The 41,318-nt window shown below is 41.9% G+C and carries 36 protein-coding genes and 2 pseudogenes; 22 read left to right on the plus strand and 16 right to left on the minus strand.

Annotated elements, in window-relative coordinates:
- The 3 genes and pseudogenes from HHA42_RS08595 to rimI all read left to right on the plus strand — a co-directional run.
- A pseudogene (locus HHA42_RS08595) lies at positions 1-120 on the plus strand (elongation factor Tu); the annotation flags it as partial.
- 287 nt (positions 121-407) lie between these two features.
- Entirely contained in the window at positions 408-1,289 is an 882-nt protein-coding gene (locus HHA42_RS08600) for a metal-dependent hydrolase (RefSeq protein WP_168526177.1), read from the plus strand.
- 106 nt (positions 1,290-1,395) lie between these two features.
- Positions 1,396-1,854: a ribosomal protein S18-alanine N-acetyltransferase gene (rimI, locus tag HHA42_RS08605; RefSeq protein WP_168526179.1), complete on the plus strand. Its 459-nt coding sequence runs from the start codon at positions 1,396-1,398 to the stop codon at positions 1,852-1,854.
- A 40-nt stretch (positions 1,855-1,894) separates the two neighbouring features.
- Here the strand turns inward: rimI and HHA42_RS08610 are convergent, their stop codons facing one another.
- The 3 genes from HHA42_RS08610 to trxB all read right to left on the minus strand — a co-directional run bounded on the left by HHA42_RS08610 (position 1,895) and on the right by trxB (position 4,532).
- Positions 1,895-2,710 (minus strand): arginyltransferase, encoded by an 816-nt coding sequence (locus tag HHA42_RS08610; RefSeq protein WP_168418252.1) that lies wholly within the window; start codon positions 2,708-2,710, stop codon positions 1,895-1,897.
- Between the two features lie 24 nt (positions 2,711-2,734).
- Positions 2,735-3,466, minus strand: coding sequence for a leucyl/phenylalanyl-tRNA--protein transferase (gene aat / locus HHA42_RS08615; protein ID WP_168418251.1), 732 nt, complete (start codon positions 3,464-3,466; stop codon positions 2,735-2,737).
- 112 nt (positions 3,467-3,578) lie between these two features.
- Complete coding sequence (trxB, locus tag HHA42_RS08620; protein WP_168418250.1) at positions 3,579-4,532, minus strand: thioredoxin-disulfide reductase; 954 nt, start codon at positions 4,530-4,532, stop codon at positions 3,579-3,581.
- A 318-nt stretch (positions 4,533-4,850) separates the two neighbouring features.
- Between trxB and HHA42_RS08625 the strand changes: the two genes are divergently transcribed.
- Positions 4,851-8,015, plus strand: coding sequence for a DNA translocase FtsK (locus HHA42_RS08625; RefSeq protein ID WP_168526181.1), 3,165 nt, complete (start codon positions 4,851-4,853; stop codon positions 8,013-8,015).
- 108 nt (positions 8,016-8,123) lie between these two features.
- Here HHA42_RS08625 and HHA42_RS08630 read toward each other — a convergent pair whose 3' ends face one another.
- From HHA42_RS08630 to HHA42_RS08655, 6 genes are all read right to left on the minus strand, one after another.
- The gene (locus tag HHA42_RS08630) at positions 8,124-8,411 is read right to left on the minus strand and encodes a PA4642 family protein (RefSeq protein ID WP_168418248.1); all 288 of its coding nucleotides are present in this window, start codon (positions 8,409-8,411) and stop codon (positions 8,124-8,126) included.
- 93 nt (positions 8,412-8,504) lie between these two features.
- On the minus strand, positions 8,505-8,777 hold the full coding sequence (gene minE, locus HHA42_RS08635; protein ID WP_004975292.1) for a cell division topological specificity factor MinE: 273 nt from the start codon (positions 8,775-8,777) through the stop codon (positions 8,505-8,507).
- A 2-nt stretch (positions 8,778-8,779) separates the two neighbouring features.
- Complete coding sequence (gene minD / locus HHA42_RS08640; RefSeq protein WP_004975294.1) at positions 8,780-9,592, minus strand: septum site-determining protein MinD; 813 nt, start codon at positions 9,590-9,592, stop codon at positions 8,780-8,782.
- A gap of 68 nt (positions 9,593-9,660) precedes the next feature.
- Complete coding sequence (gene minC, locus HHA42_RS08645) at positions 9,661-10,383, minus strand: septum site-determining protein MinC (RefSeq protein WP_168418247.1); 723 nt, start codon at positions 10,381-10,383, stop codon at positions 9,661-9,663.
- 139 nt (positions 10,384-10,522) lie between these two features.
- On the minus strand, positions 10,523-11,581 hold the full coding sequence (locus tag HHA42_RS08650) for a preprotein translocase subunit SecA (RefSeq protein ID WP_168526183.1): 1,059 nt from the start codon (positions 11,579-11,581) through the stop codon (positions 10,523-10,525).
- Positions 11,582-11,597: 16 nt separating this feature from the next.
- The gene (locus tag HHA42_RS08655; RefSeq protein ID WP_168418245.1) at positions 11,598-12,524 is read right to left on the minus strand and encodes an acyltransferase; all 927 of its coding nucleotides are present in this window, start codon (positions 12,522-12,524) and stop codon (positions 11,598-11,600) included.
- A gap of 257 nt (positions 12,525-12,781) precedes the next feature.
- Between HHA42_RS08655 and HHA42_RS08660 the strand changes: the two genes are divergently transcribed.
- The 10 genes from HHA42_RS08660 to HHA42_RS08705 all read left to right on the plus strand — a co-directional run bounded on the left by HHA42_RS08660 (position 12,782) and on the right by HHA42_RS08705 (position 23,031).
- Positions 12,782-13,435, plus strand: a complete 654-nt coding sequence (locus HHA42_RS08660) for an OmpA family protein (RefSeq protein ID WP_168418244.1) — start codon at positions 12,782-12,784, stop codon at positions 13,433-13,435.
- A gap of 178 nt (positions 13,436-13,613) precedes the next feature.
- Entirely contained in the window at positions 13,614-15,653 is a 2,040-nt protein-coding gene (locus tag HHA42_RS08665; RefSeq protein ID WP_168526185.1) for a UvrD-helicase domain-containing protein, read from the plus strand.
- Between the two features lie 83 nt (positions 15,654-15,736).
- On the plus strand, positions 15,737-16,189 hold the full coding sequence (dut, locus tag HHA42_RS08670; protein ID WP_168418242.1) for a dUTP diphosphatase: 453 nt from the start codon (positions 15,737-15,739) through the stop codon (positions 16,187-16,189).
- Between the two features lie 237 nt (positions 16,190-16,426).
- Positions 16,427-17,866, plus strand: a complete 1,440-nt coding sequence (locus tag HHA42_RS08675; RefSeq protein WP_168461474.1) for a phosphomannomutase/phosphoglucomutase — start codon at positions 16,427-16,429, stop codon at positions 17,864-17,866.
- Between the two features lie 10 nt (positions 17,867-17,876).
- Entirely contained in the window at positions 17,877-18,782 is a 906-nt protein-coding gene (gene argB / locus HHA42_RS08680) for an acetylglutamate kinase (RefSeq protein ID WP_168461476.1), read from the plus strand.
- A gap of 213 nt (positions 18,783-18,995) precedes the next feature.
- Positions 18,996-19,796 (plus strand): GNAT family N-acetyltransferase, encoded by an 801-nt coding sequence (locus HHA42_RS08685; RefSeq protein ID WP_168461497.1) that lies wholly within the window; start codon positions 18,996-18,998, stop codon positions 19,794-19,796.
- A gap of 90 nt (positions 19,797-19,886) precedes the next feature.
- A complete protein-coding gene (locus HHA42_RS08690) occupies positions 19,887-20,735 on the plus strand; it encodes a class II glutamine amidotransferase (RefSeq protein WP_168526187.1) in 849 nt (282 codons plus the stop codon).
- A gap of 262 nt (positions 20,736-20,997) precedes the next feature.
- Complete coding sequence (locus tag HHA42_RS08695; protein WP_168418238.1) at positions 20,998-21,453, plus strand: bacteriohemerythrin; 456 nt, start codon at positions 20,998-21,000, stop codon at positions 21,451-21,453.
- Positions 21,454-21,628: 175 nt separating this feature from the next.
- Positions 21,629-22,714 carry a hypothetical protein gene (locus HHA42_RS08700; protein ID WP_168526189.1) on the plus strand — a complete coding sequence of 362 codons (1,086 nt, stop codon included), beginning with the start codon at positions 21,629-21,631 and terminating at the stop codon, positions 22,712-22,714.
- Entirely contained in the window at positions 22,711-23,031 is a 321-nt protein-coding gene (locus tag HHA42_RS08705) for an RnfH family protein (RefSeq protein ID WP_168526191.1), read from the plus strand. The genes HHA42_RS08700 and HHA42_RS08705 overlap by 4 nt, the downstream gene beginning before the upstream one ends.
- A 45-nt stretch (positions 23,032-23,076) precedes the next feature.
- Here HHA42_RS08705 and bamE read toward each other — a convergent pair whose 3' ends face one another.
- Positions 23,077-23,475: an outer membrane protein assembly factor BamE gene (gene bamE, locus HHA42_RS08710; RefSeq protein ID WP_168418235.1), complete on the minus strand. Its 399-nt coding sequence runs from the start codon at positions 23,473-23,475 to the stop codon at positions 23,077-23,079.
- A gap of 112 nt (positions 23,476-23,587) precedes the next feature.
- On the opposite strand from bamE, the gene fur reads away from it, so the two are divergent.
- Positions 23,588-24,025: a ferric iron uptake transcriptional regulator gene (gene fur, locus HHA42_RS08715; protein WP_004975325.1), complete on the plus strand. Its 438-nt coding sequence runs from the start codon at positions 23,588-23,590 to the stop codon at positions 24,023-24,025.
- 57 nt (positions 24,026-24,082) lie between these two features.
- On the opposite strand, the gene HHA42_RS08720 is transcribed toward fur, so the two are convergent.
- Entirely contained in the window at positions 24,083-25,201 is a 1,119-nt protein-coding gene (locus HHA42_RS08720) for a PilT/PilU family type 4a pilus ATPase (RefSeq protein ID WP_168418234.1), read from the minus strand.
- Between the two features lie 21 nt (positions 25,202-25,222).
- Positions 25,223-26,260, minus strand: a complete 1,038-nt coding sequence (locus tag HHA42_RS08725) for a type IV pilus twitching motility protein PilT (protein ID WP_168418233.1) — start codon at positions 26,258-26,260, stop codon at positions 25,223-25,225.
- Positions 26,261-26,384: 124 nt separating this feature from the next.
- On the opposite strand from HHA42_RS08725, the gene HHA42_RS08730 reads away from it, so the two are divergent.
- Positions 26,385-27,074: a YggS family pyridoxal phosphate-dependent enzyme gene (locus tag HHA42_RS08730; RefSeq protein ID WP_168526193.1), complete on the plus strand. Its 690-nt coding sequence runs from the start codon at positions 26,385-26,387 to the stop codon at positions 27,072-27,074.
- 762 nt (positions 27,075-27,836) lie between these two features.
- On the opposite strand, the gene HHA42_RS08735 is transcribed toward HHA42_RS08730, so the two are convergent.
- Together HHA42_RS08735 and HHA42_RS08740 are read right to left on the minus strand one after the other, a co-directional pair.
- The gene (locus HHA42_RS08735; RefSeq protein ID WP_168418230.1) at positions 27,837-31,448 is read right to left on the minus strand and encodes an AAA family ATPase; all 3,612 of its coding nucleotides are present in this window, start codon (positions 31,446-31,448) and stop codon (positions 27,837-27,839) included.
- A 9-nt stretch (positions 31,449-31,457) separates the two neighbouring features.
- Positions 31,458-32,708, minus strand: a complete 1,251-nt coding sequence (locus HHA42_RS08740) for an exonuclease SbcCD subunit D C-terminal domain-containing protein (protein ID WP_168418229.1) — start codon at positions 32,706-32,708, stop codon at positions 31,458-31,460.
- A 249-nt stretch (positions 32,709-32,957) separates the two neighbouring features.
- Here HHA42_RS08740 and HHA42_RS08745 point away from each other — a divergent pair, with 249 nt between their 5' ends.
- The 3 genes from HHA42_RS08745 to HHA42_RS08755 all read left to right on the plus strand — a co-directional run bounded on the left by HHA42_RS08745 (position 32,958) and on the right by HHA42_RS08755 (position 35,743).
- Complete coding sequence (locus tag HHA42_RS08745) at positions 32,958-33,920, plus strand: sensor domain-containing diguanylate cyclase (RefSeq protein ID WP_168418228.1); 963 nt, start codon at positions 32,958-32,960, stop codon at positions 33,918-33,920.
- Positions 33,921-34,239: 319 nt separating this feature from the next.
- On the plus strand, positions 34,240-34,686 hold the full coding sequence (locus HHA42_RS08750) for an ABZJ_00895 family protein (RefSeq protein WP_168418227.1): 447 nt from the start codon (positions 34,240-34,242) through the stop codon (positions 34,684-34,686).
- Positions 34,687-34,822: 136 nt separating this feature from the next.
- Complete coding sequence (locus tag HHA42_RS08755; protein ID WP_168418226.1) at positions 34,823-35,743, plus strand: TIGR01777 family oxidoreductase; 921 nt, start codon at positions 34,823-34,825, stop codon at positions 35,741-35,743.
- 21 nt (positions 35,744-35,764) lie between these two features.
- Here the strand turns inward: HHA42_RS08755 and HHA42_RS08760 are convergent, their stop codons facing one another.
- Positions 35,765-36,883, minus strand: coding sequence for an FAD-dependent oxidoreductase (locus HHA42_RS08760; RefSeq protein ID WP_168418225.1), 1,119 nt, complete (start codon positions 36,881-36,883; stop codon positions 35,765-35,767).
- Positions 36,884-36,897: 14 nt separating this feature from the next.
- The gene (hemB, locus tag HHA42_RS08765; RefSeq protein WP_168418224.1) at positions 36,898-37,911 is read right to left on the minus strand and encodes a porphobilinogen synthase; all 1,014 of its coding nucleotides are present in this window, start codon (positions 37,909-37,911) and stop codon (positions 36,898-36,900) included.
- Between the two features lie 120 nt (positions 37,912-38,031).
- Here hemB and HHA42_RS08770 point away from each other — a divergent pair, with 120 nt between their 5' ends.
- The 3 genes and pseudogenes from HHA42_RS08770 to HHA42_RS08780 all read left to right on the plus strand — a co-directional run bounded on the left by HHA42_RS08770 (position 38,032) and on the right by HHA42_RS08780 (position 41,084).
- On the plus strand, positions 38,032-38,529 hold the full coding sequence (locus tag HHA42_RS08770) for a thioesterase family protein (RefSeq protein WP_154320424.1): 498 nt from the start codon (positions 38,032-38,034) through the stop codon (positions 38,527-38,529).
- Between the two features lie 185 nt (positions 38,530-38,714).
- Positions 38,715-39,491: pseudogene (locus tag HHA42_RS08775) on the plus strand (thermostable hemolysin).
- On the plus strand, positions 39,492-41,084 hold the full coding sequence (locus HHA42_RS08780) for an AMP-binding protein (protein ID WP_228278943.1): 1,593 nt from the start codon (positions 39,492-39,494) through the stop codon (positions 41,082-41,084).
- The last annotated feature ends 234 nt before the right edge of the window (positions 41,085-41,318 follow it).

Consider the following 41,318-nt stretch of genomic DNA (forward strand, 5'->3'; position numbering starts at 1 on the left):
AACGTAGAAATGTCAGTAGAATTAATCCACCCAATCGCAATGGACGCTGGTTTACGCTTCGCGATCCGTGAAGGTGGTCGTACTGTAGGTGCGGGTGTTGTTGCTAAAGTAACAGCATAATCACTGTATAGTGTGAAAAAGCGCTCCATTTGGAGCGCTTTTTTTATGGTTATTTTTTATCTATATCACAAAAAAATTTAAAGCCTCGCTATTTGTGCTTTTGCACCACAAAAACAATTTCACTCATCATTATTTTTGTCCCTCATGTCCTGAACTGACAATTTGCTGTCCTTAACTGCACTTAAACAAAAACGAGAAAACTTTAAGATGAAAGCAAGTCAAAAATAAGAAATACGTCGGTTACTGAATAGATGTATTGGTTTTACAGTAATCGAGGGAGATAAAATATGAATGCTAAAGTCAGTATTAGTCAGCGAGCAGGAGCAAGTTTCCCTGTACGTCGCATGAATTTTAACTTTGATGCAGTGCCAGAATATTGGATGAGTGGGAATGCTGGTCTTACCCATTTTATGACTGCATTATCTGCTTTATTCCCTGCAGGTGAAAAGTTCTTTATAGACAGTGTACGTGTTGTACGTTATCACCCAATGTTAAAAGACAATGCTGAATTGCAAAAAGAAATCAGTGCTTTTATTGGTCAAGAAGCCATGCATACACATGAGCATGTGGGCTTTAATGCTTCAGCGCAAAAGTTTGGACATGATGTTGATACTTTAGATCGTCACACTGATACAGTCATTCAGACTACACGCAAGCTGCTTGCCAAAATCGCAAAACCGGTTGGTATTACACAGGAAATGGTGGATTTAACTGCAACCACAGCCTTAGAGCATTTTACGGCTACGATTGCCTCACAGTTACTCAGCAATTCTCATATTCAAGAGTTGATGAGTGACGATACTATGAAAACCATGTGGTTATGGCATGCCATTGAAGAAAATGAACATAAAGCGGTTGCGTATGATGTATTTGAAGGTGTATTTGGTAAAGGCGTAAAAGCCTACGCATTACGAACATCATCATTAGTGATTTCAATGCTAACTTTATTTTTCGTGCAAAATTATTTTTTACTACGTTTACTCAAACAGGATCAGCAGTTGAATCTTGAAAACTTAAAAATGATTTATCGTTATGCTTATAGCCCATCGAAAGGCGTGATTACCGGTATGGCAAAAGAAATGTTGCTGTATTTTAAACCAAGTTTTCATCCTAATTATGTTGATACTACGAGTTTGTTGGATACATGGAAAGCCAAATTAGGCTTCTAAACTTTTCCCTTTGGTCAGGCAACGCACGTTGCTTTTTTTTTTGCTCGATTTTTTTGTTATGACTTCTATAATGCCTACATCTTAACACCTAACAAGATCATTTCTTATGATTCGATTAATGCAAGCTGGCGATGTGGCCGATGTTGTTGCAATTGAAAATTTGGTACAAAGCCATCCGTGGACGGCTAAGCAGTTTGCTGAAGCGGTAGAAAACTATCACACCACGGTCATTGAGCAGGCGGGGAAAGTGGTGGCTTTTTGTATTTTGCAGCCCGTGTTGGATGAAGCCAATTTGTTGTTGATGGCAGTGCATCCTAGTCAGCAAGGCAAGGGTTTGGGTTATCAATTGTTAGAACATTCAATTGCCGAGCTGAATAATCAACCTGTGCAAATTTTTTTGGAAGTGCGCGAAAGTAATGAGGCTGCAATTGCGCTGTATGAAAAATCAGGCTTTCATCAAATTGATTTACGTAAAAATTATTATCCTAAATCTGATGGCACACGTGAGCATGCCATTATTATGGTGAAATCTTGCAGCGACGATTTTGCCAGTTTGTTTAAGTAAACGTGAAATCTCAACACATTTAGTATGGGGTTACTGTATTTTATTTAATGATCGAGTTATTCCAACCCAAGGGCAGCGTCGTCATTAAGGAGTTTCCCAATTGCTGAACCTCATCTGCATTTAGACTGCGGTTAATGCGTCGCCATTGACCATCTAAAAGCAGTTCAAGTGGCACATATTGGGACTTGTAATTCATTTTGTTTGAATGTGGCACCCAATAGCCTAAGTAGACATATTGCAACCCCAAGTGTTGGGCTTGTTCAATCTGCTTTAACACTGCAAATGTTCCTAAGGAGCGACGGCTCTCGTCAGGATCAAAAAAAGTATAGACCGCAGAAATACCGTCATCTAAATAGTCGCAGGTCGACACACCAATTAAGCGATCTTCCTGCCACATTTCTAAAAAGAAACTGTGGGTGCAGCTGTGAATTAAAAACTTTTCAAACTGATCACGGCTAGGCGGGAACATATCGCCATCGGCATGACGTTCATTGATATAGCGTTCGTACAGCGCATAATGTACATCACTAGCATCTTGTGGTTGGGTAATTTGGATGTGTAAATCTTGATTGCGTTTCCATGCTTTCTTTTGGGTGCTGTTCATGCCAAATTCCGCAACAGGAACACGAGACGACAGGCACTGACGGCAAAGGTGACACTCAGGGCGATAGACAAAGTCACCACTGCGACGAAAACCTAGTCGAGATAATTCAGACAGGGTTACGACATCAATTTTATGTGCAGGGTCTAAAAATACCATGCGTGCAGATTTTTCAGATAAATAACTACAATCGTGCGGCGGGGTAATGTAATACTGCAAATCATTTAGCAGGGATTTTGGGTGATATGAATTCATTTTCAAGATCCCTCTCTGTTATTGTCATTCAAGTAGGCGCGCATACTGCGCTATTGTTTTACTTGAAAATACACTGTCCTGATATTTTTTCCAATTGATGGCGGGCTGTTTTACAACATCTTGTAACGATTTAAGGTAGTCTTGGCGAGAAAGTGTACATGCACCCAAGCTAAGCAAATGCTCATTGACCAATTGGCAGTCAATCCAGGCTAAGTTTTGTTCTTGGCCAATCAGCATCAAGCTATAAAATGCCATTTTGGATACATCGGTGCGATGACTAAACATCGACTCACCAAAACAGCCTTGACCAATGGTGACGCCATATAAGCCGCCCACTAAAGTATTTTGTTCCCAGACTTCAACACTATAGCCATAACCTGCTGCAAACAGCTGACAGTAACCTTGAATAATGTCATCAGATATCCACGTTTCGTTGGCATAACTACGCGGCAAGGCACAATGGCGAATGACCTGCTCAAAGGCGTGGTTAATGGTGATCCGATAATCTATTTTTTTCATGTTGCGGACTAAGGATTTGCTTGGGTGATAATCCTTCGGAAAAATCACACAACGCGGTTCTGGGCTCCACCAACAAATGGGCTCACCTTCTGAAAACCAAGGGAACAAACCATGCGTATAGGCTTCATATAAAGTGGCAGGGGAGAGGTCTGCACCGACACAAATCAAGCCTTCACCTTCAGGATCAACCTCAATTGGATCTGGAAAAATGAATGATGAAGCTGGGAGCGTTTGCATATCAAGAGCCGTATACAGTTTTATATGATCTGCTGCGCATCATACCTAAAAATGATGTGATAAAAAAACCGCTCCTGAGAGCGGTTTGTGTCTTTAAGGTAATGAGCTGAGTTTATTCGCCTAAGGCATCTAAATACTTTTCTGCATCTAGCGCAGCCATACAGCCTGAACCTGCAGAAGTAATTGCCTGACGGTAAACTGAATCGGCAACATCACCAGCGGCAAATACGCCTGCAACAGAGGTTTGTGTTGCGTTGCCTGCTGTGCCGCTTTGCACTTGAATATAACCATCACGTAAGTTTAACTGACCTTCAAACATGCTGGTATTTGGTTTGTGACCAATCGCAACAAACAAGCCTGAAACTTCAACATCTTGAGTTGAACCATCAGTGGTTGATTTTAAACGTACCGATGTTACACCAGTGTTGTCACCTAAGACTTCATCGACCTGATTATTCCAAAGAATGCTGATTTTGCCTTCTTTTTCTTTGGCAAATAAGTGATCTTGCAAGATTTTTTCAGAACGTAGCGAATCACGGCGGTGTACTAAGGTTACATGCGAAGCAATATTGGAAAGATACAATGCTTCTTCTACAGCCGTGTTGCCACCGCCCACAACCATTACTTTTTGATTTTTATAGAAGAAACCATCACAGGTTGCGCATGCGCTAACGCCTTGACCCATAAATGCTGCTTCAGATTCTAAACCTAAGTATTGTGCAGTTGCACCTGTGCAAATAATGAGTGCATCACAGGTGAATTCTTCCATATCGCCTTTAAGTACAAATGGACGAACATTTAAATTCACTTCATTAATATGGTCATACACGATTTCTGTGCCAAAGCGTTCGGCATGGGCTTGCATACGTTCCATTAACGCAGGGCCAGTTAAACCTTCAGGATCTCCCGGCCAGTTGTCTACTTCAGTGGTGGTGGTCAGCTGACCACCTAATTGCAAGCCTGCAATTAATGTCGGTTTTAAGTTAGCACGTGCTGCATAAACTGCTGCACTATAACCCGCAGGGCCAGAACCTAAAATAATTAATCGTGAGTGACGAGCGCTCATGCACAGCATCCTTTTTTTATTTAGAAATTTATGAAATTATACGTGAAACAGAATGACTTTGCTGTGTGAATAAATTTGATATTACTGATCAGGTAAATCGATTTGAGCTATATAGAAAAAGTTAACAACACAATTCAATAATCTTGCATCTTTTTCTAGGCAACACGTGCATAATATAAGGTCTGCGATACGTTTTATCTTGTCATCTTCTTCAAGGTTGCATAGATCAATTCAACGCAGAGGCTCATTCAAATAAGTGGCTTTTTAGACCAACGAGCAAACAAAAACATTGATGAAGAATTGGCAACAGGACAGTATATGACTGCGGTGTCGGGTGCTTATGCACAGCGCTTAATAGTGACTTTATTTTTGGTCTCTTTTGGAATTTATCTGTTTCTTGCAACAGTGACCTATACTCCATTTGACCCGGGCTGGATGCATATTTCCAGTGATACCCAACAGGTTTCGAATGCCAGTGGGGTTGCAGGGGCGTGGATTGCCGATTTACTATTTGGATTTTTAGGCTGGGCTAGTTTGCTTATTCCTGCTTATTTATTTATTGAAGCGTTACAAGTTTGGTGGCCACGTAGTTTTTTAAACCGCCCATTTCGTTATGCTGCCCAGTTTTTTATTTTGCTCGCCAGTGCAAGCCTATTGTATTTGTTTTGGCAAGTCCCTGCCGATACGCTAGATAACGCATCTGGGGGGATTATCGGTTTTGAGCTTGGGCAGAGCTTATCACAGCTTTTAACCATTTATGGGGCTACTGCATTTTTAGTGGCGTTCTGGGTTTTACTGTTTACTTTGGCCTTTGGTGTAAAGTGGAACAGAACTTGGGCGACTTTAAAAGCAACACCTGCCTATCTACAAGATTTATTTTACCGTAATGTGCCTGAGCCAGAATCTGATTTTGAACGTGCTGCACCGCAAGTGAAAAAAACGGTGGTTGCTGCTGCGCCTGCGGTACAGGCCGAAACTACAGCTGCACATGATGATCGTACATCTACAGAAATTGCAGTTGCACAACAAAATCAACAGATTGAAACGCCACATCCTGCAGCGGAGCGTATGTTTAATCACATGCAGCAACGTGAAGAAGATGAACAGGCACAACAGCTTTTAGTTCAAGATGAAATTGATGATGTAGAGCTAGAAAAAACCATTGAAAAAGCACATCAATTGGAACAAGACAGCCAGCGTATTGTGGCAACAGGTGAAGTGTGGCGTGCCTTGCAGGAAAATACTGACTCACAGCATAACCAAGACATTCATGCACTATTGCGTGCTTCAGAAGAACCTGAACACCCAATCCAAAGCAATTCATTAAATGATGGATTACCAACTACGTCTATGCCGCAGTCTGGCAATAAATCATCGTTAGATTGGGATGACGACCAAATTTTTGATGAGCTGTTAGCGGCTGTACCACAAGGAAAAACCGCCAGTGATTTACATAGCCCATTCCAAAGTGACAGCCATGTAGAAACACTCGAAACAGAGCGTGATCACGCTCAGTATGAGGCAAGAAATACTGAGGCTTCAGTAGATTTTCAGCGTAATGAATCGCACTTTACGCCACCATCAGATCATCCTGTTGTAACGCCTAAGCAGGTCAGCCAAGTCAATCGTACAGCGCATGAACTTGATGGTTTAGATGATTTACTGGTGGATGATCTTTTGGGTGATGAGCCATTTGAAGATCATGTTCAGAATCCAACAAAAGCAGTACGTACCAGCAGTAGTTATGCGCAAAGCTCTGCTTTTGTGCAGGCACCTATTCAGACGGCAGCAACTGCAGCAGCAGTTGCAGGTTCAGCAACGACAGCGCAGACGGCTACAACTGAAAAAGTTGCCTTATCTAAGGAAGCTTTTGTAGAAGCATGGCAGGAAACAGCAGGCAAGCCACAAGATGAAGATGATTTCGATTTTGATGCGCCTTTGACCGATGCCAGTGGCCGTCCAATGTCACGCGCGATGCAAGTCGCAGAAAAGCGTCGTGATCTTTCTCCGCTACCAGGTTTGGAATTGTTGGATAAGGTTGACCCGAATAAAAAGGTCAATTTTACGGCAGAACAATTGGCGCGCTTGTCTGAGTTGCTGGAAATTAAGTTACAGGAATTCAATGTCAAAGCCAAAGTGGTCGAAGCACAGCCTGGGCCTGTAGTGACACGTTTTGAACTGGATTTGGCACCTGGGGTGAAAGCGTCAAAAGTGACCAATATTTCTCGTGACTTGGCACGTTCTATGTCTATGGCATCGGTGCGTGTGGTGGAAGTCATTCCAGGCAAGCCGTACATTGGTATTGAAGTGCCAAACAGCACCCGAGAAATGGTGCGTTTGATTGAATTATTGCAAACCCCTGCTTTTGAAGATCCGAACGGTATTTTATCCATGGCGATGGGTAAAGATATTTCAGGCAATCCAGTGATTACAGAATTGGGCAAAGCACCACACATGCTAGTTGCAGGTACAACAGGTTCAGGTAAATCGGTTGCGGTGAACTCAATGATTTTATCGATGCTGCTGAAATATAAACCTGATCAATTGCGTTTAATTCTGATTGACCCGAAACAATTGGAATTGGCTAACTATAATGATATTCCACATTTATTGACACCTGTCGTGACTGATATGAAAGATGCAGTCAGTGCTTTGAATTGGTGTGTCAATGAAATGGAACGTCGTTATAAGTTAATGTCCTTCCTTAAAATTCGTAAGTTAAGCGACTATAACCGTAAGGTGGAAGAGGCGCTTGCTAGTGGTGAAGACCTGATTGATCCAACTTGGAAACCGAGTGATTCTGCTACACAGGAACGTGCTCCACGCTTAACTCCATTACCTTCTATTGTGATTGTGGCAGATGAGTTTGCCGACATGATTATGCAGGTCGGTAAAAAAGCAGAAGAAATGATTACCCGTTTGGCACAAAAATCACGTGCAGCAGGGATTCATTTATTGCTTGCGACTCAGCGTCCATCGGTAGATGTGATCACAGGTTTGATTAAAGCCAACATTCCAACCCGTGTGGCCTTGCGCGTAAACTCAAAAATTGACTCGCGCACTATTTTGGATGCAGGTGGTGCAGAAGACTTGCTTGGTCATGGTGATATGCTGTTCTTGGGGCCTGGTAAAATTGAACCAGAGCGTGTGCATGGTGCGTTTATTTCAGATGATGAAGTCAACCGTATTTGTGATGCATGGCGTGAACGTGGTGACCCAGACTATGTGGATGAAATCTTGACACCATTTGATGAAGAACCCTCTTCACGTGGTTTTGAAGATGGTGAAGGCAATCCAGACCGTGACGTGCTTTATGATCAGTGTGTGGCGTTTGTATTGGAAACACGCAAAGTTTCGACTTCGTCTTTACAGCGTAAATTTAGCTTAGGTTATAACCGTGCAGCACGTATTGTCGATCAAATGCAAGAACAGGGTATTGTCAGTGAGCAGGGGCCAAACGGAAAACGTGAAATTTTAGTTTAGTTTTTTCTCATTCTGTTTTATGTTAAAAAAATCCCGCAATGACGATTGCGGGATTTTTTATTTCATTATCTTTTGCTGAATTTAGCTAAAGAAAGACAGCTAAATCGTTTAGGCAAACTTAGCCAAAACTGCTAAAAACTCATCTTTTTGACGAGGGAATTCAGCAATCACGTCATGAATACGTTGACCTTCAGGATTGGTGGCATTCACGTCACGACCATCGGCAATAAACTGGGTCAATAAGCGCTCATAGTCGCTTGGACGCATGTGTTTAAAAGCATGATATAACACATGGAAATCTGCATTGACACCTGCAGGTGGCAACTGATTTAAGTAAGCAAACACACGTTCATCTGACCATGCTTCGTTAAAGGTTGCAGGTTGAGATAATGCCATAGCAATCTCCTTTATATTCTTTTGAAAAAATAGGGCAAAATAACTTGCGTTATTTTGCCCTGATTCAATTTGCTTGACTAATCAGTATTCAGATTATCGCTCTTCAGGCAAATTGATATTCATTTCTAGCATTTCAATATTGGCTTCTGAACGTACTGACATTTGAATGTGTTGTTCATCTACCCCACGCACGTAGCGGTTCACCACTTGCATGATTTCTTTCTTCATCTGATCAATTTTTTCTTGGCTTAAGCGTTTACCAAGACCTTGTTCAGAAGCAACAATCACTTTTAAGCGATCTTTTGCTGTTTGTGCGCTAGATGGCTTATCTTCACCGCTAAATAATTTGCTCCAAAATCCTGCCATGTCTACGCTCCAAATAATCGTGCTAACCAGCCCTTAGGTTTCGCTTCAATATGGCGAAACGGACGTTCTTCACCTAAGAATCGTGCAACCAAGTCATCATAAGCCTGACCTGCAGCAGCATCGCTATACAGAATGACAGGTTTACCTTCGTTTGATGCTTGAAGTACGCTCTTACATTCAGGAATTACGCCTAAAGTAGGTACACGTAAAATATCTTTAGAAATGTCATCAATCGTTAGCATTTCTTGTTTATCGGCACGTTCTGGGTTGTAACGTGTAATACACAGGTGCTTACGGATACGACCTTCGTTTTGTTCTACTTTTTTAGTTTTGCTGTCGAGCATACCAATAATACGGTCAGAGTCACGTACTGAAGAAATTTCAGGGTTGGTCACAATAATCGCTTCATCGGCATGATACATCGCTAAAATAGCACCGCGCTCAATCCCTGCAGGTGAGTCACAAATAATGTAATCAAACTCTTGTGCTAGCTCATCCATAATACGTGCCACGCCTTCATCGGTCAGGGCATCTTTATCACGGGTTTGTGAGGCTGGAAGAATATAAAGGTTTTCAATATCTTTATCGCGAATTAATGCTTGTTGTAAACGCGCTTCATTATTTAAAACATTCACAAAATCATAAACAACGCGACGTTCACAACCCATAATTAAGTCAAGGTTACGTAAACCCACGTCAAAATCGATAACAACAGTTTTGTGACCACGTAGGGCTAAACCTGTTGCAAAAGATGCACTTGTAGTGGTTTTACCTACGCCACCTTTGCCTGATGTTACGACAACAATTTTCGCCACCGAATCCACTCCTGTTATGGTTTAAATTCCCCTATATTTTTTGGGGATTTTTGGTGATTATTTATACATTAAAATTGTAGAGCTTCAAATACAAGCTCTTGGTTATCATTTAAGTAAATATGCACAGGTTTTTTGGTCACATGCTGTGGAATGTCGTCCGCAACGCAATATGTGCCTGCAATAGATACCAATTCTGCTTCAAGGGAATGGCAGAAAATTCGTGCTGTAATATTCCCGCCCGCGCCGGCAATGACTCTACCACGTACACTACCATAAATATGTATATTTCCTGAAGCAATCACTTCTGAACCGCTATTAATGCCTGCGGTTAAAATGATGTCGCCTTGATGCTGTACCAAACATTGACCTGTGCGCAAAATTTCATCGTGATACGACGTAATATGTGCCACTGCAGGTGCAGTTTCAGCGACTTGATTTTCAGCCTGTTGTTCTGCGGCGGGCTCAGGTTTAACTTCCACCACTTGTTCTTTGGTCGCTTTCACTTCCTGAAGTGGGCGGTCTTGTGGAATCACAGGAAATTGAATGGCACGTGCCTGATCGCCCAATAGTCCTTCGGTCACCGCAATTGGCTGTGCCTCTAAACTAATGAGTAATTGAATCAGTGCAATCAGTTCCTGTTCGACTGAACTTTCAATAACCACCAAAACACCTGGTGGAAATGATTTTTGCAACATTGGGCTTAGTTGCTGGCGGATCGCATCATGATCATTGGTGTCTAAGCTAATGCGAATCGCATTGACCAATCTGCCTTTTATCCGTATGTCAGCCATAATAATTCCTTAACACTTCTGACTCTGCTGGTTGTCGAAGTCATATTATAAATAGAGCAAATCCTAGAACAAATTGGGTGAATTCTCTAGTTGCATGACTAAAAATATTTATCCCAATCGTAAAAATGTTAAAACGCACTCATGAAATATTCTGTTGTTGTCCTTCATCTAAAATTTGTTGCCATTGTTTGACTTTTACTTGTTTGCGAATGGCTTCCAAACTTTCAAATACTGCTGACTCTACTAATTTATCAATATGCTGATTATGTTCAACTTCTATCTGACTAATTTTTTCGGCAATCATTTGATACGTCGGGTTGCTGGACTGTGCGTTCGGTTGTGCAAAAGGTTCAATCAAGCCTTGGGTGATGTTTTCGCCTAGTCGCTGACCAATACTTTGAATTTGCTGTTCAATACGACCACCAACCAATGGAATCAGACGCAGAAGCTGAGTCAGCTCAGGCGTATCTTCAATGGCTTGATTGACTACCAGCCCTACATTTTTTGCAATTTGGTGGCGTTGGGCTTGCAACTCTTTACCCAAGGATTCTTGCAGAATATCCGCCAGTGCAATGGCCAGTAACTGACGATGCCGCTCGACCAAATCATCAATAAACTGTTTGTGTGTGGTGCTGGTGGTCAGTTCACGCTGTACGCCATTCAGCACAGTCAGTACCACTCGGCTACTCAGTTCTTCCATCAATAAGCTGTAATAGAAGTTGCCACGTTTATACCAACTATTTGGGATAACTTTATAACCGTGACTATGCAGGTTGTAGCCAATAGCAAAGGCGCGTAATAAACGTAAAAAACGTAGCTGCGGAATGATTGCGAGAATTTCATACCAGTGAACAAACGGAAAGAACCACCAGCGTTGATGATGCTTAAAAATAATAGCAATGCCCCAGCGCACACCCAATTCCACAATTAAAAATGTGGTAAACCAACCTTCGGTGATAATCACCCAAGGACGTAACTCGCCCCGATAAAACTGTAAGATTTCAGGCAGGCCAATAAAGTCGAACAGCCATTCACCAAAATCACTCATTAAAATGGCATTGGCACTTAAACAGAACAAGTTGAAGATGATTAAACCCATCAAAAACAAGTCATAAATTAAGGCAATTTTCCAACCCCATGAATCTTTACGCAGGGTATGGAATGAGGATTTGATTACAGGCTCTTCAGACTTTTTCATGGTTCACCTGATTGGGTTAGGCCGTCGGGGCAGCAAATTTTTGTTGCATGGATTCAATCAGCTGATCTTTTTCCAACCATAATTCATGCACCCATTGCTGGAAACGCTCACGGTATTCCGCATCATCTTCGTAATTACCACCCAAGACCCAGTCTGGAATGTTGATTTTTCGTAAATTTACCGCAATGCGAGGAACTTCTCCGAGCCAGAACTCGCTATAGCCAGGCACGCCGTCTGGGTAAACAATGGTCATATCCACCAAAGCATCAATTTGATCGCCCAAAATATTCAAAGCCAGCGCTAAACCACCCGCTTTAGGCTTTAATAAATGTTGATATGGCGATTGCTGCTGATCATGTTTTTCTTGAGTAAAGCGAGTGCCTTCTAAATAGTTGAGCAGGGTAAAGGGCTGACTCAACAACTGTTGGCAAGCTTTACGTGCTTCTTCCATATCACGATCTTTCAGTTCAGGTTTTTTAGCAATCTGGGCTTTGGTATGCCGTTTCATCATTGGGAAGCCTAAAATTTTAAAGGCCTGACCAACAAATGGAATAAAGATCAGTTCCCACTTGGTAAAGAAGCGGGTCAGTGGCATGCGGGTTAAACCAAAATATTGATTGACCGTAGTGTCTACCCAGCTTTGGTGGTTACAGGTCATCAGGTAACGACCTTGCATACTGAGTGCCAAGTCTTCATCAATACTGATGTCCCACTTTGTGTTGGGTAAAACATGGTCAATCAGCCAGTTATTGACACTTAGCCAACTGTTGGTAATTTGAATATTGGTTTCATCGACCTTGCGGGACTGTTTAAGCAGTTTGGTCAAGCCCAGCGCCAACACAGGTGGACCGTGAAAAAATGTACTGCCAGTAATGACTGTACCCACGGTGAGTCCTTTTGTGATTTTTTTTAATAAAGGGTGTTTTTTAGCTTGCGATGACATAAAAATCGGTCCTGAAGAAAAATCGTCCAATGCGTCACATATTGATTTATAGACTCAATATAAATGTTGTTTTTAAAATAAAAAAGTGTTGAAGTGAAAGTGTGTAGAAATTGTGATGAAGTTATACCAAGATTTGTACACGATCATGAAGATTTGTAAGCAAAAGTTTTTTTATTAACAAAAAATCAATGGTCTAAGTCTATTTTTTCATTCAATATTTGCATCATACAACAAAACACAAAGTAAGGAGGCATGCCATGCGTGCACTAGCAATTTCAGCAGCAGTCGTAGGGGCAATGGTTTTAACTGGTTGTCAATCGACTGGTAACAACCTTGGTGGTGTGGAATATGACAAAACTGCACTAGGCACAATTATTGGTGCTGCTGCGGGTTATGGTATTTCTAAAGGCAATGCAAATACAAGCGCACAAAATAACCGCGCTGCGGCAATTGGTGCTGTAGTTGGTGGTGCTGCGGGTGTTTATCTTGACAATAAAGAGAAAAAATTACGTCAGCAAATGGCGGGTACTGGTGTAGAAGTAAACCGTAATGCAGATGGTTCTGTTGGTTTGGTTATGCCTGGTAACATCACGTTTGATACCAACAAATCAAACATCAAACCTAATTTCTATACAACGCTGAACAAAGTTGCGCAAACGCTAACTGAAGATAACAAGAGCGGTATTTTAGTGACTGGTTATACTGACAGCACTGGTAATGACTCAATCAACATCCCATTGTCGCAAGCACGTGCTCAATCGGTTGCAAACTACTTGTCTAGCCGTGGTGTATCAACTTCACGTATTAATGCACAAGGTCACGGTGCTGCAAACCCAATCGCATCGAATGCGACTGCAGAAGGTCGTGAGCAAAACCGTCGTGTAGAAATCAGCATTTATGCAATCCAATAATTTGGCATAGCATAAGTTGTAAAGAACCGCCTTCGGGCGGTTTTTTCATGTCAAAAATTTAGTATTGCGTAGTTGCACACTCAGCAAATAGACAATGACGCCTAAAGCAGCATTTTAGATTAGTCATCTTAGTCTGAGATGACTATAATCGAGCTCGAACCGAAATAGAGGAAATACTATGTCACTGGCAAGTCAGTTAAACGACAAGCAACTTGAAGCGATGAAATACACTCAAGGACCCTTGTTAGTGCTTGCAGGGGCGGGTTCAGGTAAAACATCGGTGATTACTCGAAAAATTGCTTATTTGGTTAAGCATTGCGGTATTCCTGCGTATCGGATTACAGCAATGACTTTTACCAACAAAGCTGCACGTGAAATGAAAGAGCGTGTGACCAAATTGTTGTCTCGCGAAGAAGCCAAAGGTTTGTCGGTGTCGACCTTCCACACCTTTGGTCTGAACTTGTTGCGTCTTGAATTAAAACATACGCCATTAAAAGCCAATTTCTCTATTTTAGATGCCGATGACTGCAAACGTATTCTGATGGATTTAATGCACCGTGATAATTTGTCAGGTGCAGAAAGCAAGGAACTGATTGCCAAAGCCATGAAGATGATTTCAGATTGGAAAAACGATCTGATAGCACCAGAGCAGGCACATACCACTTGTGAAACGCCAGAAGACATTCAGTTTGCGCATTTATATCAACTCTATGAACGTAATTTACGAGCTTACAACGCAGTCGATTTTGACGATTTGATTGTGATGCCGACTCGTTTATTGCAAGAAAATGCAGAAGTACGTGACAAGTGGCAGAACCGTGTTCGCTATTTATTGGTCGATGAGTATCAGGACACCAACACCGCACAGTATATTTTGGTGAAATTGCTGGTAGGGGTGATGGGGCAGTTCACCGCAGTAGGTGATGATGACCAATCTATTTACGCATGGCGTGGTGCCAAGCCAGAAAATATGGCTTTGCTTAAAGAAGACTTCCCAAATTTAAAAGTGATTAAACTTGAGCAGAACTACCGCTCGACCAGCCGTATTCTGAAAGCTGCCAATACCGTGATTGGTAATAATCCGCATATTTTTGACAAAAAACTGTGGTCAGATAAAGGTCATGGTGAAGTCATTCGGGTAATTACATGCCGTAACGATGATGATGAATCAGAACGCGTGGTGAAAGATTTACTCACACATAAATTGATGAACGGCAAGAGCTGGAAAGATTATGCGATTTTGTATCGTGGGAACTTTCAGGCACGTATTCTGGAAACCCAATTACGCCAAATGCAAATTCCTTACAAGCTTTCGGGGGGGCAGTCGTTCTTCGCACGTGCTGAAATCAAAGATATCATGAGCTATTTGCGTCTGATTATTAACCCAGAAGATGACAGTGCTTTTTTACGTATTATCAATACGCCTAAACGTGCCATTGGGCCTGTAACTTTAGAAAAACTGGGGCTATTCGCACAAGAAAATCATTTGTCTTTATTGGCAGCAGCAGGCGACCAGCGCTTAACCATGGCAATTCCCAAAAAAGCCACGACACAGTTGGCTGAGTTTGCAGATTTTATTAGCAATTTCACGCGTAACTTATTGGAAGATGATGAACCTGTGCCGATCATCCGTCAGATGATGCTAGAAGCAGGTTATATCGACTACATTAAAGAGCAAGCAGCCACACCTGCGCAGGAAAAAACCAAACTCGACAATATTGAAGTGCTGTATAGCAGTATTCAAAGTTTGATTAACCGCGCTGAAGATATCGATGAAAAAAATATTGAAAGTGTGATTCGTAAAATGGTGCTGCTGGATATGCTTGAGCAGCAACAAGAAGAAGAAGACACCGACAAAGTCAATTTACTGACCTTGCACGCTTCTAAAGGTTTGGAATTTCCATACGTGTATTTGATTGGCTTGGAAGAAGAGTTGTTGCCACACAAAAACTCGATTGTGGCAGATACCGTTGAAGAAGAGCGCCGTTTAATGTACGTGGGCATTACTCGTGCACGTCAGGGCTTAACCATTACCTTGGCAGAACAGCGCAAGGCGGGTGGGCAAATGAAACAAATGACACCAAGCCGTTTCTTGGATGAATTGCCGCAAGATGAGCTGGAATGGCTCGGACGCAAGAAAAAACTGGCGGGTGATGTTGATCCAAAACAACAGGCACAGCATTATTTGGAAAATTTACGCGCGCTGATTAAACGCTAATCTAAGTTTAAAAACATACAGCTGTATTGATGCAGAAACTGCATCAAAAGCCACAGTAAAAATTGAAGAACAGGACAAATTTCATGAAAGTTCAAGTTAAAGTATTAGATTCACGTTTAGGTACAGAATGGCCTATGCCAACTTATGCCACTGCAGGTTCTGCGGGTCTGGACTTGCGTGCCTGTGTGGACAGCACTACTGTCATTGAACCGGGTCAAACGGTATTGGTAAAAACAGGTTTGGCAATTTATATTCAGGACACAGGCTTTGCAGGCATGATTTTGCCACGCTCAGGTTTAGGGCATAAACACGGTATTGTATTGGGTAACTTGGTCGGTTTAATCGATTCAGATTATCAAGGCGAGTTAATGGTATCTGTTTGGAACCGCAGCCAAACCGCGTTTAGTTTAGAGCCTGGTGAGCGTTTAGCGCAGTATGTATTAGTCCCTGTGGTACAGGCAGAATTTGAACAGGTCGATGAATTTGTGGCGACTGAACGTGGTGCAGGTGGCTTTGGGCATACAGGGAAAAACTAATTTTTTAGTCACTTAAACATAGTTTGTTCATTGAATTATAATGCTTGGTAAAGTTTCATCTGAAACTTTACCTGCAATTCTTGAAAAGTAACCAAATATGTACTAATAATGACAAGCATATTTCTAGATCATATGAGACGATAACGCATCCTTAAAAAAGTCTAATTAGAATTTTTAAAATTTATAGAGCTAAGATTTATTCAATTTATGTTGGCTCATTCTTGTAGTTGTAAGCCTATGAACCATCTACTATCTCCATTTCCTCTGCATATTTTTCGTGCTTATGACATTCGTGGTAAAGAAAGCGTATTAACAGCAAACCTCGTACATGCAATCGCACAAGGTTTAGTACAGCAGTATCAACAGCATCAACAGAACCAGATTAGTATCGGTTACGATGCTCGTTTAAATAGTCCCGCTTATGCGGAAATGATGCGACAGGTTTTTCTTGCGCATCATTTTCAAGTGACGATGGTGGGCTGTTGCTCAAGCCCGATGTTGTATTTTATGGCACGGCATACTGCAGGTAATGGCATTATGCTGACCGCCAGTCATAATCCAAAATCTGACAATGGTATTAAATGGATTATGCAGGGTGAACCGCCAACGCCTGAAATGATTCAGCAAGTGGCAATTGATGCCACACCATATTATGTGTTGAATCAAAGTAACAGTGGATGGGCTAATTCTGTCGCTACTACTTCACATGAATTTATAGAAGATGCTTGCCAGCAATATCAAAATGCCATGTTACAGGACATTCATTTGGCACGCCCTTATAAAGTGGTGCTGGATGGTATGTATGGCTCGGCAGGGCATTGCGCTGCATTGGTATTACAAAAAATGGGCTGTGAGGTGGTGGTACTACGCTGTGTGGCCAATGGACATTTTCCAGATCATGCGCCAGACCCATCTCAAGAAAAGCACTTACAACATTTAAAAACTGCGGTACTTGAACATCAGGCAGATATTGGCATTGCTTTAGATGGGGATGGTGACCGTGTGGTATTGCTGGATGAACAGGCAAAGGTTATTTCAGCAGACCGTTTGCTTTCCTTATTTGCAGAAATGTGTCTAAAAACCCATCCACAGCATGAGGTGGTGTTTGATGTAAAATGCTCCACTATGGTACGCAATACCGTGCGTGATTTAGGCGGTCAAGCGGTGATGATTCGTACAGGTAGTACTTTCTTGCGCCGTTATTTAGCTCAGTCGCAGGGTAAAGCCGTGTTTGGTGGCGAATATGCAGGGCATTATGTATTTAATGACGGGCGTGGTTTTGGCTATGACGATGGTATATACGCCGCCTTGCGGGTATTGGAATATTTAAGCCAAAGTGAAGCCGGTAGCATTTCAGCACTGATGCAGAAATATCCTGAGCGCTGCTGTACAGAAGATACTTATATTAGTACGCATAATATTGAACCAAGTACCGTTTTAAACGATGTAGAAAGCTGTAGTCAGCAGAGTGGCGCACAATTAAGTAAAATTGATGGTGTAAGACTTGATTTTGAAGATGGATTTGGCATTATTCGAGCATCCAATACGGGCGAATATTTTACGGTGCGTTTTGATGCCGATAATCCATCACGACTGAATGATATTCGCGATACATTTGTTTCCATGTTAAGTGAGCGATACCCTGAAATCGCCCAAGACATTCTAGATGCTCAATAAGGAGAGGCGAATGCCACATCAACAGACTGGTATCGACAAAGCACAAATTTTGACCGAAGCTTTGCCGTATATTCAACGTTTTGCGGGCAAGACCCTTGTTGTAAAGTATGGCGGCAATGCCATGACTGATCCTGAGCTGGAAAGTTCTTTTGCACGTGACATTGTGCTGCTTAAAACAGTCGGATTAAACCCGATTGTCGTGCATGGTGGCGGACCACAAGTAGATTCTATGCTCAAGCAATTGGGACGTGAGTCTGACCGTATTGACGGTATGCGCGTGACCGATCCTGCCACTATGGAAGTGGTGGAAATGGTGCTCGGTGGTAGTGTGAACAAGTCCATTGTGAATTTAATTAACCAACATGGTGGTCGCGCCATTGGTTTAACAGGTAAAGATGGTAACTTGATTCGTGCACAAAAATTATTGATGCAAAAAACCACCGAAACAGGCGAAGTCGAGCAGATTGACCTTGGTTTAGTAGGTGAAGTGGTTGGGGTAAAAACTGACGTTTTAGAAATGTTTACCAGCAGCGACTTTATTCCTGTCATTGCACCTTTAGGTGTGGATGATGCAGGCAATACCTATAACATCAATGCCGATTTGGTGGCAGGTAAAGTTGCAGAAGCATTAGGTGCAGAAAAACTGATTCTACTCACCAATATTACTGGTGTGCTGGATGAAAATAAAAACTTATTGACCGGTTTGACTACGCAGGAAGTTGATCGTTTGATTGATACCGGTGTGATCTATGGCGGTATGATTCCTAAAGTTGGCTGTGCATTGGATGCAGTCAAAGGTGGTGTGATCAGCGCACATATTGTAGATGGTCGTGTGCCGCATGCAACCTTACTGGAAATCTTTACCGATCATGGAGTTGGTACTTTAATTACCAACCGAGTGCAGGCACGTAAGTAATAGTTCATTTGAGTGGGTTTGCACATTGTGCTAAGTCTGCAAAAGATTGAAAAGAGCTTCAAAGGAGGCTCTTTTTTTATGCCGTACAATAGTCATTTGTTGATTTTAAATGCCGAATCAGGCTGATTTGAGTAAAACAGAATTCTGCTAAAAATCAGTCATCATAGTGTCATGCAGCTGTCCTAGTGTAAGAGAAAACACGAGGTATCTATGATGCTGCAAAAATTAAATCAATACCGTCAACAATTAAGTTTTCCATTAAGCAAAGTTGGCAAAGCACAGAAAAAAAATAGCAAAGCCACACAATATGCGTTTGAATGGGTCGAAAATTTAAAACAATTACAAGAGGTACAACGCTTTCGTGCTCAGCAATTTTCTAAACAATTTGGCATTGAGTTTGCGTCAGGGTTAGACCAAGACTTATATGATTTTAGCTGTGAACATGCTGTGCTTAGAGATAAAGCAACGGGTGAAATTGTGGCGTATACCCGTTTAAAACTTTGGCAAGGGCATGAGCTAGCCAATAGTTATAGTGCACATGAATTTAAAATTATAGATGAATTGGGACATTTCTCAAATATTGTTGAAATGGGGCGAACTTGTGTGCATCCACGCTACCGTTCGGGAAAAACCTTGTCTATTTTATGGCTGAATTTGATTCCAAAAGTTTTATGGGAAATGCGTGCCAAACATTTAATTGGCTGTGTCAGTATTCGCTTGGAAGGTAATGAAGCACGTGCCTATTACACCCATCAAGCGATTCAGCAATTGTCTGAAAATCAACGCTGTGATATTCAATCTCAAGATGCATTTGTGCCGAGTTGTCCAAGTCATAGCTTTAGTCAAGATGAACGTATCCCTAAATTATTTGACGTGTATTTAAAAATGAATGCCAAACTCTCAACTCAGGCATTTTATGACCGCGAATTTAATTGTTTGGACTATTTTGTATTGTTAGATGTGAAGCAGATGGCAAAGCATTTTATTCGACAAAAGAAAGTCAAAGTGTCATAAGCCTGCAGTTCAAATTTTCTGATTTGAAATATCATGATGGCTGATGCACAATAATAAAATTAACTAATTATTGTGTATAGATAAAGCCTTATGTGTCAGTTGCTTGGAATGAATTGTGCGACACCTACCGATATTACCTTTTCATTTCGGGGATTTTCGCAGCGCGCTGGAATTACATCAGATCATTCAGATGGCTTTGGAATTGCTTTTTTTGAAGATAAAGCTTGTCGTTTATTTGTCGATAATCAGTCTGCTGTTGAGTCACCAATTGCCGAGCTGATCCGTAATTATCCAATTAAATCACGCAACGTGATTGCGCATATTCGTAAAGCCACACAGGGTAAAATTAATTTAGAAAACTCACATCCGTTTAGCCGTGAATTGTGGGGGCGTCAGTGGATTTTTGCCCATAATGGAGACTTACACGATTTTCATCCACGTTTGTCGGGACGTTTTACCCCTGTGGGTAATACTGACAGTGAGCGTTCATTTTGTTATTTACTTGATCAATTTGTTAATCGCTTTGGTTATGATGAACCGAGCTTGATGCAAATTTTTGACTTATTGGCAGAAATTTCCCCACAAATTGCAGAACATGGGACTTTTAATTTCTGCCTATCGAATGGACAAGCCTTGTTCAGTTATGCGGTCACCAAATTACATTGGTTGGTACGTGCCTATCCATTTCAACCTGCCCAATTGATTGATTTAGATGTTGAAGTCGATTTTAGTCAAGTCACCACACCAGACGATTGTGTCGCGGTGATTACCACAGAACCTTTAACGCAAAATGAAACTTGGACTGCATTTCAACCTGGCGAAATGATTTTATTCCAGCAGGGGCGTCCTGTTAAATCGCAAATGACGCATATTGAGCGTTTGGAACGTGAGCGTTTGAACCCTGAATTAAGGCGTGTGACCAAAGCTGATCAATATTAATCAGTCCGAGTCGTATATGTGAAAAATATTCATTTTATTTAGGTGTTTTTTCTTAAAATCAAGAATAAAAATGTGTGAATTGATTAATTAATAATTGATTCTTTTGGTCGGGTATTGCTATTGTTTTTAATGTAAATCAATTGGTTATGTTTGTTTTTAGTAGTTTTGGTTAATCCCTACTAAACCACTCCATTTTTATTTGTGCTAAATGCGGCTACCATTCATCAACGTGATTAATCATTTATTTCTGTAGGGTGATCGTATGAAGATGAAGTGGGTTCCAGAATACAATACTGGTATCGATGTGATTGACGATCAGCATAAACGTATCCTCGATTATATTAATGAAATTGTTGAAATTGGCGATGGTACTGATCGAGCTCGTGTAAAGCAGATTTTAGATAATATTATTGATTACACTCAATCCCATTTTACTTTTGAAGAGTCATTGCAAGAAGAAGCGGGGTATAAATACCGTGTACCGCATAAACGCGTGCATGATTTATTTATTAAGAAAATTGAATCTTACCGTGATCGTTTTGAGATGGGACATTCGATTGAAAGTGAATTACATGAAGTTTTATCTAAATGGTTAATTAATCATATTCAACACGATGACGCCGATTATGTGGGCGCTGTGAAAGAAAATATGATGGGTATTATTAAAGAAAAAGAGCAGAAGAAAGGTAAGGGGTGGTTTGCTCGTTTCTTCTCGTAATGACAAATACTGTTTACGCACAATATTGAATTGATGTGATAACAAGTGCTACAACAAAAATTATAAATTTGCGCAGCAAACTGTCTTTAGATAGTTTGCTTTTTTCTTTTTTGAGGTTTTGCTTTTCCTTGATGACAAAGGCAAAATAGCCGTAGATTTTTATTAGGACAGCATCATGCAGGACAATGCTATGTCACGATGGTTATCGCCGCTGATGGCATTTGGTTTATCTTTTATTATTATTGCCACTTTGGCACCTATGACCGGTATTCAGGTTGAGCGTCAGCTCGATTTTTGGTTACTTTGGTTGGGTACCATGGTGATTTTGGCATTACCAATCACCTATTTAGAAATTGCTTTAGCCAAGCGCTCTAAAAGTACCGCACTACAGGCATTGTCTGGTTTAACCCGTGATGCAGATGCTTCACCAAAATGGCGTATTGTAGGTTGGCTTGCGGTGGTATTTATTCCGTTTTTGGCAGGTGGCTTGTTGTCCAATGCTGCGCAAATTCTGAATCAATACGCAGTAGAAGGTTTGGCCAGTAACATTGTACTGGTTATTCTTGCGGTTGTGGCATTGGCACTGTCATTGCTTGCACGTCAAATTTTACTGTTGTGTACTGCTGTAGCTGTCGTGGCTGCATTGGTTTTAGCCAATGTATTTGGTACCCAATTGCCTGCATGGCAAGTCACACCTATTGAATTAGGCGAGTGGGGGAGTGCAACAGTATTGGCTTTGGTTGCCAGCGGTTTGGGCATGGGGTTGTACTGGCAAACCAGTTTGGCGCAGGCGCAACAGCAAAATGCGGCAACATCAACCGTTTTACCCATCTGGATTGCACAATTATTGGCAGTCGTTGCTTTTGCCTTCTTTGCAGTACAAGCACAAATTCCTGCACTGGCGTTAGTGGTTGCCGCAGTTGCAGCTGCTGCCGTGTTATTACAATTGGCACGTGAGCAATTGGCACAGCGTCAAATGGCCGTTGCGATTCAATGGATTGTCTTAATTGCAGCAACACTGGTGTGGGCAGTGCCAGCCATTACTTCAGTATTTAATTTTGTGTTGTTGCTTTGGGGCTTGGTGATTTGCCTGATTTATGCCATTTTCGCAGGCTGGATTATGAAAATCAGCCATCTTCGTAAAGCTATGAACTTTAGCAGTGAAGCCTTGTATAACCTGTGGCGTATTGCAGTACGTGTTGTGTTGCCTATATCAATTGTAGTCGCTATTTTTGCATTGATTGGACAGTTTCTAGCATGAATCAAATGATGCAGGTTTGGGTTGCGTATGCAACACCTGAACAACAGTGGCATATTGCGGTTGCATTTCAGCAGGGAATGACCGTTGCTGATGCAATTCAACAAAGTGGAATTGCGACACAAACCACTTTAGCAGAACCACTGTCTGTGGGCATTTTTGGTGTAAGGGTTGAGCTGCAGCATCAATTGCAGGCAGGGGATCGGGTCGAAATTTATCGTGCTTTGACCATTAACCCGAAAGACATTCGGCGTAAGCGCGCTGAAAAGAACCCTGTAGGGCGCTATGCCAAAAGCAATCGCCTCAGACAATTGAAATGATTTGAAAAACCCCTCAGCGAGGGGTTTCTTTTTATTTTAAAGGGGCTATAGTGGTGGCGCGTTGAGAATCGCTTCTTTCGATCCTGGTAGACCAGGTTGAGATTCTGGTATGGTTTCTAAGCCTTCAATTTTTTGCACGATACCAGTTTGATCGAAATAGATTTTCAAATGCTGACCATGCGCGGCAGGGATCTTGGCTTTTTTAGCATAAGTTCCTGGGATATAATTGTAAATGTAGTCCCAACGTAACGGGTTCATTGGATCGGAAATGGTTGGACTGCCCAGTAAAAAGCGAACTTGTTGGTGACTCATACCGACTTGGACTTTTGAAGCTTGCGCTTGGGTTAAAGGCGTACCCTGTGGAATATCTACTTTATAAACGCCCAAGGTCGAACAGCCTGCGAGCAGTGAAGTGACCAATAACGTCAACATGATTTTTTGCATTTTGCTACACTATCCCAAATTAATTATGATGCATTTGATCCAGTGTTAGATCATACTGCATCTTAACTTTGTTGCATATTCCAACTTTAATTTTGTTGAGAGACCTTTTTACATGCCTATTTCAAATCAAGAATTACGCAAAGCTGGACTTAAAGTTACCCTTCCACGAATTAAAATCCTAGAATTATTAGAAAATTCAAAACAACATCATTTAAGTGCAGAAGACATCTACAAAACTTTACTCGATCAGGGCGAAGATGTGGGTTTAGCAACTGTGTATCGTGTGTTAACACAGTTTGAAGCTGCTGGGATTATTGAGCGTCATAATTTTGAGAACAACCACTCTGTATTTGAAATTATGCAGGAAGATCACCACGACCATTTGGTGTGCTTGAACTGTAGTAAAGTAGTTGAATTTATTAATGATACTATTGAAAAAGAACAGCACGATGTGGCAGAAAAATTCGGTTTTGAATTAACAGGTCACTCACTAAATTTATATGGTTATTGCGATGCGCCTGAATGTCGTGAAGCATTGCGTAAAAAATAAGTTAGAAATACAAAAAAGGCTTCCATTACGGAAGCCTTTTTCTTATCTGTTTTGAGTTTATTGCCCATCAAAGGTGATATTAGATGTAGCATGCAATAAACGGTCGCCACCTTCTTCTGATAGCTTGATTTGTAGACGCAAGTCGTTTGGTGAGTCAGCGTGCTTGAGCGCATCTTTGTAGCTAATTTGCTTGGCTTTATACAGATCGTATAAGGCTTGGTCAAAGGTTTGCATGCCCAATTCACGTGAACGCTTCATCAAGTCTTTAATTTCGTGTACATCACCTTTACGGATTAAATCTGCAATGAGCGGTGAGTTAATTAAAATTTCAATTGCAGCACGACGTGAGTTACCGTCAATAGTTGGAAGGAGTTGCTGCGCCACAATTGCCTTGAGGTTCAGCGATAAATCCATAAACAACTGGCCATGACGGTCTGCTTCAAAGAAGTGAATAATACGGTCAATGGCTTGGTTGGCGTTGTTGGCGTGCAGGGTTGCAAAAACCAAGTGACCGGTTTCGGCAAAGGCGATAGCATAATCCATGGTTTCGCGGGAACGAATCTCACCAATTAGAATCACATCTGGCGCTTGACGCAGGGTATTTTTTAATGCCACTTCAAATGAGTCGGTATCAATACCCACTTCACGTTGGGTAATAATACAGCCTGCATGTTCGTGTACAAATTCAATCGGGTCTTCAATAGTGATGATATGACCTTTGGAATTTTGGTTACGGTAACCAATAATTGATGCCAAAGAGGTCGATTTACCAGTACCAGTTGCACCCACAAAGATGATAATACCGCGTTTGGTCATTGCCAAATCTTTTAAAATTGGCGGCAGTTTTAACTCATCCATGGTTGGAATTTTGGTTTCAATTCGGCGCAGTACCATGCCAGGTTCATCACGTTGCTGAAATGCACTGACACGGAAACGTGCCGATTTTTCACGGTTGGTGATGGCAAAGTTACATTCACGTGTTTCGGCAAATTCCTTGCGCTGCTTTTCACTCATAATTGAGTTCAGTAACTGCCCGACAATTTCACCTGTCAGTTTGCTTTTGGCAACAGGCACAATTTGTCCATGAATTTTCATGGACGGTTCAACATCGGCAGTAATAAACAAGTCAGACGCTTTTTGCTGAATCATCAAATTCAGTAAATCATTAAAGTCCATCGCGTATCTCGAATTTTAAACTTATAAGAATGATTCAGGCTGCTTCGCAACAGTTCGTGCAGTCTGTGGACTAATTACACCGCGCGATACCAAGTTTTTCAGGCTTTGGTCGAGTGTAGTCATACCGTAGTTTGCACCAGTCTGAATAGCCGAATACATTTGCGCTACTTTGTTCTCACGAATCAAGTTACGTACCGCAGGAATACCAATCATGATTTCATGGGCTGCAACACGACCACCGCCATTTTTCTTCAGCAGAGACTGTGAAATGACGGCTTGTAGAGATTCAGATAACATGGCACGAACCATGTCCTTTTCTTCTGCAGGGAATACGTCAATGACACGGTCAATGGTTTTTGCCGCCGAGGTGGTGTGTAGCGTACCAAATACCAAGTGACCTGTTTCCGCAGCAGTCAGTGCCAAACGAATGGTTTCTAGGTCACGCATCTCACCCACCAAGATGATGTCAGGGTCTTCACGCAGCGCTGAACGCAGTGCTTCATTAAAGCCATGTGTATCACGGTGTACTTCACGTTGGTTAACCAAGCATTTTTTAGATTGGTGTACAAATTCGATAGGGTCTTCGACTGTTAAAATGTGGTCATAACGATTGTCGTTAATATAATCGATCATCGCCGCAAGGGTGGTCGATTTACCTGAACCCGTTGGCCCTGTCACCAAAACCAAACCGCGTGGATATTCACAAATATCCTTGAAGATTTGCCCCATGCCTAAATCTTCAAGTGTTAATACTTTTGATGGAATGGTACGGAATACCGCACCTGCACCACGGTTTTGGTTAAATGCGTTCACACGGAAACGTGCCACGCCAGGCACTTCAAAAGAAAAGTCAGTTTCTAGGTTTTCTTCAAAATCACGGCGTTGTTTATCATTCATAATGTCGTACACTAATTTGTGTACTTCTTTATGTTCTAATGCAGGTAAGTTAATACGACGTACTTCACCATCCACACGAATCAGTGGTGGCATACCAGCAGATAAGTGTAAATCCGAAGCGCCGTTTTTAGCGGAGAACGCCAATAATTCTGTAATGTCCATGAAAGTCCCCGAGATCAATTAAATCTTAATTATTTTGATAGAATAATACGGCTTTCCATCAGCTTAACCAACTGTTAGTTGCTGGGCAAGGTAAAAAAAGATGAATGAAATGAGAAATCCATCAATGAATAATTTGCAGCAATCACGCACTCAGGTTTTGGAGCAGATTCAACAGGCCTGTGAATTGGCACAGCGCAAGCCAGATACTGTGCAATTATTGGCTGTTTCTAAGACTCATCCGAGTGAAGCTTTGCGTGCCATGTATGCGACAGGCCAGCGTACTTTTGGTGAAAATTATTTGCAGGAAGCATTAGATAAAATGCAGGCCTTAAGTGATTTGGAAATTGAATGGCATTTTATTGGTCATGTACAGCGCAATAAAACCAAACATCTGGCAGAAAAATTTGCATGGGTACATGGGGTGGATCGTTTGATTATTGCAGAGCGTTTGTCGAACCAGCGTGATGCTCAGCAAGCGCCACTCAACATTTGTTTACAGGTCAATATTGATGGTCAAGACACTAAAGATGGCTGCCAGCCTAGTGAAGTTTCAGCGTTAGTTCAGCAGATGAGTCAGCTGCCGAATTTAAAGCTGCGCGGTTTGATGGTCATTCCTGCACCAAACAATACTTCAGCTTTTCAGCAGGCGAAACAACTCTTTGACGCAGTTAAAACTCAACATGCCCATCCTGAAGATTGGGATACGTTGAGCATGGGTATGTCTGGCGATTTAAATGCGGCCATTGCTGCAGGTTCGACCATGGTGCGAGTGGGGACGGCTTTGTTTGGCGCGCGTGACTATGCCAAGGCTTAATGGCTAGATGAATAAGGAAAGTGCCAATATTTTGCAAACGCTATCTTGTACGTTTTAGCTGACACAGAATGCAGAATATTGCGGCTAGTACCAAAGGCTGGATTTTCTTAATATGAACTTATCGGGAAACAGGGAGTTTCCTAAATAAGAACAATAAAAAATAGAACAACACGGAAGTGCTTGGTACGACAGGAGTTATACCAAAAACTGAATCTAGAAAGCCCCGACAGGATGTCGGGGCTTTTTTAGTTCTGTGCTATCGATGTTGTGATTTTTTTTTTGAATGGATTCGGTTGTATTTAGAAAGCATATTGAAGTTCTATCAAAGTGACGAACAGATCATTCTCAGGATTTATTCTCTAACCAGATGCTAATACGTGCAATCAGTAAAAAGAGCAAAAAACAGAATTGAAAAAAGCCGGTAAAGATGATGATCCAACCGCTATTTCCAGGTGTTTTTCTCGCCTCAAACTCAATGACTAAAGTGCAAATAGTCAGTATTATTTCAAAAATCAAAACCGCTTTAAAAACGGCAGGGCGAGGGAAGCGGACGAGCCAAGTGAGAAAAATAATACTCACACTAGGCAATATGCCAAATAAAAATATTGTTTTTATATCCATGAAAATCAGTGTCTATCGTGTTAATGATGCTCTCAACCAAGTAAATAATTAGACTAACTATTCTTAATAGTTTGAAAAATGATAGTTATCTTAACTCACTTGTAACTGTAATAATTTTTGGCATTTCGGGCAATGTCGCGGCTAGCCCACGACATTGATCTCACTTGCCCCAGCACCGACAGGATTGACCTGAATTTGTACAGGAATACGTTCATGCATTTCCTGAATGTGTGAGATCAGCACCACTTTGCGACCTTGACTTTGTAGATGATCTAAAGCGTTCATCACCATGTGTAAAGAAGTTGGGTCGAGTGTACCAAAACCTTCGTCAATGAATAGTGATTCCAGTTTCATTGAGCCAGAAGCCATATTGGCAATGGCAAGTGCTAAAGCCAAAGACACCAAGAAGGTTTCACCACCTGATAGCGATAGAACAGGACGAATTTCACTGTTCATATCCAAGTCAATAATGGCCAGACTCAGACTTTCAGGAATACGGTGTAATTGATAACGAGAACTGAGCGGTAACAATTGTTGGTTGGCGTATTCCACCAAAATATCTAAATGGTGTTCTTGGGCAATTTTCTTAAACTTAGTACCTTCTTTATGACCAATTAAATCGTAAATGCGTCCCCAACGATATTCTTCAGTTTTTATCTCTTCAATTTGAGTTTGATAACGGGCCAAAGTCGCTTGATTGCTGGCATGAATATGTAATTGAGCTTCAATTTCACTCAAGCTTTGTGCCTGTTGGGTTTTTTCGGCGAGCAGGGCAGTGAGTTTACTTTCTACATCCTCAAAACTAAGCTGCGGCTGTTGTTTTAAGTGTTTTTGGTATTGTTCTTCAAGCGTTTGCCAAGCAGTTTTAGCACTTTCCAAGCTATTGTGATGTTGCTGTAGCATGTTGCGCATTTGCAGATGATCAGCATAAGAAATCTGCAAACAGTCATGAATCACACTAGACAAAAACTCTGGATGTGCAGTTTGCCAAGTTTCAATATGCTGCATACATTGCGTTAGTTGCTGGGTGCGCTGCTGAATTTTACTGTCTAAGCCATGTTGTTGCAGTTGTAAGTTTTTGAGAGTTTGTTCTGCCTGATTGAGTGCATGGCGTTGTGTATCCAGTGCAATATTAAGTTGCTGTTGTTCCTGATCTAAAGCCTGTTGCCATTCCTGATAGGTTTGATATACCTGACCCGCATAGTTTTGTGTGAGTTGCTTAATTTGATCGCGCAGCGATATCCCTTCGGTCTTAATTTGTTGCAACTGCTGTTTTTTGTCCTGAAGTTGTTGCACCAAAAAGCTGTGTTTTTGTTGGAGTTGCTGCTGCTGTTGAGTGAGCTGTTCCAGTGCTTTGAATTGAGCATCTTGCTGTTGATGTAACGCTTGGCGTTGCAACAAATGCTGTAAAGCATTTTGGTAGTAGTCATGGGGTTGGTGGAGCCAAGTCTGTTGTTGCGCTGTGCTTAAGTCAGCCACAATGGTTTGTAGACGTTGTGTCAGGTCTTGGCGTTGTTGAATGGTATATTTTAGTTGATCTGCCTGTTGTGTCGTACTGCGCCATTGTTTTAGGGTGTCGCTTGCTTGCTGAATAGCATGCTGCAACTGTTGAGTCGATTGATCTGTTGTAACCCACTGCTGTTGTACTTTTTCGATTTGATCTGCAATAGGGAACGCTGTATCTAAGGTGAAGGATAAAGACGCAGCCAGTTGCTGAGCTAGTGTTTGTTGTTGCTCAATTTGCTGTTGCAGCTCAAGGCCACGTTGTTGTTGTTGAGCATAGGTCACTTCAAATTGTGTACTATCACGTTCTAACTGCTGCAACTGTTTTTGCGCCTGTACATATTCAGTTTTTGCGTGTTGCAGTTGCTGATCTTGTAATTGGTTTAAAGCTTCAGACAGTAAACTCTCATGCTGAATAAATGGATGTTCATGGCTACCACAGACCATACAGGCTTCATTAGGTTTGAGTTGAGCACGTAAGTCCTGCACACTTTGATGCTGCAATAAACGCTGTTGCTCAAAAACTTGTTGTAGCTGTTGTAAAGTCTGTTCTGCGATCAGTAGTTGTTGCTGTTGTGTTTGGATTTGAGCCTGTGTCTGCTTTTGTAAGCTTAAAGTTTCTTGTAGGCGGCTTTGCAACTGCGCGAATGAGCTTGCATATTGCTGCCATTGTTCCAAGGTCTGTTTAAGCTGCGCTAATACATGCAGATGCTTTGACGATTGCTGCAAATGTTGTTGATCTGTATATAACTGTTGCTCAAGTTGTTCATGGTTTTGATATTGCTGTTCCCAAGCCGCAATGTGTTGCAGCGCCTGCTGCTGTTGATCAATTAAGGCGTCTAAAGAAGCTTGAAACAGCTTTGGATTTTGCTGGCGCAATTGTTGTTCAAACTGCAGGTAGTCTTGCAGTCGTTGTATCGTAAGCGGCAAGGTTTCATCAAAAATAGCCCATTCTGCAGTGTGTTGTAATTGTTCAGCCAAGTGCTGTCGTTGTTTCTGCTGCTGCGCAAGTTGATGTTCAAGCGCATTTAAATCATTTTGCACAGGCTGAATTTGTTGCTGTTCAAATAGTTTTTGTGCTTCATCCAACGCTGTATATTGCTGTAATTTACCGGAAATTTCATGCTGTAACTGTGCTGCTGTATCAAGTTGGGGCTTTAATTGTGCAAAATGCTGTTGCCATGTTTGAAGATTTTTTTCAGCTTGGTGTTGCTGTGTGATAGCTTGCTGTTGAGCATGTTCTGCCTGCTGTAAAGTGGGTTGAAAGTCAGCCAGTTGCTGATTGAGTGTGTTTAGTTCTGCTTCTGATTGCTGACGTAGCACAAATTGCTCACGAATACTTTGAAATTCATCTAATTGTTGTAGCAATTGTTTTTGTGCTGTCAGTTGCAAGTCTGCATTGATTTGCACATCGTAAACTTCTTTTTTAGCTTGTGTACTGGCATACAGTTCATGGCGGTCTTTGTGCCATTTCAGGTCATTTTCATACAGCTTTTCAGTTTGACACAGCAAGGTGACTTGCTGACTTAGTTCATACTGTTGTGTTTCCAGACTTTTCAGTGCGTCGTCGCTGAGCAGCGTCACATGCCCCATCACACTTTCAAGCGCAGCACGTTTCTGTTTAATGTCACTGAATTTCGTTGCAGCCAACTTGCTGACTTCGGTAAAAATTTGTGAATTGGTTAAATATTCCAGTAAGTCAGCACGTTCATGATCTTTGGCTTTTAAAAATGCCCCAACTTCAGACTGCGCCAGTAATACTGCGCGGGTAAATTGCTCAAAACTTAAGCCAATTAGCTTTTCTACAATGGGTGTTGCTTCAGAAATCCTTTGATTTAAAACCCGTTGTTCATCTAGGCAGGTAATGGCACGTTCAACTTTTAAGTTGCCGTCGAGTTTGTTGTGTGCCCGTCGAATGTTCCATCGTGCAGAATAGCGCTTTTGATCGAGTGCAATAAATTCAAGTTCGGCAAAACCTGACGTGGTACCACGCCGTAAAATATGTTTCGAATCTTTTAAGGAAATTTCTTTGCCTGCAGCATCGGTCAGGCTGCCGGATGCACCTCTTAAACGTGGAATTTCATCGTATAACGCCAAACACATGGCATCGAGCAGGGTAGATTTACCTGCACCTGTTTTACCTGTAATGGCAATTAATCCTGCATGTGCAAGTGGATCATCTTCAAAATTAATTACATGTGTACCCGCTAAAGATGCCAAATTTTTTAAGCTCAGACGTAAAATTTTCATGGCAAATCCTTAAGCTTTATTTTGATCGAGTTCGTGTTGCGCTTCAGCCAAAAGCTGTAAAAAATCGCGTGTGGCATCCTGATCGGGTTGATAGCCCATTTTTTCCCATAAGCTCGCAAACAGTTTTTCTGGGGTCGGTGGCTCTAAGTCAATTTTGGAATGTTGAAGATTGGTGTCTTCATTTTTTTGAAAACGTCGGGCAATGCGTAATAAGCGGTAGCGGTTCGCAGGCAAAGCTTGTTCAATCTGCTGACGTAAATCGACAGGTGGTGGCGCATCACTCAAATATTCAATTTCCAGAAAATGACGTGCACATAAATCAGCGATTTCATCTTGAGGTAATTGAGCTAATTCGTTCATAAGCTCTGAAAGTTCACAGCGAACTCGAATTAGCTCTACACTGCGTGGAATCACCAGACTTTCACATTGAAAGCGTTGAGCGTCGGTACGGGTAGGGTCAATTTTGACTTCAAGGACTTGGTGCTTGTAATTGAGCTCACTAAATGACAAAGGAATGGGCGAGCCGCTATAGCGAATATGTGGCTGTCCAACCTGCTGTGGTTTATGTAAATGCCCGAGTGCCACATAGTCAATCACTTCATCAAACAATGCGGTGGATAGCGCTTCTTCATTACCCACTACAATTGGGCGTTCAGAGTCTGAAGTTTCAGCACCTTGCATGTGCGCATGTGACATTAAAATTAAGGCTTGATCGGGTTGTTTGCGAGCTTTGGCTTCGGCAATGAGTTGTTGATGCAAATAGGCAACTGCAGACTGAGTATTCGTCGTTTCTTCACTGATGCCAGTAATTTCTGCACTGCGTAAATAAGGCAGGGTAAGACACCATGCCACTATATTTTGTTCTGTATCATAAATTGGGACTAGCAGGCGGTCTAAATCTAGACGTTGTTCGGCAGTTTTTTTAACCACTCCAACTGCTTTAGCATTGAACTTAGATAAAAATGGTTCGACCTGCTCAATACGATAACCGGAGTCGTGATTCCCTGCGATCATCAAAGTTTGCATGTGGGGTGCGAGCGCGTGAGCATCCGTTAAGAATTGATAGAGCTGTTTTTGGGCGCTTGAGGCTGGATTGACCACATCAAAAATATCGCCCGCTATGAGTAGAGCGTTTGGCTGCTTGATTTTAATTTGAGCCAAGAGCCAATTTAGAAATTCGGTATGTTCATATTCACGTTCATGGTGGTGGAAAAATTGCCCCAAATGCCAATCAGAAGTATGTAAAAAATGAACCGTCATCGTTATAAAGCTCTTGGTTTTTTATGGGTTTAATATAAGAAATCTGGGGCAATAAGGCCAGCCACGATTGTTGTGCAGCGACATGAGCTGTCGTACATTTTCTGAATAATGAATATATTGGTCTGATCGTCTGCGTAAGAAATATACAGAATCTTAAAAAAACAGTACAGTATAGTGACAATCCGATTGAATCGGTTTTTTATTCATGCGCTTAAGTCATGAAATATTCACTATATTGGGGTGATGGACATGTCAGATCAACCTTTTTCACAGGATAAACTAGCAGGGACGCTCGAAGAAGATCAGATTTACAAGACCTTGTTAGAGTCTACCTTGGCAATTCCTTGGAAAATCGATTGGGCAACGAAAGAATACCGCTATGTCGGTCCGCAAATTGAAAAACTATTGGGTTGGCTGCCAAGCTCTTGGAAGTCTGTTGAAGATTGGGCAACACGGATGCATCCTGAAGATCGTGAACGCATTGTGGATATGTGTGTGGCGCAGTCGATTGCAGGTATTGACCATGAAGCAGACTATCGTGCACTGACAGCATCGGGCGATTATATTTGGGTGCGTGAAGTTGTGCATGTCGTCCGTGATGCAGAAGATAAAACCGAAAGTTTGGTCGGTTTTATGTTCGATATTTCTGAACGGAAAAAGCAGGAACAGGAATTAGAGCGTTTACGTACGCAGTTAGAAGAATATTCTTATCAAGATGGTCTCACGGGAATTGCCAACCGTCGTTTATTTAATGAGTTATTTCATCGTGAATGGTTGTCTGCGATACGCGAACAGTGTCCACTGTCGATGATTATGTTCGATATTGATTACTTCAAAAACTACAATGACCATTATGGGCATATACAGGGCGATGCCTGCCTACAAGAGGTCGCAAAAATATTAAAATCTTCTTTGTCACGTCCTAGAGATGTTGTGGCACGTTTTGGTGGAGAAGAGTTTGTGATGATTTTGCCAGACACATCAGCAGAGTCCGTAGCAGAATTGGCCAATCGCATCATACAAAACATTCGTGATGCCCATATTGAGCATGCACAATCTCCAATTGCACAGCATGTCACGATCAGTATGGGTGTAAAAACAGCCGTTATTGAGCCTACCGACGATAAAATAAAATTTCTGCATGATTTAGATCGTGCACTTTATCGTGCAAAACGGGCAGGTCGTAATTGTTATTTGAGTGAACCGACTTAGGTGCTCGTATCTAAAAAATACTCGTATCTAAAAAATAAAAGATCAAAAAATAAAGACCGACGATTCGAGTGATGATGAAATCGTCGGTCAAAGAAAACTTGCGATGCAGTAAAGCTTTGGCTGCTGTTCAAAACTTCACTGCATGCGATTTATTGCTTTAGTCAGGTCACCGAAAATATTGTGGATGCCAATACACATTAACGGTTGTTGTGACCTTGTAGCCTATATAACGTCAGGCTTTTGTATTCGGTTGACAATTTCATGAAAAAAAAATCAATTTTTTTTATACTAGGCTGAATCTTTTGTCTGAGTCATCTTTATGGTATCGCTAAGCCGTTATTTTATCTGGTTTTTCTTGTATTGCTTTGTGATGACCTGTATTTGTGGCGTATTGGCTGCATTATTACCTGCGGGTGTAGGCGGGATTTTAACTGCGGTGCCTTATTTGGTTGCCATGATTTTAGTGCTGTATAAGTTTTTAAAACAACAACACCGTGCGCCGAATGACAAGGAACGCAAGACATTTACTTTAGGATTTAGCCTGATTTTTTGGGGCTATAACTTGGCGTTTTTATTATTAGGTTTGGCGATATTTTCTCGCCAAAACCCAAGCATTTGGCAAGATTTTTTACAGTATTTGCAACAGCCGCAATTTATGAGTGTGGTGGTGATCATGTTCTTGTTGATCGCAATTCCATTGTATCTGCTGACCTATTGGTTTTATGGTAAACAGGCACAGCGTATGGCAGTTAAAATGTTTGGCTGATAAAAGAAGTTGTTAATATCTGATTTTCCTCAAATATACATGATCAGTTATGTGATGATGATTTGCTTAGACTTGAACATTCAGTCTAAATCACGTATAGCTAAAACTATATTTTTCATCATGCTGAGATTGGAAGATGCATAAACCTTTGGTACTGGTAACAGGGGCAAGTGGTTTTATTGGTTCACAATTGTTGCCGTTTTTATTGCAACAGGATTATCGGGTGGTGGGGCTAACCCGACAGCCCAATCGAGTATCCAAACATCCACAATTACGCTGGATTCAGCAGTTAGATGAACTCGACACCGACCAAATTGATTATGTGATTAATTTGGCGGGAGAAAGTATTGGGCAGGGCAGATGGACAGCAGCACGCAAACAAAAATTGCTTGATAGTCGAGTTCAGACCACACTGCACTTATATCAATATCTTGAAAAGCGCCGTATTTTCCCCAAGTGTATTATTTCAGGCTCGGCAGTGGGGTATTACGGAATTGACCCGCAGGAACAATGGTCAGCAGTATGTACCGAACACAGTGCAGCACAAGATATTTTTATGTCGCAGTTGTGCCAGCAATGGGAACAGGCTGCGTTAAGCTTCAGCCAGCAAAATACTAAAATTATGCGCTTGGGCGTGGTGTTTGGGCGCGGTGGTGGCATTTTACCGCAAATGTTATTACCAATTCGTTTAAATGCCGTCGGGCGGATTGGGCATGGACGTCAACCTGTGGCATGGGTGCATTTGCAAGATGTTTTAGAGGCTATTTTATGGCTGATGACCAATCCTGTTGAGGCACAAATTTTGAATGTGGTGGCACCTGAAATGAGCAGTCAGCAATATTTTGCAGAAACGGCAGCACAGTTGTTAAAGCGCCGCCCATTGTTTGTGCTGCCAGCTTTGGTACTGCGCTGGTTACTGGGTGAACAATCACAATTGGTCTTAAATGGACAATATGTTGAATCGCAAGCTTTAGTGCAGGCAGGTTACCATTTTAAATATCCAAAACTTGCACAGGCGTTAGAGGCTTGTTTAGGTTCAGCAGTACCCTCAAAATAAAAGAGGGTAATGTGCTGAGTATTATGCGCAGATTGGATCAGCTTGTAGCTGTTTCGGGTCATAGGCTGCAGGATTAACCAAAGTCTCTTGCCCAAGCATGAGTTGTCTTAATAGCTGTGCCGAGGCTGTGCCCATACATAAGCCATTACGGAAATGTCCAAAATTCAACCATACATTATTAAAGTTTGGCGTTTGGCCAATATAAGGCACACCTGTTGGTGAAGCAGGACGTAACCCCGCCCATTGTTTCACAATTGGAAACTGCGCCAATTCAGGAACCATTTCCAAACAAGCGCTTAAAATATCCTGCTTAATTTGAGGATCAGGGTGAGTATCAAAACCGACTTGACGCATACTCGAACCGCACAACACATGTCCGTCACAGCGTGGAATGAGATACATCACTTTGTTCATGCACATGGTAGGCAACCATTGCGCAGGGGTTTTAAACAACAGCATTTGTCCTTGAACAGGCTGTACAGGAATACTTAAACCAAGTTGTGCTGCCCATTGCTGTGACCATGCCCCAGTAGTGACAATAAAGTGATCTGCATGGTGTAACTGACCATCTTCACTTTGAATGGCTTGTGCGTGATCGCCCTGCAACTGAAATTGCTGGATAGGGCAATGCTCCAAAAATTGTACTTTGGGATGCTGCTTTAAATATTGGGTCAAAGATTGCAATAAGCGTGGATTACGTACATTGGCCAATTGCGAAAAATACAAGGCGTGTTTAAATTTTGCAGCAATGTGCGGGTTAACTTGTTCAAGTTGTTCCTGATTTAAATAGTCACACTGCTGCATTGGCTCATTATGCTGCGTAGCATAATTTAGACCAATCTCAAAATCATCTTCATCAAAAATTAACATGCCTGTTTCATGGATTTCAAAATCAATGCCAGTAATTGGTTTGAGTTTTTCATTCCACGCGAGGTATTGTGGTTTGGCAAATTTGGCTAAGTCATTAACCGCTTGAGGATAGCGCCACGGATACATGGGAGAAAGAATCCCACCGCCCGCCCATGACGCGGCTTGAGCTGCCTGTTGTTGATCAAAAATACTGATAGAGCAACCTTGCTCTACCAGTTCAAGTGCAGACAACAAACCGCTGATGCCTGCACCAATGATTGCAATATGCATGAAAGCTCGCCTGTTTATGCCATGTCTTTAAGTTTGAGCGCAGCTTCTTCGGCAAAGTATGTCCAAATACCATCTGCACCCGCACGGCGGCAGCTCATCAGTGATTCAATAATCACGCTGTCCGACAACCAACCATTTTGAATGGCTGCAGCAAGCATGGCATATTCACCACTGACCTGATATACAAACGTAGGCACAGCAAAAGTATCTTTCACTTCACGGACAATGTCTAAATAAGGCATACCAGGTTTAACAATGACCATGTCTGCACCTTCTTGAATATCCAGTGCAATTTCATGCAAGGCTTCGGCACGGTTGCCAATATCCATTTGATAATTGTATTTATTGCCACCTTTTAGGTTGCTTGCAGAGCCGACTGCATCACGGAATGGGCCGTAAAAGCTAGAGGCATATTTGGCAGAGTAGGCCATAATTGAGGTGTAAATATGGCCGTTGCTTTCTAAGGCCTGACGAATAGCACCGATGCGACCATCCATCATGTCACTTGGTGCAACCACGTCAGCACCCGCTTCAGCATGGCTTAAGGCTTGCTTAATCAGACATTCAACGGTTTCATCATTCAGCACATAACCTGTGTCATCAATAATGCCGTCTTGACCATGGGTGGTGTAAGGGTCAAGTGCGCCATCGGTAATCAGTACCATGTCTGGTAATTCTTTTTTTAGCAGGCGGAGCGTGTTTTGCACCAAGCCATCTTCACGCCATGCTGCTTCAGCAGTCAGGCTTTTGTCTTCTTGAGGAGTCACTGGAAACAAAGCCAGTTTGGTCACGCCCAGCTGCATTAAACGCTCGGCTTTTTTCAGTAATAAGTCGGCAGATAAGCGCTGGATATTCGGCATACTTGGAATATCTTGGGTTTGATTCTGACCTGGTAAAACAAATACAGGGTAAATCAGGTGATCAGTCGTTAGATGCGTTTCACGCACCATGGCGCGTAATTGATCATTTTTACGAATACGACGCATACGAGTGGCAGGAAATGCAGGACGATTGAACGTGTAGGTCATAAAAATCTCGCTGATCAGTATTAAACTAGGAGACTATTGTAGCCCCTTAAGTTTGATTTGGGCATACATTGGCTGTTTTTATTGTTTGGAAATTGAGTTGTTTGGACATTTGGGCACGTTATGAGTAATGCAGAGAAAAGCTGGACTGGAAATATACATTTGGGTGCGAAGGTGGATATAGATGTTGTGCTAAGACAATTGGTTCATGCCTTTAATAGCTCGCCATTTTTTCAGCACAATGGCATGAGTATGCGTGTGGTAGATGGTCAAATTGAAGCCTATATTGAAATGCAGCCTTATATGGTGGGCAATGTCGCATTTCAAATTTTACATGGCGGCGTGGCTGCAACTATTTTGGACAGTGTGGGTGGGATTGTGGCGATGGGAGAGCTGTATAAAAAGACAGAACCTGAAACCTTGCCCGATACCATTAAAAAAGTTACCCGTTTGGCCACAGTAGATATGCGAGTAGATTATTTAGCACCAGGACGTGGTAAATATTTTATTGCCCGTGCAGAAACCCTACGCTTAGGTCGTAAAGGCTGTACCATGCGCATGACCATGGTGAATGATGAAGATAAACCAATTGCGACAGCCATTGCATCGTACGCTTATTAAGATTAGAGGCTATGCGCTCAATTGGATTTCCGAGCGCTGTTTTTGAAAAATGAGGAGTTGAGCCATCAGCTCCTTTTTTTGTGCGAAAAAAATTGGAATTGTGACAGTTTGTAGCGGCTTAAGTTTTGTTTAAGTTTGGGTTTCTATCTTGAGCCTTGAGTGATTTCAGATACAACCTCATGCACATGATCAAGTTTAGTTTTGATGGACATTCATCTAGCACAGCGCATTTTTTGGATGCTCATTTTAGTCAGAAAAAAAATCAGCAAGCCTGTGGTTTGCATAAATATCTACAAACGACACCTTTACTAGAGCCACATTTCAAACCGACCTATTCAGCACAAACAGCGGATACTGTCCCTGCAATTTATATAGAAAATAACACACAGCATTTAAGCATCAAAACTGTGGAGCGTAGTGCCACTGAACGCTGGGCACTGGAAAACTTTATTCGTGATAAATATCAGAAAGTCCATCAGGCAAGTATTTCCAGTTTTTCAGACACGCTTTTTGCAGGCTATGCCGATGCTGAAATACAAGTCGCGATTGGTCTGCAGCAGCTCAAAACCGCACATGCTTTTTTAGAACAGTATTTAGATGCACCCATCGAAAATATTTTAAGTCAGCTCAGTGCAATGCCTGTATCTAGAACCTAGATTGTCGAAATTGGCAACTTGGCAGCGCAAGACATGAGTAAAGCTAAATTGATGGTGGCTTTTTTGGTGTTTTATTTATCACAAAACAATGTGCAGTGGGCAGTTTGCACAGGTACTGCCGCCGTGCGTTATGTGTTGCAAAACATGGGGCTGCATTTTCATGTGTTGGAAAAGGCAAATCCAGAAGTATTGGGCGCTGCACAGCAACAATGGGGTAGCTATTATCAGCAGAAACCTTATGTGCTTGCTATTAATGTTGCCGCAGCTTTCGCAGTAACACAGCCACAGTACCATTTTCAGAACTAAATGTTCATTCAGATTGTTCAGCCTGAACAGATGAAGCACAGTATAGAAGGTAAACCCATGCAGCACTTGTTTGAATCGCTTGCACGCCATGCGCAACAGTTTCCTGATCGTGAAGCTATTGTGACTGCACAGAAGACACTCAGTTATGCAGATTTACAGCAACGGGTAACGCAACTAAGTCTTGAGTTTAGCCACTCTAAGGCACAGCGTTTAGCGCTGTGGGGCAGCAATACAGTAGATTGGATTGTGGTGGATTTGGCTGCTCAAAAAGCAGGCATGACCGTGATACCAGTGCCTTTGTTTTTCACAGCCGCACAGATACAACATTTACTGCAAGACAGTCAGACCGATTTGTTGTGTGTGTTAAGTGATTCAGCTGAAATTCCACAAGTTTTACAGCCTGTCCTTGGAGAAATGCAGCTACAAACTCAGGCTACATCTGCGTTATTTCAAGGGCAACTATTTAGCGTACAACAGCTGGATGCATCACCGCACGAGACATTTAGGGCTGTAGCGCACCCTGTTAAAGTTACCTATACATCAGGCAGCACGGGCACACCCAAAGGTGTGTGTTTATCTGCCGCAACTATTCAGTCGATTACCACTGCATTGAGTCAAGCATTGCAAAGCAGCCAACTTGGGCGGCATTTATGCCTAATTCCCTTTGCAACCTTATTGGAAAATATTGCAGGCGTGTATGTGTCCTTAAACATGGGGCGTGCGGTGGTGGTTGGCGCGGTGAATCAATTTGGCTTGATGTCTAATCATCAGTTTGATGTCGCACGTTTTGTGCATGCTGTACAAAAATATCAGATTGAAAGCGTGATTTTATTACCGCAAATGCTCAAGGCAATTGTGGAATATTTAGCCTTAAATGCCGATGTGGATTTGAGCTCACTCAAATTTATTGCAGTGGGTGGGGGCAAGGTGTCGGCAGACTTATTGAAACAATCACAGCAGTTTAATTTACCTGTTTATGAAGGTTATGGCTTGTCTGAATGTGCTTCAGTGGTCAGTCTGAATGTACCTGAAGCCAGAAAAATTGGCAGTGTGGGACGAGTGTTGCCGCATGTACAGGTGAAAATCGCAACCGATGGTGAAGTGGTGGTGAAAGGCAATGCCATGCTGGGTTATATGCATGAGCTGCAAGCAGGTCAAACAGAGGTCGCAGAAATTCACACAGGTGATGCAGGCTATTTCGATGCAGAGGGTTATCTTTATATTACAGGGCGTATCAAACAAGTCATTATCAGTAGCTTTGGGCGCAATATTTCCCCTGAATGGGTTGAAGCTAATAGTCTGAGTGAATCCGAAATTCAGCAGATTGCCATATTTGGCGAAGCACAGCCTTATTTATCTGCGGTGATTTATGCTGCAGCAGAAACTTCAGATGCACAGCTGGCTACCGCTATTCAGCGCGCCAATACGCGTATGCCTGACTATGCCCAAATTCAGCAATGGTGTCGTGCGCCACAAGCCTTTTCTTTAACCAATCACATGCTGACTGATAACGGCAAGCTGCGCAGAGCTGTAATTCAACAACATTTTCAAAGTGCTTTGACTACATCAGCACAGCAGCTTGCCACGGCTTAACCTGAAGTTTCAGCTTGATGAGTGCTATTAAACACAGCAAATACTCAAAATTAGTGAGATAAATTCCATGAATATTGCACAAAAACAGTTGAGCAGTTCCCAACAGCAGATCAAAGCACAATTGGTCGAACAGGGTTGGGTGCTGCTTAGAAATGAAGAGTAATTAACTATAACTAAAAATATAGACAAATATTTGCATAAGTGCTCATTTTGTCTATGTCGATTCAGTAGTGG

The sequence above is a fragment of the Acinetobacter sp. A3 genome (assembly GCF_012371415.1).
In the GTDB taxonomy this organism is placed as follows: domain Bacteria; phylum Pseudomonadota; class Gammaproteobacteria; order Pseudomonadales; family Moraxellaceae; genus Acinetobacter.

Excerpts from the sequence above, each read along its gene's own strand:
- HHA42_RS08600 (WP_168526177.1), top strand. The coding sequence starts at position 408 with ATGAATGCTAAAGTCAGTATTAGTCAGCGAGCAGGAGCAAGTTTCCCT.
- rimI (WP_168526179.1), top strand. The coding sequence starts at position 1,396 with ATGATTCGATTAATGCAAGCTGGCGATGTGGCCGATGTTGTTGCAATT.
- HHA42_RS08610 (WP_168418252.1), bottom strand. The coding sequence starts at position 2,710 with ATGAATTCATATCACCCAAAATCCCTGCTAAATGATTTGCAGTATTAC.
- aat (WP_168418251.1), bottom strand. The coding sequence starts at position 3,466 with ATGCAAACGCTCCCAGCTTCATCATTCATTTTTCCAGATCCAATTGAG.
- trxB (WP_168418250.1), bottom strand. The coding sequence starts at position 4,532 with ATGAGCGCTCGTCACTCACGATTAATTATTTTAGGTTCTGGCCCTGCG.
- HHA42_RS08625 (WP_168526181.1), top strand. The coding sequence starts at position 4,851 with ATGACTGCGGTGTCGGGTGCTTATGCACAGCGCTTAATAGTGACTTTA.
- HHA42_RS08630 (WP_168418248.1), bottom strand. The coding sequence starts at position 8,411 with ATGGCATTATCTCAACCTGCAACCTTTAACGAAGCATGGTCAGATGAA.
- minE (WP_004975292.1), bottom strand. The coding sequence starts at position 8,777 with ATGGCAGGATTTTGGAGCAAATTATTTAGCGGTGAAGATAAGCCATCT.
- minC (WP_168418247.1), bottom strand. The coding sequence starts at position 10,383 with ATGGCTGACATACGGATAAAAGGCAGATTGGTCAATGCGATTCGCATT.
- HHA42_RS08650 (WP_168526183.1), bottom strand. The coding sequence starts at position 11,581 with ATGAAAAAGTCTGAAGAGCCTGTAATCAAATCCTCATTCCATACCCTG.
- HHA42_RS08655 (WP_168418245.1), bottom strand. The coding sequence starts at position 12,524 with ATGTCATCGCAAGCTAAAAAACACCCTTTATTAAAAAAAATCACAAAA.
- HHA42_RS08660 (WP_168418244.1), top strand. The coding sequence starts at position 12,782 with ATGCGTGCACTAGCAATTTCAGCAGCAGTCGTAGGGGCAATGGTTTTA.
- HHA42_RS08665 (WP_168526185.1), top strand. The coding sequence starts at position 13,614 with ATGTCACTGGCAAGTCAGTTAAACGACAAGCAACTTGAAGCGATGAAA.
- dut (WP_168418242.1), top strand. The coding sequence starts at position 15,737 with ATGAAAGTTCAAGTTAAAGTATTAGATTCACGTTTAGGTACAGAATGG.
- HHA42_RS08675 (WP_168461474.1), top strand. The coding sequence starts at position 16,427 with ATGAACCATCTACTATCTCCATTTCCTCTGCATATTTTTCGTGCTTAT.
- argB (WP_168461476.1), top strand. The coding sequence starts at position 17,877 with ATGCCACATCAACAGACTGGTATCGACAAAGCACAAATTTTGACCGAA.
- HHA42_RS08685 (WP_168461497.1), top strand. The coding sequence starts at position 18,996 with ATGCTGCAAAAATTAAATCAATACCGTCAACAATTAAGTTTTCCATTA.
- HHA42_RS08690 (WP_168526187.1), top strand. The coding sequence starts at position 19,887 with ATGTGTCAGTTGCTTGGAATGAATTGTGCGACACCTACCGATATTACC.
- HHA42_RS08695 (WP_168418238.1), top strand. The coding sequence starts at position 20,998 with ATGAAGATGAAGTGGGTTCCAGAATACAATACTGGTATCGATGTGATT.
- HHA42_RS08700 (WP_168526189.1), top strand. The coding sequence starts at position 21,629 with ATGCAGGACAATGCTATGTCACGATGGTTATCGCCGCTGATGGCATTT.
- HHA42_RS08705 (WP_168526191.1), top strand. The coding sequence starts at position 22,711 with ATGAATCAAATGATGCAGGTTTGGGTTGCGTATGCAACACCTGAACAA.
- bamE (WP_168418235.1), bottom strand. The coding sequence starts at position 23,475 with ATGCAAAAAATCATGTTGACGTTATTGGTCACTTCACTGCTCGCAGGC.
- fur (WP_004975325.1), top strand. The coding sequence starts at position 23,588 with ATGCCTATTTCAAATCAAGAATTACGCAAAGCTGGACTTAAAGTTACC.
- HHA42_RS08720 (WP_168418234.1), bottom strand. The coding sequence starts at position 25,201 with ATGGACTTTAATGATTTACTGAATTTGATGATTCAGCAAAAAGCGTCT.
- HHA42_RS08725 (WP_168418233.1), bottom strand. The coding sequence starts at position 26,260 with ATGGACATTACAGAATTATTGGCGTTCTCCGCTAAAAACGGCGCTTCG.
- HHA42_RS08730 (WP_168526193.1), top strand. The coding sequence starts at position 26,385 with ATGAATAATTTGCAGCAATCACGCACTCAGGTTTTGGAGCAGATTCAA.
- HHA42_RS08735 (WP_168418230.1), bottom strand. The coding sequence starts at position 31,448 with ATGAAAATTTTACGTCTGAGCTTAAAAAATTTGGCATCTTTAGCGGGT.
- HHA42_RS08740 (WP_168418229.1), bottom strand. The coding sequence starts at position 32,708 with ATGACGGTTCATTTTTTACATACTTCTGATTGGCATTTGGGGCAATTT.
- HHA42_RS08745 (WP_168418228.1), top strand. The coding sequence starts at position 32,958 with ATGTCAGATCAACCTTTTTCACAGGATAAACTAGCAGGGACGCTCGAA.
- HHA42_RS08750 (WP_168418227.1), top strand. The coding sequence starts at position 34,240 with ATGGTATCGCTAAGCCGTTATTTTATCTGGTTTTTCTTGTATTGCTTT.
- HHA42_RS08755 (WP_168418226.1), top strand. The coding sequence starts at position 34,823 with ATGCATAAACCTTTGGTACTGGTAACAGGGGCAAGTGGTTTTATTGGT.
- HHA42_RS08760 (WP_168418225.1), bottom strand. The coding sequence starts at position 36,883 with ATGCATATTGCAATCATTGGTGCAGGCATCAGCGGTTTGTTGTCTGCA.
- hemB (WP_168418224.1), bottom strand. The coding sequence starts at position 37,911 with ATGACCTACACGTTCAATCGTCCTGCATTTCCTGCCACTCGTATGCGT.
- HHA42_RS08770 (WP_154320424.1), top strand. The coding sequence starts at position 38,032 with ATGAGTAATGCAGAGAAAAGCTGGACTGGAAATATACATTTGGGTGCG.
- HHA42_RS08780 (WP_228278943.1), top strand. The coding sequence starts at position 39,492 with ATGTTCATTCAGATTGTTCAGCCTGAACAGATGAAGCACAGTATAGAA.